The organism is Actinokineospora terrae, from assembly GCF_900111175.1.
In the GTDB taxonomy this organism is placed as follows: domain Bacteria; phylum Actinomycetota; class Actinomycetes; order Mycobacteriales; family Pseudonocardiaceae; genus Actinokineospora; species Actinokineospora terrae.
The window spans coordinates 427,478-483,965 of sequence record NZ_FOGI01000006.1 but is presented as its reverse complement, the minus strand read 5'-3'; the positions used below and the strand labels follow the sequence as shown (position 1 = coordinate 483,965).

At 71.8% G+C, this 56,488-nt stretch carries 55 protein-coding genes (2 of these 55 cut by a window edge); 16 read left to right on the top strand and 39 right to left on the bottom strand.

What is annotated here, in order from left to right:
- The 3 genes in view from BMY07_RS16275 to BMY07_RS16265 are tightly spaced (at most 50 nt apart) and all read right to left on the bottom strand, a layout consistent with a single transcriptional unit that may run on beyond the window.
- Positions 1-263, bottom strand: partial view of a pentapeptide repeat-containing protein gene (locus tag BMY07_RS16275; protein WP_143073513.1) — the 5' end (the start) only. It extends 775 nt beyond the left edge of the window; 263 of the gene's 1,038 nt are visible here — the first part of the coding sequence; it begins with the start codon at positions 261-263; its stop codon lies beyond the left edge, outside the window.
- A 33-nt stretch (positions 264-296) separates the two neighbouring features.
- Positions 297-1,376, bottom strand: coding sequence for an alcohol dehydrogenase catalytic domain-containing protein (locus BMY07_RS16270; protein ID WP_092778998.1), 1,080 nt, complete (start codon positions 1,374-1,376; stop codon positions 297-299).
- A gap of 50 nt (positions 1,377-1,426) precedes the next feature.
- Positions 1,427-2,578, bottom strand: coding sequence for an acyl-CoA dehydrogenase family protein (locus BMY07_RS16265; RefSeq protein WP_092778996.1), 1,152 nt, complete (start codon positions 2,576-2,578; stop codon positions 1,427-1,429).
- Positions 2,579-2,673: 95 nt separating this feature from the next.
- Between BMY07_RS16265 and BMY07_RS16260 the strand changes: the two genes are divergently transcribed.
- The gene (locus tag BMY07_RS16260; RefSeq protein ID WP_092778994.1) at positions 2,674-3,309 is read left to right on the top strand and encodes a TetR/AcrR family transcriptional regulator; all 636 of its coding nucleotides are present in this window, start codon (positions 2,674-2,676) and stop codon (positions 3,307-3,309) included.
- Here BMY07_RS16260 and BMY07_RS16255 read toward each other — a convergent pair.
- The gene (locus tag BMY07_RS16255; protein WP_092778992.1) at positions 3,257-4,159 is read right to left on the bottom strand and encodes a LysR family transcriptional regulator ArgP; all 903 of its coding nucleotides are present in this window, start codon (positions 4,157-4,159) and stop codon (positions 3,257-3,259) included. The two genes, BMY07_RS16260 and BMY07_RS16255, sit on opposite strands and share 53 nt — an antisense overlap.
- A 69-nt stretch (positions 4,160-4,228) precedes the next feature.
- Here BMY07_RS16255 and BMY07_RS16250 point away from each other — a divergent pair, with 69 nt between their 5' ends.
- Entirely contained in the window at positions 4,229-4,831 is a 603-nt protein-coding gene (locus BMY07_RS16250) for a LysE/ArgO family amino acid transporter (protein WP_092778990.1), read from the top strand.
- 18 nt (positions 4,832-4,849) lie between these two features.
- On the opposite strand, the gene BMY07_RS16245 is transcribed toward BMY07_RS16250, so the two are convergent.
- The 4 genes from BMY07_RS16245 to BMY07_RS16230 form a co-directional block, all read right to left on the bottom strand.
- On the bottom strand, positions 4,850-5,455 hold the full coding sequence (locus tag BMY07_RS16245) for a GTP-binding protein (protein WP_170224292.1): 606 nt from the start codon (positions 5,453-5,455) through the stop codon (positions 4,850-4,852).
- Positions 5,436-6,029: a DUF742 domain-containing protein gene (locus BMY07_RS16240; RefSeq protein ID WP_092778988.1), complete on the bottom strand. Its 594-nt coding sequence runs from the start codon at positions 6,027-6,029 to the stop codon at positions 5,436-5,438. Before BMY07_RS16240 ends, BMY07_RS16245 begins: the two co-directional genes overlap by 20 nt.
- 7 nt (positions 6,030-6,036) lie before the next feature.
- On the bottom strand, positions 6,037-6,477 hold the full coding sequence (locus tag BMY07_RS16235; protein WP_092778986.1) for a roadblock/LC7 domain-containing protein: 441 nt from the start codon (positions 6,475-6,477) through the stop codon (positions 6,037-6,039).
- A 63-nt stretch (positions 6,478-6,540) separates the two neighbouring features.
- Positions 6,541-9,978 carry a sensor histidine kinase gene (locus BMY07_RS16230; protein WP_092778984.1) on the bottom strand — a complete coding sequence of 1,146 codons (3,438 nt, stop codon included), beginning with the start codon at positions 9,976-9,978 and terminating at the stop codon, positions 6,541-6,543.
- Between the two features lie 773 nt (positions 9,979-10,751).
- Here BMY07_RS16230 and BMY07_RS16225 point away from each other — a divergent pair.
- Positions 10,752-11,162 carry a DUF485 domain-containing protein gene (locus tag BMY07_RS16225; protein ID WP_092778982.1) on the top strand — a complete coding sequence of 137 codons (411 nt, stop codon included), beginning with the start codon at positions 10,752-10,754 and terminating at the stop codon, positions 11,160-11,162.
- A complete protein-coding gene (locus tag BMY07_RS16220; protein WP_092778980.1) occupies positions 11,159-12,745 on the top strand; it encodes a solute symporter family protein in 1,587 nt (528 codons plus the stop codon). The genes BMY07_RS16225 and BMY07_RS16220 overlap by 4 nt, the downstream gene beginning before the upstream one ends.
- A 342-nt stretch (positions 12,746-13,087) precedes the next feature.
- On the opposite strand, the gene BMY07_RS16215 is transcribed toward BMY07_RS16220, so the two are convergent.
- The gene (locus BMY07_RS16215) at positions 13,088-14,362 is read right to left on the bottom strand and encodes an MFS transporter (protein ID WP_092778978.1); all 1,275 of its coding nucleotides are present in this window, start codon (positions 14,360-14,362) and stop codon (positions 13,088-13,090) included.
- A 103-nt stretch (positions 14,363-14,465) separates the two neighbouring features.
- Here BMY07_RS16215 and BMY07_RS16210 point away from each other — a divergent pair, with 103 nt between their 5' ends.
- Genes BMY07_RS16210 through BMY07_RS16200 form a run of 3 tightly spaced genes read left to right on the top strand, consistent with a single transcriptional unit; the run spans position 14,466 to position 16,893 of the window.
- The gene (locus tag BMY07_RS16210) at positions 14,466-15,632 is read left to right on the top strand and encodes a type III PLP-dependent enzyme (RefSeq protein WP_245782417.1); all 1,167 of its coding nucleotides are present in this window, start codon (positions 14,466-14,468) and stop codon (positions 15,630-15,632) included.
- A gap of 23 nt (positions 15,633-15,655) precedes the next feature.
- Positions 15,656-16,057 carry an adenosylmethionine decarboxylase gene (gene speD, locus BMY07_RS16205; protein WP_092778974.1) on the top strand — a complete coding sequence of 134 codons (402 nt, stop codon included), beginning with the start codon at positions 15,656-15,658 and terminating at the stop codon, positions 16,055-16,057.
- Complete coding sequence (locus BMY07_RS16200) at positions 16,054-16,893, top strand: spermidine synthase (protein WP_092778972.1); 840 nt, start codon at positions 16,054-16,056, stop codon at positions 16,891-16,893. Before speD ends, BMY07_RS16200 begins: the two co-directional genes overlap by 4 nt.
- Positions 16,894-16,926: 33 nt before the next feature.
- On the opposite strand, the gene BMY07_RS16195 is transcribed toward BMY07_RS16200, so the two are convergent.
- The 7 genes from BMY07_RS16195 to BMY07_RS16170 form a co-directional block, all read right to left on the bottom strand.
- On the bottom strand, positions 16,927-17,280 hold the full coding sequence (locus BMY07_RS16195; protein ID WP_092778970.1) for a DUF3817 domain-containing protein: 354 nt from the start codon (positions 17,278-17,280) through the stop codon (positions 16,927-16,929).
- Entirely contained in the window at positions 17,277-17,642 is a 366-nt protein-coding gene (locus tag BMY07_RS16190; protein ID WP_245782416.1) for a hypothetical protein, read from the bottom strand. The genes BMY07_RS16195 and BMY07_RS16190 overlap by 4 nt, the downstream gene beginning before the upstream one ends.
- A gap of 47 nt (positions 17,643-17,689) precedes the next feature.
- Entirely contained in the window at positions 17,690-18,445 is a 756-nt protein-coding gene (locus tag BMY07_RS16185; RefSeq protein WP_092779168.1) for a lytic transglycosylase domain-containing protein, read from the bottom strand.
- A gap of 304 nt (positions 18,446-18,749) precedes the next feature.
- Positions 18,750-19,241 (bottom strand): transcriptional regulator, encoded by a 492-nt coding sequence (locus BMY07_RS16180; protein ID WP_092778966.1) that lies wholly within the window; start codon positions 19,239-19,241, stop codon positions 18,750-18,752.
- A gap of 231 nt (positions 19,242-19,472) precedes the next feature.
- A complete protein-coding gene (locus BMY07_RS34380) occupies positions 19,473-19,634 on the bottom strand; it encodes a hypothetical protein (protein WP_170224290.1) in 162 nt (53 codons plus the stop codon).
- Positions 19,635-20,196: 562 nt separating this feature from the next.
- Positions 20,197-21,327 carry a CaiB/BaiF CoA transferase family protein gene (locus tag BMY07_RS16175; protein WP_092778964.1) on the bottom strand — a complete coding sequence of 377 codons (1,131 nt, stop codon included), beginning with the start codon at positions 21,325-21,327 and terminating at the stop codon, positions 20,197-20,199.
- 42 nt (positions 21,328-21,369) lie between these two features.
- Entirely contained in the window at positions 21,370-22,491 is a 1,122-nt protein-coding gene (locus BMY07_RS16170; protein ID WP_092778962.1) for an acyl-CoA dehydrogenase family protein, read from the bottom strand.
- Between the two features lie 139 nt (positions 22,492-22,630).
- Between BMY07_RS16170 and BMY07_RS16165 the strand changes: the two genes are divergently transcribed.
- The 4 genes from BMY07_RS16165 (at position 22,631) to BMY07_RS16145 (ending at position 27,135) form a co-directional block, all read left to right on the top strand.
- Positions 22,631-23,242, top strand: coding sequence for a TetR/AcrR family transcriptional regulator (locus BMY07_RS16165; RefSeq protein ID WP_092778960.1), 612 nt, complete (start codon positions 22,631-22,633; stop codon positions 23,240-23,242).
- A 254-nt stretch (positions 23,243-23,496) separates the two neighbouring features.
- Entirely contained in the window at positions 23,497-24,426 is a 930-nt protein-coding gene (locus BMY07_RS34375) for a hypothetical protein (protein WP_177215602.1), read from the top strand.
- A 64-nt stretch (positions 24,427-24,490) separates the two neighbouring features.
- Positions 24,491-25,543: a GNAT family N-acetyltransferase gene (locus BMY07_RS16150; protein ID WP_092778954.1), complete on the top strand. Its 1,053-nt coding sequence runs from the start codon at positions 24,491-24,493 to the stop codon at positions 25,541-25,543.
- Between the two features lie 26 nt (positions 25,544-25,569).
- Entirely contained in the window at positions 25,570-27,135 is a 1,566-nt protein-coding gene (locus BMY07_RS16145) for a succinic semialdehyde dehydrogenase (RefSeq protein ID WP_092778952.1), read from the top strand.
- Positions 27,136-27,723: 588 nt separating this feature from the next.
- Here the strand turns inward: BMY07_RS16145 and BMY07_RS16140 are convergent.
- From BMY07_RS16140 to BMY07_RS34365, 5 genes are all read right to left on the bottom strand, one after another.
- Positions 27,724-30,699 (bottom strand): helix-turn-helix transcriptional regulator, encoded by a 2,976-nt coding sequence (locus BMY07_RS16140; RefSeq protein ID WP_092778950.1) that lies wholly within the window; start codon positions 30,697-30,699, stop codon positions 27,724-27,726.
- A 33-nt stretch (positions 30,700-30,732) separates the two neighbouring features.
- Complete coding sequence (locus BMY07_RS34370) at positions 30,733-30,897, bottom strand: hypothetical protein (RefSeq protein WP_177215601.1); 165 nt, start codon at positions 30,895-30,897, stop codon at positions 30,733-30,735.
- Between the two features lie 285 nt (positions 30,898-31,182).
- Positions 31,183-31,386 carry a DUF397 domain-containing protein gene (locus BMY07_RS16135; protein WP_092778948.1) on the bottom strand — a complete coding sequence of 68 codons (204 nt, stop codon included), beginning with the start codon at positions 31,384-31,386 and terminating at the stop codon, positions 31,183-31,185.
- A 21-nt stretch (positions 31,387-31,407) separates the two neighbouring features.
- A complete protein-coding gene (locus BMY07_RS16130) occupies positions 31,408-32,265 on the bottom strand; it encodes a helix-turn-helix domain-containing protein (protein WP_092778946.1) in 858 nt (285 codons plus the stop codon).
- On the bottom strand, positions 32,262-32,420 hold the full coding sequence (locus BMY07_RS34365) for a hypothetical protein (protein ID WP_177215600.1): 159 nt from the start codon (positions 32,418-32,420) through the stop codon (positions 32,262-32,264). Before BMY07_RS34365 ends, BMY07_RS16130 begins: the two co-directional genes overlap by 4 nt.
- Positions 32,421-32,847: 427 nt before the next feature.
- On the opposite strand from BMY07_RS34365, the gene BMY07_RS16125 reads away from it, so the two are divergent.
- A complete protein-coding gene (locus BMY07_RS16125) occupies positions 32,848-33,222 on the top strand; it encodes a hypothetical protein (protein WP_092778944.1) in 375 nt (124 codons plus the stop codon).
- An 84-nt stretch (positions 33,223-33,306) separates the two neighbouring features.
- On the opposite strand, the gene tesB is transcribed toward BMY07_RS16125, so the two are convergent.
- From tesB to BMY07_RS16095, 6 genes are all read right to left on the bottom strand, one after another.
- Positions 33,307-34,197 carry an acyl-CoA thioesterase II gene (tesB, locus tag BMY07_RS16120; RefSeq protein ID WP_092778942.1) on the bottom strand — a complete coding sequence of 297 codons (891 nt, stop codon included), beginning with the start codon at positions 34,195-34,197 and terminating at the stop codon, positions 33,307-33,309.
- 260 nt (positions 34,198-34,457) lie between these two features.
- The gene (locus tag BMY07_RS16115) at positions 34,458-34,898 is read right to left on the bottom strand and encodes a GNAT family N-acetyltransferase (RefSeq protein WP_092778940.1); all 441 of its coding nucleotides are present in this window, start codon (positions 34,896-34,898) and stop codon (positions 34,458-34,460) included.
- A 48-nt stretch (positions 34,899-34,946) separates the two neighbouring features.
- Positions 34,947-36,371, bottom strand: coding sequence for a pyruvate kinase (pyk, locus tag BMY07_RS16110; RefSeq protein WP_092778938.1), 1,425 nt, complete (start codon positions 36,369-36,371; stop codon positions 34,947-34,949).
- Positions 36,372-36,467: 96 nt separating this feature from the next.
- Entirely contained in the window at positions 36,468-37,130 is a 663-nt protein-coding gene (locus BMY07_RS16105; RefSeq protein WP_092778936.1) for a DUF2461 domain-containing protein, read from the bottom strand.
- Positions 37,127-37,900 carry an aminotransferase class IV gene (locus BMY07_RS16100; RefSeq protein ID WP_092778934.1) on the bottom strand — a complete coding sequence of 258 codons (774 nt, stop codon included), beginning with the start codon at positions 37,898-37,900 and terminating at the stop codon, positions 37,127-37,129. Before BMY07_RS16100 ends, BMY07_RS16105 begins: the two co-directional genes overlap by 4 nt.
- 70 nt (positions 37,901-37,970) lie before the next feature.
- Complete coding sequence (locus BMY07_RS16095) at positions 37,971-38,555, bottom strand: dihydrofolate reductase family protein (protein ID WP_092778932.1); 585 nt, start codon at positions 38,553-38,555, stop codon at positions 37,971-37,973.
- Positions 38,556-38,635: 80 nt separating this feature from the next.
- Here BMY07_RS16095 and BMY07_RS16090 point away from each other — a divergent pair, with 80 nt between their 5' ends.
- Positions 38,636-39,265, top strand: a complete 630-nt coding sequence (locus BMY07_RS16090; protein ID WP_092778930.1) for a class I SAM-dependent DNA methyltransferase — start codon at positions 38,636-38,638, stop codon at positions 39,263-39,265.
- A gap of 83 nt (positions 39,266-39,348) precedes the next feature.
- On the opposite strand, the gene BMY07_RS16085 is transcribed toward BMY07_RS16090, so the two are convergent.
- From BMY07_RS16085 to BMY07_RS16050, 8 genes are all read right to left on the bottom strand, one after another.
- Positions 39,349-40,869 carry a glutamate synthase subunit beta gene (locus tag BMY07_RS16085; protein ID WP_092778928.1) on the bottom strand — a complete coding sequence of 507 codons (1,521 nt, stop codon included), beginning with the start codon at positions 40,867-40,869 and terminating at the stop codon, positions 39,349-39,351.
- Positions 40,862-45,427, bottom strand: coding sequence for a glutamate synthase large subunit (gene gltB, locus BMY07_RS16080; protein WP_092778926.1), 4,566 nt, complete (start codon positions 45,425-45,427; stop codon positions 40,862-40,864). Before gltB ends, BMY07_RS16085 begins: the two co-directional genes overlap by 8 nt.
- A 136-nt stretch (positions 45,428-45,563) precedes the next feature.
- Positions 45,564-46,688: a prolipoprotein diacylglyceryl transferase gene (lgt, locus tag BMY07_RS16075; RefSeq protein WP_092778924.1), complete on the bottom strand. Its 1,125-nt coding sequence runs from the start codon at positions 46,686-46,688 to the stop codon at positions 45,564-45,566.
- 83 nt (positions 46,689-46,771) lie between these two features.
- Positions 46,772-47,566 carry a tryptophan synthase subunit alpha gene (gene trpA / locus BMY07_RS16070; RefSeq protein WP_092778922.1) on the bottom strand — a complete coding sequence of 265 codons (795 nt, stop codon included), beginning with the start codon at positions 47,564-47,566 and terminating at the stop codon, positions 46,772-46,774.
- Positions 47,566-48,801, bottom strand: a complete 1,236-nt coding sequence (gene trpB, locus BMY07_RS16065) for a tryptophan synthase subunit beta (RefSeq protein WP_092778920.1) — start codon at positions 48,799-48,801, stop codon at positions 47,566-47,568. The genes trpA and trpB overlap by 1 nt, the downstream gene beginning before the upstream one ends.
- On the bottom strand, positions 48,798-49,607 hold the full coding sequence (gene trpC, locus BMY07_RS16060) for an indole-3-glycerol phosphate synthase TrpC (protein WP_092778918.1): 810 nt from the start codon (positions 49,605-49,607) through the stop codon (positions 48,798-48,800). The genes trpB and trpC overlap by 4 nt, the downstream gene beginning before the upstream one ends.
- A 112-nt stretch (positions 49,608-49,719) precedes the next feature.
- Positions 49,720-50,235 carry a Trp biosynthesis-associated membrane protein gene (locus BMY07_RS16055; RefSeq protein WP_092778916.1) on the bottom strand — a complete coding sequence of 172 codons (516 nt, stop codon included), beginning with the start codon at positions 50,233-50,235 and terminating at the stop codon, positions 49,720-49,722.
- Complete coding sequence (locus BMY07_RS16050) at positions 50,228-51,787, bottom strand: anthranilate synthase component I (protein ID WP_092778914.1); 1,560 nt, start codon at positions 51,785-51,787, stop codon at positions 50,228-50,230. Before BMY07_RS16050 ends, BMY07_RS16055 begins: the two co-directional genes overlap by 8 nt.
- A 93-nt stretch (positions 51,788-51,880) precedes the next feature.
- Here BMY07_RS16050 and BMY07_RS16045 point away from each other — a divergent pair, with 93 nt between their 5' ends.
- On the top strand, positions 51,881-52,486 hold the full coding sequence (locus BMY07_RS16045) for a TetR/AcrR family transcriptional regulator (RefSeq protein ID WP_245782415.1): 606 nt from the start codon (positions 51,881-51,883) through the stop codon (positions 52,484-52,486).
- Here BMY07_RS16045 and hisI read toward each other — a convergent pair.
- From hisI to BMY07_RS16025, 4 genes are all read right to left on the bottom strand, one after another.
- Positions 52,467-52,820 carry a phosphoribosyl-AMP cyclohydrolase gene (gene hisI / locus BMY07_RS16040; RefSeq protein ID WP_092778911.1) on the bottom strand — a complete coding sequence of 118 codons (354 nt, stop codon included), beginning with the start codon at positions 52,818-52,820 and terminating at the stop codon, positions 52,467-52,469. The two genes, BMY07_RS16045 and hisI, sit on opposite strands and share 20 nt — an antisense overlap.
- On the bottom strand, positions 52,817-53,161 hold the full coding sequence (locus BMY07_RS16035) for a hypothetical protein (protein WP_092778910.1): 345 nt from the start codon (positions 53,159-53,161) through the stop codon (positions 52,817-52,819). The genes hisI and BMY07_RS16035 overlap by 4 nt, the downstream gene beginning before the upstream one ends.
- Positions 53,158-53,931: an imidazole glycerol phosphate synthase subunit HisF gene (gene hisF, locus BMY07_RS16030; RefSeq protein ID WP_092778909.1), complete on the bottom strand. Its 774-nt coding sequence runs from the start codon at positions 53,929-53,931 to the stop codon at positions 53,158-53,160. The genes BMY07_RS16035 and hisF overlap by 4 nt, the downstream gene beginning before the upstream one ends.
- Positions 53,932-54,929: 998 nt before the next feature.
- Positions 54,930-55,442 (bottom strand): hypothetical protein, encoded by a 513-nt coding sequence (locus tag BMY07_RS16025; protein WP_092778908.1) that lies wholly within the window; start codon positions 55,440-55,442, stop codon positions 54,930-54,932.
- 98 nt (positions 55,443-55,540) lie between these two features.
- Between BMY07_RS16025 and BMY07_RS16020 the strand changes: the two genes are divergently transcribed.
- Positions 55,541-56,254 carry an ABC transporter ATP-binding protein gene (locus tag BMY07_RS16020; RefSeq protein WP_092778907.1) on the top strand — a complete coding sequence of 238 codons (714 nt, stop codon included), beginning with the start codon at positions 55,541-55,543 and terminating at the stop codon, positions 56,252-56,254.
- On the top strand, positions 56,251-56,488 hold the beginning of the coding sequence (locus BMY07_RS16015) for an ABC transporter permease (protein ID WP_092778906.1). Its footprint extends 497 nt past the window's final position; 238 of the gene's 735 nt are visible here — the first part of the coding sequence; the start codon lies at positions 56,251-56,253; its stop codon lies off the right edge, out of view. The genes BMY07_RS16020 and BMY07_RS16015 overlap by 4 nt, the downstream gene beginning before the upstream one ends.

Below are 56,488 nucleotides of genomic sequence, written 5' to 3'. Positions count from 1 at the left end.
CGGTTGTCGAGGTCCTGCTCGGTGGTCCGCTGCCTGCGCCACGACAGGTACAGCGCGAACACGCCGCCACCGCCGATGCCGATGCTCAGGCCGATCCGGACCGCCTCGAACCGGGCGGTGACCAGCTTCTCGTCGGTGAGACCGCTGGTCGCGGGCCACCACAGCAGCACGACGGTGGTCACGGTGAGCAGCAGGATGCCGACCGCGATCACCGCGATCGACCTGCCGGAGACCGGACGGGGGCGGGGTTCTGGCGCGCTCACGGCGGGGTGCTCGGTCGGGGGCACGGGATCGTGTCAGAACCGGACGAGGGTGCGGCCGCCGCGGCCCGCGCGCATGTCGGCGAACGCGGTCTCCACGTCGTCCAGGCCGACCTCGGCGGTGACCAGGCCCGCGAGGTCGAGCCTGCCCTCGGCGACCAGGTCCAGCAGGCGGGGGATGTCGATGTCGGGGTCGGTCGAGCCGAACAGGCAGCCGGTGAGGGTGCGGCCGAAGAAGTACAGCTCCAGCGCGCTGAACTCGACGATCGCCTTGGCCGACCCGACACCGACGACCACCACGTGCCCTCCGCGCCGCGACGAGGCCCAGGCGGTGCGGATCGACGCGGGGACACCGGCGCACTCGACCGCGACGTCAGCACCACGGCCTTCGGTGAGTCCCCGGATGGTCTTGGCGGTCGCGGAGTCCGAGACGAGAAAGTCGGTAGCACCATGTGCTCGCGCTAGCGCTTCCTTCTCCGGGTGTACGTCGACCGCGATGATCGGGGAGGCCCCAGCGATTCGCGCGGCCTGCAACACCGACAGCCCGACACCACCAACGCCGACTACCACCACTGACTGTCCCGGTTTGACCTGTGCGGTGTTGAACACGGCTCCCGCGCCCGTCAGCACCGCACACCCCAACACCGCCGCTTGCTCCAACGGCAGATCTTTGGGGATCTTCACCGCGGCCCGCTCGGACACGACTGTCTCCTCGGCGAAGGCTCCCGTACCGAGCCCCGGGTAGAGCGGGGTCCCATCGGGCAACGCCGCGTGCGGAACCTCGGCAGCGTCAGCGGCCCGCGCGCAGAGATACGGCTCCCCCTCAAGGCAGAACCAACACTCCCGACACGGCGGTGCCCAGTTGAAGATCACGTGATCCCCCACCGCGACCCGCGTGACGCCCTCCCCCACCGAGACGACGACGCCCGCCCCCTCGTGCCCCAGCACCGCGGGCACCGGCTGCCGCAACGTCCCATCGGCCAACGACAGGTCCGAGTGGCACACCCCCGCCGCCACCACCCGGACCCGGACCCGACCCGGACCCGGCTCCCCCACCACGATGTCCCCGACCACCAGCGGTTCGCCCTGCGCCCGCAACACCGCAGCCCTGACCATGTCTCTCCCTCAGCCACCGTCCATGCCCTTGAGAGCCTACGGACCGGGCCTCAGACGAAAGCGTTGATACCGGTGAGAGCGCGGCCGATGAGCAGCTTCTGGATCTGGGTGGTGCCCTCGTAGAGGGTCATGACACGGGAATCGCGGAGGATCTTGGCGACGGGGTACTCGTCCAGGTAGCCGTAACCGCCGAAGACCTGGATGGCCAGATTCGCGACGGTTACAGCGTTCTCGCTCGCGAAGAGCTTGGCCATAGAGGCGGCGGTACCGAAGGGCAGGCCGCGGTCCACTAGATCTGCCACTCGCCACACCAGCAACCGGGCGGCGTCAGTGTTGACCGCCATGTCCGACAGCATCTCCTGCACGAGTTGGTAACTGGCGATGGGCTTACCGAACTGCAAGCGCTCCTTCGCGTACTTCACGCTCGCCTGCAACGCCCCGTTGGCCAACCCCACGCACCCGGCCGCGACCGACATCCGCCCCTTGTCCAAAGCGGACATCGCCACCTTGAACCCGACGCCCTCGTCGCCGAGGCGCGCGTCGGCGGGGACCCGCACCCCGTCGAGCACGAGCTCGCCCGTCGACTGCCCGCGCAGCCCCAGCTTCCCCTTGATCTCCCGGTGCTGGAACCCGGGCGAGTCGGTGGGCACCAGGAACGCGCTGATCCCCTTGGGACCGGCCCCGCCGGTGCGCGCGAAGATCAGCGCCAGATCCGCCCAGGTGCCGTTCGTGATGAACATCTTCGTGCCGGTGAGCACGTAGTCGTCGCCGTCGCGGACCGCGCGCGTGGCCAGGTTCGCCGCGTCCGAGCCGGTGTCCGGCTCGGTCAGGCCGAAGCAGGCGAGGGACTCGCCGGAGGAGATCCTGGGCAGCCACCGGGACTTCTGCTCGTGGGAGCCGTACCCGGCGATCGACTTGCCGACCAGGCCGAGCGAGACCGACACGATGCCGCGGATGGCCGAGTCGCCGCGGCCGAGCTCCTCCATCATCAGGCAGTACGAGAGGTGGTCGCCGCCGGAGCCGCCGTACTCCTCGGGCAGCGTCATGCCGAGGAAGCCGACGTCGCCGAGCTTGCCGACGATGGCGCGGTCGACCTGCTCGCGGCGGTCCCACTCGGTGGCGTTGGGCACCACCTCGCGGTCGATGAACTCGCGCGCCAGGTCCCAGAGGGCCTGCTGCTCACCGCTGAGGGCCAGATCCACGCCGGTCTCCCGTCCATAAACCAAACGGTGTTAGGTTCGCCAAGGATAGGATCGGCAGCCGAGCCCGGCAACCACCGCCGGGGTGAGGTGAGGACATGCCCCGGCCCCGCGTACCGCTGCTGGACCGGCCGCGCATCCGGGCCGCCGCGCTGGCCGCGGTCGACCGCGACGGGCTGGCCGGGCTCTCGATGCGCAGGCTGGCCGCCGACCTCGGCGTGCAGGCGCCGTCGCTGTACTCGCACTACCGCACCAAGGACGACCTGCTGCAGGACATCGCCGAGGACGTCATGGCAGGCGTGGACACCACGGGCTTCGCCGAGGACTGGGTCACCGGCCTGCGCGGCTGGGCGATCTCCTACCGGGCCGCGCTGGCCGCCCACCCCAACCTCGTGCCGGTGATCGCCGCGGGCCCGGCGCGCAGGCCGACCGCGCTGCTGCACGCCGACGCGGTGCACGGTGGGCTGGTCGGCGCGGGCTGGCCGCCGCGGCACGCCACCATGATCGGCGCGTCCACCAAGTACCTCGTGCTCGGCGCCGCGATGAGCTCGTTCTCCCGCGGCTTCGAGGACGACGTGCAGGTCTACGTCGACCGCTACCCGCACCTCGACCAGGCGCACCGGCTGCGCGAGCACGCCGACGAGATCGACTCCGAGAGCTTCGCGCTGGCCCTGGACGCGTTCATCCTCGGCCTGACCGCGCTGCACGCCCGGGTGGCTCGAGCCGCGCCCTAGCCGCGGCGAACACCGCGTCCGAGGTGGCCGAGAGCGCGGGCGAGTCCAGCTTCCACTGCTGCCAGAACAGCGGCACGTCCAGCACCCGGTCGGTCAGCTCGACCAACTCCCCCGCCGCGAGCCGCGGCCGCGCCTGCATCGTCGGCACCAGCCCCCAGCCGAGCCCGGCGACGATCGCCGCGACGAACCCCTCCGACGAGGGCACGTGGTGGCGCCGGTCCGCGGCCGGGCGCTTGGTCAGCCCGCGCACGAACACGTCCTGCAGCACGTCGCGGCGGTCGAACACCACCACCGGGGCGTCGGCGACGCACTGCCGCAGCGGACCGGCCAGCCACCGCTCGGCGAACGCGGGGGCGGCCACCGGCAGGTACCGCATCAACCCGAGCGGGCGCACCGAACACCCGGCGACCGGCTCCGGCGACGACGTCACCGCCGCCATCACCAAGCCCTCCCGCAGCAGCGTCGCGGTGTGCGACTCGTCCTCCCGGTGCAGGTCGAAGTAGACGTCGGGCACCTGGGTGAGCGCGGGCAGGATCCAGGTCGCCAGCGAGTCCGCGTTGATCGCGATGGGCAGCCGGACCGACTCCCCCGGCGTGCCGAGCCCGACCCGCAGGTCCCGGTCCAACTGGGCGAGCTGCCGGGCGAACCGCACCACCTGGGTGCCGGACTCGGTGGGCCGCACCGGTTTCGTGCGCAGCAGCAGCACCCGCCCGGTGCGCTGCTCGAGCGCCTTGACCCGCTGGCTGATCGCGGACGGCGTCACGCCCAGCGCGGCCGCCGCGGCGTCGAAGGTGCCCTCGTCGACCACCGCGAGCAGCGTGCGGACCTGGTCGAGGGGCAGATCGCTCATCACGACCGCTAATGCTACGTAAGAATCATTAGCTGGTGTTACCCCCGATCGCGGCCATACGGTCGACGCATGGGGCTCGCGGTACTGGCCGGGTTCGGCACGGGACTATCACTGATCATCGCCATCGGTTCGCAGAACGCTTTCGTGCTGCGACAAGGCATCCAGCGCCAGTCAGTGCTACCGGTCGTCGCGATCTGCACGATCTCAGACGCCGTGCTGATCGCTCTAGGCGCAGGGGGCATGGGTGCGGTCGTCGCCGCGCAACCCGTCGCGCTCACCGTGGTCGCCGTCATCGGTGGCGTGTTCCTGATGGGCTACGGCCTCATGGCGGCCAGGCGCGCGATCCGGGCGTCCACGCTGTCCGCGGTGGGCGCGGGCGCCGGGTCGACCCGCGCGGCCGTGCTCACCTGCCTCGGCCTGACCTGGCTCAACCCGCACGTCTACCTGGACACCGTGCTGCTGCTGGGCACCATCGCCGCGGCGCACGGCGCGGACCGCTGGTCGTTCGCGGCCGGGGCGGCCCTGGCCAGCGTGTGCTGGTTCGCGGGCCTCGGCTTCGGCGCCCGCCTGCTGACCCCGGTGTTCGCCAGGGCGGCGTCCTGGCGGGTGCTGGACGCGGTGATCGCCGCGACGATGACCGCGCTGGGGGTGTCGTTGCTGGTGGGGGCGTGAGGACCACGCCCCCACCGGTCAACCGACGCCCGCGCCGTGCAGGGCGACCCACCGGCGCATCGAGTACTCGACCATGGTGATCAGCGCGCTCTTGACCGACTGCCGGTCCCGCGCGTCGCACGGGACGATCGGCACCTCCTGCCCGATCGCCAGCGCGTCCCTGACCTGCTCGATGCTGTGCCCGAGGACCCCGTCGAAGCAGTTCAGCCCGATCACGTAGGGCAGGTTGCGCTCCTCGAAGAAGTCGATCGGGGAGAACGAGTCGGCCAGGCGGCGGGTGTCGGCGAGCACCACCGCGCCGATCGCGCCGCGCACCAGGTCGTCCCACATGAACCAGAACCGCTGCTGGCCCGGGGTGCCGAACAGGTACAGCACCAGGTCCGAGTCCAGCGACACGCGGCCGAAGTCCATCGCGACGGTGGTGGTGGACTTGTTCGGCGTGGCCGCGGTGTCGTCGATGCCCGCGCTGGCGCTGGTCATCACCGCCTCGGTGGTCAGCGGCATGATCTCCGACACCGAGCCGACGAAGGTGGTCTTGCCCGCGCCGAACCCGCCTGCCACCACGATCTTGACCGAGGTCAGCCCACCACCGGGTGCCGGGTCGTCATAGCCTGCGGAGTCCACTCAGTACCCTTTCCATCAGCACCAGGTGAGCCTTGTTGGCGCCACCGGTCGCGGTCTTGTGCACGGCGACCAGGCCGAGCTGGGCCATGTCGCCCAGCAGCACCTTGGCCACCCCGAGTGGCACCCCGAGCAGGGTGGCCACCTCGGCGACCGACCTGGGTTCGTGGCAGAGCGCACCGATCGCGCGGTGCTCGGACTCGGCGAAGGCCGTGGCGTCCCCGGCCCGCTCGCTGGTGGACACCATGGTCTCCACGCGCAGTTCGAAGTTGGACTTGGTGCGGCCCCTGGTCCAGGCGTAGGGCCGCACGATGGCGGCGGCGTCCTCCGAGGGGTCCTCGGCGGCGGCCACCCGCACCGGTCCGGCCTCGGCGGCCGTTCCGGGCCCGGCCGGGTCGACCTGGTCGGCTGCCTCGCCGTCCGGCCAGTCCGGCTCGTCGTCGCGCGCTGGCACCGCCGGTTCGTCCACTTCGGACTTGCGGCGCCTGCGGGACCGGCCGCCGCCCAGCGTCAGGTTGGCCATGACGTCGGCGATGGTCCGCTCCGGCTCACCGGAGCGGCCCTGGTTGGCGCTCATGCAGTGCTCATGCGGGCTGCCCCACCATCCTCCCGGCGGTCCCCTGCAGGGCCGCGCGCAGTTCCGGGGTCAGGATCTGGCCCACCCGGTCCACCAGCAGCGTCATCTCGTACGCCACTTGTCCGATGTCACAGGTCGGGGCCGCGAGGATCGCTAAACACGACCCGTCGCTGATGGCCATCAGCAACATGATCCCGCGCTCCATCTCGACCACGGTCTCCTTGACCGCGCCAGCCTCGAAGCAGCGGGCCGCGCCCTGGGTGAGGCTGACCAGCCCGGAGGCGACCGCGGCCAACTGGTCGGCGCGGTCGGTCGGCAGCCGCGCGGACGAGGTGAGCAGCAGCCCGTCGGCGGACACCACCACCGCGTGCGCCACCCCGGACACCCGCTCGGCGAAGTCGTTGACCAACCACCCGAACTGGCCTGGTTTGGACTGCGTGGACGTCATCGTGCTCCATTTCCCGTCGGTGACGGCGGCTGCGTCGGTCGGTTTGACTGCGTGCGACGTGGCTCAGGCATCCCCGCCTTCTTCCTCGGTGTCCCCGTCCTGTCCCGGGTGCCGCTGCGCGATGCTGCTGCGGCCCCGGCCGATCCCGCGCTGCAGGCTGCCCAGCCGGGAGCGCAGCGCCTCGGCGTCGCGCTCGATCGGCACCGCGGGCCGCTGGGCCGCGGTGTCGGCGCCGAGGCTGCCGGGCAGCAGCCGCTCGCGCGGCGTCCGCCTCGGCAGTCCGCCGTCGGGCAGCGGATCGGCGTCGTCGTGGGTGGTGAGCGCCTCGGCGGCCTGCCAACCCGCGTCCCGTGCGAAGCGCCACCGCGCGCCGCGCAGGTCGAGGCCGGGCTGGGCGTCGGACTCCGGCTCGCCGTGCGCGGGGCCCGCGCGGTGCGCGCCCCTGGCCCGGTGGATGCCGCGCTGGTAGCTGGAGAGCCGCTCGCGCAGGTCTTGCGGGTCGCGGGCGTGCGCGGGCGGTGCCGCGGCCGCCGCGCGCCTGCCGGGTTGCTGCACCCCGCCGGGCACCAGGTTGCGCCGCGGGGTGCGCCGGGGCAGGCCGGAGGTGGTGAAGTCCTCCGGCTCGGCCGCCGACACCGCGCGGGCGGTGTGGAATCCCTGGTCGGCGGCGAAGTCCCAGTCCGGTCCCCTGGTGACGTCGGCCGCGGTGGAGTTCGGGTCGTCGGTGACCGCCCGGAACCACGCGGAGACCATCTCGTCGAAGATCGGCGTGGTCTCGTGCAGCGCGGCGGCGGGTGGGGTGACCGCGGCCTGGTGCACCAGCGTGGTGTCCCACCAGCCGCTGTCGTCGTCCACGTCGCCGAAGTCACCGAAGTCGCCGTCGACCCCGTGCCGCGCACCGCCGTCGAAGGCGGACTGGGCGGGCACGGACGGCGCGGGCTGCTCGACCGGGTCGTCGTCGGGGACGAACAGCGCCTGGGTCTGCTCCACCGGCGGCACGTCCGGCTGCGCCGGTGCCCTCGGTGAGCGGCGCGGCAACGGGACGCCGTCGCCGCTGGGGGTCGGCGACGGGATGGGCGGCGAGCCGGGCAGTTCCGCGCCGTCGCCACCGGGCGCGCCGGTCGGCTCCCACCTGGGCTTGCCGTTGGCGAGCCTGCGGGCGAGCCCGGCGGTGAACCCGCTGGGACCGGTGCCGTTGCTCTCGCCGTGGTCGGTCCCGTTGTGACCGTTGCTGCCGTGACCGTTGCTGCCGTGCCCGTTGGACCCGTTGCGGCTACCCGCACCGCGCCCGTTGGTCGAGCCGTTCCCGTTGGCACTGCCGTTCCCGTTAGCGCTGCCGTTGCCGTTGCCGTTGACGGAACCGCGCCCGTTGGACGCGGTGTGGCCGTTGGACCCGGTAGAGCTCTGGGAACCGTTGGCGCCAAGGGACTCGCGGGCGGCGGCGACCCTCGGTAGGTCAAGACCGACGTCACCGGCGACGAGGTCCGCGGGTACGGCGATGACCGCGCGCACCCCGGTCTGCGCGCCGGGGTGCAGCCGCACCTCGACGTTGAGCCGGGCGGCGAGCCTGCCGACCACGAACAGCCCCATCCGGCGCGAGGTCGAGGCGTCGACGGTGCGGCTGTCGGCGAGCCGGGTGTTGGCGTCGGCCAGTTCCTGCTCGCTCAGGCCGATGCCGCGGTCGACGACCTCGACCCGGATCGCGCCGGTGTCGGTGACCTGGCTGGTGATCAGGACCTGGGTGGCAGGCGCGGAGAACGCGGTCGCGTTGTCGAGCAGTTCCGCGGTGAGCCGGACCAGGTCGCCGACCGCGTAGCCCACGACGAGCACCGCGGGCGGCGGGGCGATCACCACCCGCTCGTAGTGCTCGACCTCGGACACCGCCGCGCGCAGCAGGTCGCCGAGCTGGGTCGGCGCCTGCGCCCGGCGGGCCAGGTCGCTGCCGGAGAGCACCATCAGGTTCTCGTTGTTGCGGCGCATCCGGGTGGCCAGGTGGTCGAGCTGGAACAGCGTGGCCAGCTGGTCGGCGTCCTCCTCGTCGCGCTCCAGCCGTTCGAGCAGGTGCAGCTGGCGCTGCACCAGGCCCTGGCTGCGGCGGGAGAGGTTGACGAAGACGTTGCTGTAATTGGCGCGCAGCACGGCCTGCTCGGTGGCCAGCCGCAGCGCCTGCTCGTGCACCGCGTCGAACGCGCGCGCCACCTGGCCGACCTCGTCGTCGGGCAGCACGGCCACCGGTTCGACCACCGGCGCCACCACGTCGTCGCCGTCGCGGATCCGGGCGACCGCGGCGGGCAGCCTGCGGGTGGCGACGTCGAGCGCGCCCCGGCGCAGCAGCGCGAGCGAGCCGAGCAGCTGCCTGCCGATCACGATCATCACCGCGGCGGCGGCGACCAGGGCCAGGATGAGCACCACCGAGGCCAGGCCCGCCGCGTCGCTCGCCTCGTCCTGCATGGCCGAGGAGCGGTCCTTGATCTCGGCGCCGAGCAGCGCGCTGACCGCGGTGATCCGCTCGGAGACCTGCTCGGAGGAGGAGTTCCAGTCCACCGAGGTGATCGGCAGCGGCACGTTGACGCTGGCGCTGCCGTCGGTGCCGTCGCCGACGGCCAGGCGCAGCAGCTCCGTCCTGGTCCGCACCTCGGGCGCGTCGTGCAGCGCGTCGTAGCCCGACTGCTGGCGCAGGGTGGCGATGGAGCGGAAGTCGGCGGTGCGCTCGGCCAGCCGGGACTGCGACGCGCGCAGGCTGTCCAGGTCGGCGGCGTTGAGCCCGCCCCTGGCGATGCCGATGGCGACCAGGCCCTGCTGGTAGTACACCTCTTCCTTGGCCGCCTCCAGGTCGTGCAGCGCGGCGGCGGTGTTGGCGAGACCGGGGTCGGCGACCTCGCCGGTGGTGGCGCGGTCGAAGTCCAGCAGCGTGTGGATCACGTCGGTGTAGCCCGCGAGCGCGGTGCCGCTGTCCACCGCCCCGGCGCCGACCGGGCGGCGCAGCGCGGTGAGGGTGTCGAACGCCGAGGTGACGTCGACCAGCCGCGCCTTGGTCACCTCGGTGTCGAAGGTGGCCTTGCCGATGGCGCGGAACATCTCCTCCCGCGCGTAGTCGGCGCTCTGCCGCTCCCCGGCCAGTTCCGCGGCGATGTCGCGGGACCCGGCGGTGAGCAGCACGGCGGCCTTGGTGCGCTCGCGCTGCAGCCAGGTGAGGGCCTTGCGCAGGCTGTCGTTGACCGCGACGAGCTTGTCCACCCGCTGGTAGGACTCGGCGCGCTCGACCTGGCCGCTGATCCGCAGCACGCCGAGCACGATCGCGAAGGCGACCGGGACCATGATCACCGCGGCCAGCTTGACCGGGATGTTCCAGTCCCGCCACCGGGTCAGCGTGGCCACCGGGGACCGGCCGGCTTCCCCACCGGCCGTCCGCGGCGCGCCGCGCCGCGCGGGCGTCGCGCCCGGGATCCTCCCGGCGGCGACCGACGCGGCCCGACCGCTGCCGGACGACGCGCGGCTCACCCGCGGACCCCCGAGTCGGCCCGCGGTCGTCGTAGGAATAACACCCTCACCGCGTCGATCTCCCTCCGAGACGAATCCGCGTGGCACAGCGCGACCCGCGGCGTCCTATCAGGACTGTGAAACCAGCGGTGCGCCGATTCCCCGTACCGCGTCGATGACCCTTCCGACATCGGCGCGGCTTCGGCGAGAACTTGAGTGTCGATGCTACCCCGATCCGGCGATCTTCCTCTCCATTCCCGTTGACCTGCGAGAATGGCCGGGGCGGTGGGTGATCTCGCCACCCGGGCGGGCAACTGGAAGATCAATTGCGGGAATCGGTCACGCTTTGCATTGAATTTCCGCCTTGATCGCTCGATCGGGTATTCCCCCGGGTGGTGTGCCGGGATCACGCCGCGCGATCGGCCGTGACCAGGGCAGACGCCGGTCGGACCACAGTGGATCTCCCCCGGTGCGGGGACGGCAACCGGTTTCCACCCTCCTGAAGGGACACCGAGTGACCCGGCAATTCACCACTAAGTGTGAACCGATTGACCCGGCCGACTCGCGGCCGAACCGGTACCGTTCGGTGACCCGCGGCGCCGACGCGACAACCGGCCCCGCCTCTGTGGACAACCATTGGCACGGCCGCCGCATTCGTGGCTACCATGGCGCCCGCCCCCTGGAGCGCGACCACCGCGCATTCGGGGAAATCACCCCGGCGCCGCCCGAGGAACGCCACCGCGCGCGTTTCCACCCCTAGGTCGACGCCGCCCCCACCATTGCGGAGGAAAAGCATGACCCAGGTCGTCGGACGCCGGGCGGCGTCCAGCACCGCGCCACCGACACCCTCGGCCACCTTCGGCGGCATCGACGGCCGGGCGGGCACCGGCGGCGCGAGCGGGCCGGACTTCGACGCGATCCACCGCAGCCCGGAGTTCACCGTGCTGCGGGCGCGGTTCCGCCGGTTCGTCTTCACCCTCACCGCGCTGTTCCTGCTCTGGTACCTGTCCTACGTGCTGCTGGCCGCCTACGCGCACGAGTTCATGGCGACCAGGCTGACCGGGTCGATCAGCGTGGGCCTGGTGCTCGGCTTCGCCCAGTTCGCCTCGACCATCGCCATCACCACCGTGTACGCGCGGTGGGCGCGGCGCCGCATCGACCCCGCGGTGGCCCGGCTGCACGAGCGCGCGGAGGCGGGCCGATGAGCGTCCTCGCCCAAGGCCAGGTCGGCGACCCGGTCCTCAACTCGGTGGTGTTCGGCGCTTTCGTGGTGATCACGCTGTTCGTGGTCTACCGGGTCGGCTCCCGCGGCAGCTCCACGACCGACTACTACGCGGCGGGCGGCGGGCTCACCGGCGTGCAGAACGGTGTCGCCCTCTCCGGCGACTTCCTCTCCGCGGCGTCGTTCCTCGGGGTCGCGGGCGCGATCGCGATCCACGGCTACGACGGGTTCATGTACTCGATCGGCTACCTGGTGGCCTGGTTGGTGAACCTGCTGCTGATCGCGGAGCTCGTGCGCAACACCGGCCGGTTCACCATGGGCGACGTGCTGGCGTTCCGGATGCGCCAGCGCCCGGTCCGCGCCGCGGCGGCGACCTCGACCCTGGTGATCTCGCTGTTCTACATGCTGGCCCAGATGGCGGGCGCGGGCGCGGTGGTGGCGCTGCTGCTCGACGTGCACACCAAGGGCGGGCAGGCGCTGGTGATCAGCGTAGTCGGCCTGATCATGGTGTTCTACGTGCTGGTCGGCGGGATGAAGGGCACCACGTGGGTGCAGATCATCAAGGCCGTGGTGCTGCTGCTGTGCGTGGTGCTGATGACGGTGTTCCTGCTCGGCAAGTTCGGCTTCAGCCTGACCGCGCTGATGGAGCAGGCCGCGGCGAACAACACCAAGGGCGAGAAGATCCTCGACCCCGGCGTGCAGTACGGCGCCACCCCGATCAGCACCCTGGACTTCATCTCGCTCTCGGTCGCGCTGATCCTGGGCGCCGCCGGTCTGCCGCACGTGCTGATGCGGTTCTACACGGTGCCCGACGCCCGCCAGGCCCGGATCTCGGTGGTGTGGACGGTCGGCATGATGACGGTGTTCTACGGCGCCACCCTGATCATCGGCTACGGCGCCTCGGCCCTGGTCGGCTCGGAGCGCATCCTGGCCGCCACCGGCCGGGAGAACGCCGCGGCCCCGCTGCTGGCCTTCGAGATCGGCGGCACCGTCCTGATGGGAATCGTCGCCGCCGTCGCCTTCGCCACCATCCTGGCCGTCGTCGCGGGCCTCACCATCACCGCCTCCGCCTCCTTCGCCCACGACGTCTACGCCAACATCCTGCGCCGCGGCAAGGCCGACCCCATCTCCGAGGTCCGCGTCGCCCGCATCACCGCCCTGGTCATCGGCATCCTCGCCATCCTCGGCGGCATCCTGGCCAACGGCCAGAACGTCGCCTTCCTGGTGGCCCTGGCCTTCGCCTTCGCCGCATCGGCCAACCTGTCGACGCTGCTGTACTCGCTGTTCTGGAAGCGCTTCAACACCACCGGCACCCTCTGGGCCATGTACGGCGGCCTGGGTTCCTGCCTAGTCCTGGTCTTCTTCTCCCCTGTGCTATCCGGCGCCCCCACCTCCATCCTGTCCGGTGTGGACTTCCACCTCTTCCCCCTCTCCAACCCCGGCATCATCTCCATCCCCATCTCCTTCATCGCCGGCTACCTCGGCACCATCCTCAGCCGCGACAAAGCCGACCCCGCCAAAGCCCGAGAAATGGAAGTCCGAGCCCTCACCGGCATCGGCCGCTAATCCACCCCCCGGTTGTCCGGCCCGGCGCACACACCCCCGGGCCGGACAACCACCCTCTCTCCCCGGCCCCCACAGACGTCGGCCAACCACGCGCTCCTCGGAGTCGCTGGTGCCAACCCTGCTCGATGGGGCGGACTTGTTTTGTGCGGGGGGACGGCACACGTAGCGTCGTTCGCGGCAGGGCCTGCTTTTCGGCCCCTGCTTTGCGGTTCTGCCCGAGTGTCGTAGGGGCCCCGCACAAAACAAGTTCGCCCCATCGAGCTTGTCACTTGAATCGCGCTCCAGCGCAATGCCGAAGGCGAGCCGTTGATCGTCGACGCCGCAGGCGAGAACGAGAGCCGCCTACCCCCGCCCACCCTCCACAAAGGACAACAACACCACCGTACCCCCCACCAACACCGCAGGCACCACACTGAACCCCACCACCACAGCCACCCCCACCCCCTCCCCCTGCACCACTCCCCCCGACACATACCCACCCAACCCCAACAACCCCCCAAACACCCCAGGCCCCAACGCCAACCCCACCGTCTCCCCCGCCGTCCACACCCCCGAGAACACCCCAGCCCGCACCACCCCCGCCCGCCGCTCCTCAGCCGAGATCACATCCGGCAACATCGCCATCGGAAACACCTGCAACCCCGCGTAAGCCACCCCGGCAACCCCCACCAACCCCACCAGCACAGGCATCGCGGGCACGAACGCAACCAACCCGACCGACACGGCGAACAACACCGTCGCCACCTGATACCCCACCCGCTTCCCCCACCGACGCCCAACCACCTGCCACAAAGGCATCACCAAAAGCGCAGGCGCAACGAACGCGGCGAACAACGGGGTCTGGGCACCGGGATCCCGGAGTACAACCCGAGCCAGGTAGTCCACTCCAGCCAAGAGCGTGCCGATGCCGACAGCCTGGATGACGAAGGTCAGCAGCAACAGCCGGAAGGGCCGCGACGACCGGACCGCCGCGAGGAGCTCCGGAAAGCGGGCGCCCGTAGGTGTGACGCGCGCAACAGGGGCGGTCGCGGTACCGATGTAGACGCCCAGGGTGCCGAGCACTATCAGGAGGGCCACGGCGACGGCCATGACGCGGTAGCCGCCCGGGGAGTCGCGCAGGAGAGGGGCGCCCGCTCCGCAGAGGAGGATGGCGACGGCGAGAGCCGCGACGCGCCAGGCGATCAGGCGGGTGCGGTCGTGGTAGTCGTCGGTGAGCTCGGCGGCCATGGCGACGTAGGGGACCTGGAAGAAGGCGAACGCGGTCGCGCAGGCCAGGAAGGACACCGCGACCCAGGCGCCGTCGCCGAGCGGGGTGCCGAACAGCGGGGGCAGGAACATGGCGGTGAACAGGGCGGCCAGGGCGAGGCCGCCGCGCAGCAGGAACGGGCGGCGCGGACCGAGCCGATGCGTTGCCCGGTCACTGATTCGACCGGCGATCGGGTTGAACGCCACATCCCACGCCTTGGGCACCAACACCAGCACACCGGCGACGGCGGCCGGGACGGCGAGCCGGTCGGTCAGGAACGGCAGGAGCAGCAGACCGGGTACGGTCGCGAACGCCCCCGTGGCAAGCGATCCGAGCGCGTAGCCGACCCGGATCCGTGGTGTCACCGCCATGTCGACTCCCATCGGATCGGGGTCCCTCGGGCGCGATGGTACGGCTAGTGTGATCGAGTCGGTGGCAGGCTGCCCCTCCGGTTGCGGCCAGGTCGGTATTACAGTGCACGCCGTGCTCGACTCTGTGGGGTCACCGGGGCTGTCCACCCGGCTGCGCGCGTTCCTCGACGATCGCGCGCCCGAGACGCCATGCCTGGTGCTGGACCTCGAAGTGGTGCGGACCAACTACCGCGCGATGCGCGCGGCGCTGCCCGAGGCCACCATCTTCTACGCCGTGAAGGCGAACCCGGCGCCCGAACTGGTCCGGACCCTCGTCCACGAGGGGTCCTCCTTCGACGTGGCGAGCACCGGCGAGATCGATCTGTGCCTGGCGCAGGGCGCCGACCCGTCCGCGATCTCTTACGGCAACCCCATCAAGAAGGCCCGCGACATCGCTTACGCCTACGGGCGTGGAGTGCGGCGGTTCACCTTCGACTCCGAGGGCGACCTGGCGAACCTGGCCGAGCACGCCCCGGGCTCGCGGGTGTGGTGCCGGTTCCTGGTGGACGCCCCCGCGTCGGGCACGCCGTTCGGCGCGAAGTTCGGCTGCTCGCCGGAGATGGCGCTGCGGTTGCTGACCAAGGCCGCTGACCTGGGGCTCGCGGTGGACGGGGCCTGCTTCCACGTGGGCTCGCAGCACACCGACCCGGCGGCCTGGACGGCCGGGATCGCCCAGGCGGGCCGCATCGCCGCGGGGCTGGCCGAGGCCGGGGTGCCGACCCGCTCGCTCAACCTCGGCGGCGGCTTCCCGGCCTCCTACCGGGAGCAGGCGCCGCCGCTGACCGCGCACGCCACCGCCATCCGGGCCGCGGTGGCCGCGCACTTCGACTCCCCGGTGGAACTGGTGGTCGAGCCGGGTCGGGCGATCGTCGCGACCGCCGGGGTGATCAGGACCGAGGTGGTGCTGGTGTCGCGCAAGTCCGACGCCGACGAGCACCGCTGGGTCTACCTCGACATCGGTCGCTACTCGGGGCTGGCCGAGACCGAGAACGAGTACATCGCCTACCGGCTGCGCACCGCCCACCCGGCGGAACCGAGCGGGCCGGTCATCATCGCCGGACCCACGTGCGACGGCGATGATGTGATCTACCAGAACACCCCGTATCGTCTTCCGACGGCGCTGCGGGCGGGCGACCACGTCGACATCCTCGACGCGGGCGCGTACACCGCGAGCTACTCCTCGGTGTCGTTCAACGGTTTTCCGCCCCTTCCGACGTTGTTCGTCGGCTGATTTCCTCGCAGGAGGTAAGACAGATGTCGTATGACCGTGCGCCTGAACCAGGCGTGGGTTTGTTCGCGGGCCGGCACGTGCTGGCCGAGTTCGATGGGGTCGATCCGTTGCTGCTCAATGATCTGGGCTTCCTGCGGGAGACCCTGGAGTCCTCCCTGCGCGACGCCGGGGCCACCATCTGCGACGTGGTGGCCAAGCAGTTCGAACCCCAGGGGGTGACGGTGCTGGCGCTGCTGTCGGAATCGCACGCCTCCATCCACACCTACCCGGAGATCGGGTCGCTGTTCGTCGACATCTTCACCTGCGGCGAGACCGCCGACCCGGAACTGGCCGCGGCGCTGCTGCGCGACCGGCTCGGGGCGCTCGACGCCAGGATCACCACAGTCCACAGGGGACACCCCGTACCTTCGGAGACCGCTCGATGATCGTCGAACCGCTGGGCACCGGCCTCACCCGGACGTGGGACATGCCCGAGGTGCTGGTGGACACCAACACCGACTTCCAGCACCTGGTCATCGGCACGACCGCGCAGGGCGTGAGCCTGTTCTGCGACGACGACCGGCAGAGCACCGAGTTCAGCCAGCTGACCTACCACGAGGCGCTGCTGGTGCCCGCGCTGCTGCTGGCCAGGACCCTGGACCGGGTGCTGGTCGTCGGCTCCAGCGAGGGCGTCGTGTCGCAGATCTCGGTGGCCGCCGGGGCGAGCGTCGTCGACCACGTCGACATCGACCAGCGGGCCGTCGAGCTGTGCGCCGAGCACCTGCCCTACGGCTACACCAGCGAGGAGCTGGCCAGGGCCGTCGCGCACGACGGGCCGGTGCGGGTGCACTACGCGGACGGGTGGAAGTTCCTGGCGGAGACCCAGGACCGCTACGACGTCGTGCTGGTCGACCTGCCCGACGAGCGGCCCGAGTTCGCCCAGCACAATCGCCTCTACGAGGAGGAGTTCCTCACCCGGTGCCGCTCGGTGCTGACCGAGGGCGGCGTGGTGGTGTGCCAGGCGGGCTGCCAGACGATGTGGCGCAACGAGACGCTCATCCGGTCGTGGCGCCGGTTCAACGAGGTGTTCGGCTCGACGGTGTACTACGGCTCCGACGAGCACGAGTGGGCGTTCCTGTTCGGACTCGCCGAGTCCACCCCGGACACCACCGCGCGGATGCTCGAGCGGCTGGAGACGCTGCCGTACCGGCCGGAGACGATCGATGCGGACGCCCTGCGCGGCAACACCATCCCGCCATACAGCGTACGCAAGTCGCTCTGACCCAGGACGACCCACGGGCGGGCCGGGAGCCGGCTACAGCTTCTGGCCCGCCTGCGTCTTGCGGGTGACCCGGCGTTCGACCACGAAGGACACGAACGGGATCATCCCGGCGACCAGCACCAGCAGGGTGCCCTTGACCGACCAGCGGGCCTTGAGCGCCAGGTCGAACGCGGTCAGCAGGTACACCGCGTAGAGGAACCCGTGCGCGGGGCCGACGACGGCCACCGGGGTGGCGTTGTCGAAGGCGTACTTGGCGACCATGGCCGCCACTAGCGCGAGCAGGCCGACGCCGACGACGTAGGCCAGCACCCGGTAGCGGGCCAGCGCCCCCCGCACGCCCTTGGCGGCGACCGCCTGGGCCGGGTTCTCCTCGTCGGTCATGCTCATCGGGACTCCTGGTTCAGCCGGGCGAGGTAGCGGTTGTAGGCCGCGAGCTCGTCGTCTTCCTCGTCACTGCCGTGCGTGCCCGCGACCTCGGCGCTGGGCTGGGCGGGCGGCGCCTCTTGCGCGGATTCGTCGGCCGCCCGGTCCTGCTCCCGCTGCCTGAGCTTGCCCAGCCGCCAGAACATGTAGGCGGGGGCCAGCCCGAACAGCGGCCACTGCAGCACGTAGCCCAGGTTCTGGAACGTGCCGTTGGCCGAGGAGAACCGCTCCCACTGCCACCAGGCCAGGCCGCAGCACAGCACGAGCGCGAGCAGGGACACCCCGACCACGAGGAGTTTGCGCCTGATGCCCGGTCCTTCCCGCACCCGCCGATGCTAGCCCGCGGCCACCGGCGGCTTGCTGAGAGCCGTTCTCAGCTTGCCGCGGCGCGGGCGTAGCGGTCGGCGAGGCCGAAGACCTGCCGGCCGTAGCTCACGGAGTTGTTGTAGGCGAACACGCCCTGCCACCAGCCCTTGGCGCTGGTCATGTCCCGGCCGTCCGCGCACAGGTAGCGGGCGGCGGCCAGGGCGGCGTCGTCGATCTGCTGCGGGTCGCCGACACCGTCGCCGTTGCCGTCCGAGGTCCACTTCCGCCAGGTGGAGGGGATGAACTGCATGGGTCCGACGGCGCGGTCCACGGTGGCGTCACCGTCGTAGGTACCGCCGTCGGTGTCGGTGATAGCGCGCACGCCGGGGGTGCCGTCCAGCGGCACCCCGATGATGGGCGTCGACGGGCGGCCGTCATCGCCGAGCACGGCGCCCCCGTAGCGGCCGTGGTCGGACTCGACGCGCCCGATGGCGGCCAGGGTGGCCCAGGACAGCCCGCAGCGCGGCGTGGCGGCGCGGACGGCCAGCTCGGCGTTGCCGTAGGCCATCAGCGCCCTAGGGGGGATCTCGGTGCCCCTGGCGAGGCGCTCGGCCCACGCGCGCAACGGATCGGCGCCGGACTGGCCACCCTGCGGGACGGCACCGACAGCCTCGACGGGCGCCGCGGAGTCGGGGTCGACCGCGACCGGCTCGACCTCGCTGGAGGTGTCCGCGCCCGCGGAGACGTCCGCGATCCGCACGACCCAGACGACAGCGGCCGCGACCAGGACGACCAGCAGCACGAGGGTGAGGCGCAGCAGCAGCTCACCGCGCCCGCGACCGACCGACCCCGGGTGGTGTGTCCCCACCTGGGCGGCCTGCTCGTCCAGCCCCTCGATATCCGCCACCGTGCTCCAGACTCGCCACGACCCTGTGCGTGACCGGTGCGCTGGGCGCGCCGGTCATCACCACCAGCATCGACGAAGGAGCTCCGCGGCGTTACGCGGGGGAGGTCACACGACCCCGTCACGGCTGTGCACGCGGCACCGGCACGGCCGTTGTTCGGTGGACATCGCGACCACTGGCGCGATGGCGTCCGCGACTGTCTACGCGGCGCCGTCGCGACTGCTACGCGGCGCCGTCGCGGCGCTGACGCTGCAGCCTGGCCACGCACCACGCGGGAGCGCTGCCCCGGCGCAGGTGCTCGAGGACGGTGAGGGGACCGAGCCGCCTGGCCAGGTCGGAGGGCGCCAGGCCCGCCGCCCGGTAGTCGAGGGCGCGCTGGTCGAGCGGGCTCATCCCCGCGTCCCACCACTCCTCGGCCTCGGCGACGCCGCCGACCATCTGCCACCAGCCCGCGGCGGCGGCGAGCAGGTCGTGCGGCACGTCGGGCAGCCGCTTGCGCATGGCCGAGAGGTAGCGCGGGTCGGCCGCCTCGACCGCCGCCCAGCGCGAGGCCCCGGCACGGGCTCGCTGACCGGGAATACCGGGCGCGGCGATGACGGGCGCGTCGGCCAGCCACTCGGACGCGATGCGGTTGGCCTCGTCGGCGTCCGCGTCCTGCGCGCGCTCGGCGGTCCACTGGCGGACCAGGGCATCGACCCCGGGATCGTCGAGCATTCTGCCTCCTGGAGGTCTCATGATCACTCGATGGCTGAAACCGTAGGGGCAGGGACCGACAGATCGCCAGAGGCAAAACGGACCAGTTCGCCCAATGGACCCCCGGGGCGGGCAGATCCACCCGGACGGTCCAATATGGATCTTCGGTCCGGCAAGATCATCACCGATCGTGACCACACCCGCGGGCACGGCTGCGCCCGCCGGGCCTCGATTGCCCCAGCGGGTCCGCCCTCAGGCGAACAGGTTCTTCAGGAACGTGATGATGGCCTCGGCGCCGTCGCGCAGCCAGGAGAACAGGCTCTGGACCGCCTGCGCGGCCTGGGTGGGCTGGCTGATCACGTAGAACAGCACCAGCGCCACCGCGACCAGCATGACGGCTTTCTTGGCGTTCATCGGTCCACTCCGTCCTCACCACCGGCGGCCCGGGCCACTCGCGCGTCCCGGACCACCCCCGACCCGCGCCGCCCGGCAGCCGGGTGCGCGTCCCGCACCATGATCCCCCATCCCGGCGACCGGCGGAGCGGATTTCGGCACCGACATCGACCGAGCGTGAGATCCGAGCGCTCGCGGACCCCCGGTCCGCCACCGCTCGCGTCGAGGGCGTCACTCTACGGGCGCAGTGGCCCGTCACCGCCCGGACACACCGGGGGCGACCGGTGATCTCCGCCGGATCCCACGAACGGTGTCATCTTTGAGCCGACGGCCGGGATGGGACAGATCGGGCGCGATCAAGCCGGTAGAACTTGCGGTGTGCCGCCGGGGTCATCACCCGGCGGGCAGGCCAGGAAGGCCCTCGGTCCCCGCCCAGCAGGCGGGCGCCAAGGCAGGCCGCCACAGCGCGTGCCGCGCCCGCGGCTGTGAGGACGCCACAAGCACCCTCACAGCCCACTCCAGCCCTCCGGGCCCAGGGGCCCCGCGCAAAGGAAGTTCGCCCCATCGAGCTTCCCGCCCGACCTCAGGCGATGACGGCCGACTGCCGCAGCCTCGCGATCTCCGATTCCGGCACACCCAACTCCGCCAGCACCGCCGCGGTGTCCGCCCGCGGTGCGCTAGGCGGGGCAGGTGTCGCCGACGCCGTGCGGCTGAACCTCGGCGCGGGTGCGGGTTGGGTCTTGCCGCCGACCTCCACGAACGTGCCGCGGGCGACGTTGTGCGGGTGGTCCGGCGCCTCCCCCGGGGTGAGCACCGGCGTCAGGCAGGCATCGGTGCCCTCGGCCAGCGCGGCCCACTCGTCGCGGGTGCGGGTCTTCACCGCGGCGGCGATCTGCGCGCGCAGGGCGGGCCAGGTGCTCGGGTCGAGGTGGTTGGGCGGGTCGCGCAGGTCGAGCAGTGTGCCGAGCGCGGCGAAGAACCGGGCCTCGATCGCGCCGATCGCCACGTACTTGCCGTCGGCCGCCTCGTAGGTGTCGTAGAAGGGCGCGCCGCCGTCGAGCAGGTTCTCGCCGCGGCCGCCGGGCCACAGCCCCAGGTCGCGCAGGCCGTGCAGGCTGGTGGTCAGCAGCGCCGCCCCCTCGACCATCGAGGCGTCGACGACCTGCCCCTGGCCGGAGGCCTGCCGCTCGACCAGCGCCGCGAGCACGCCCATGGCCAGCAGCAGTCCCCCGCCGCCGAAGTCGCCGAGCAGGTTGAGCGGCACGGTGGGCTTGTGGCCCGCCTGCCCGATCGGGTCGAGCGCGCCCGCCACCGCGATGTAGTTGATGTCGTGCCCGGCGGCGGTGGCCAGCGGCCCGTCCTGGCCCCAGCCGGTGATCCGGCCGTAGACCAGGCGCGGGTTGCGGGCCAGCAGCGCGTCGGGGCCCAGCCCCATCCGCTCGGCCACCCCGGGGCGGAAGCCCTCGACGAGCACGTCGGCCCGGTCGACCAGGCGCAGCACCAGGTCCAGGCCCTCCGGTGCCTTGACGTCGACGCCGATCCAGCGGCGGCCCCTGGTCAGCGGGTCGTCGGGGAAGCCGAGCACGTCGGCGCCGGGCGCGGCGCGGTCGACCCGGACGACCTCGGCGCCCAGGTCGGCCAGCACGGTGCAGGCGAACGGGGCGGGGGCGAGCCCGGCGAGCTCGACCACCCGCAGGCCGGTGAGAGGTCCCATGTGTGTCCTCGGTCTGCGGTGTGCGGTGTTCAGGCGTGCTGGTCAGAGCGTGCGGGAGATGATCTCCTTCATGATCTCGTTGGTCCCGCCGTAGATCCGCTGCACGCGCTGGTCGAGGTAGATGCGGGCGATCGGGTACTCGGTCATGTAGCCGTAGCCGCCGTGCAGCTGCAGGCACTCGTCGATGGCCTTCATCGCGCGGTCGCTCGTCCACCACTTGAGCATCGCCACGGTCGGGATGTCGAGCTCGCCGCGCAGGTGCTTGGCGATGCAGTCGTCGAGGAACACCCGGGCGATGCGGGCCTCGGTGGCGATCTCGGCGAGGGTGAACTTGGTGTTCTGGAAGTGGTAGACCGGGCGGCCGAACGCCTGCCGGTCCTTGGTGTAGCGCAGGGTCAGCTCCAGCGCGATCTCCATGGCCACCACCGAGGAGATGCCGATGATCAGCCGTTCCTGCGGCAGCTGCTGCATGAGCTGGACGAAGCCCTGGCCCTCGACGCCGCCGAGCAGGTTGCCGACCGGGACGCGCACCTCGTCGAAGAACAGCTCGGCGGTGTCCTGCGCCTTGAGGCCGAGCTTGTCGAGCACCCGGCCGCGGCGGAAGCCCGCCCGCTCGGTCTCGACGATGACCAGCGAGGTGCCCTCGGCGCCCTTGGTCGGGTCGGTCTTGACCACGACGATGACGAAGTCGCACTGGCCGCCGTTGGTGATGAAGGTCTTGGCGCCGGAGACGACGTACTCGTCGCCGTCGCGCACCGCCTTGGCCTTGATGCCCTGCAGGTCGGACCCGGCGCCCGGCTCGGTCATCGCGATCGCGCCGACCCACTCGCCGGTGGCCAGCTTCGGCAGCCAGGCGTGCTTCTGCTCCTCCGTGCCGTAGGCGAGCAGGTAGTGGGCGACGATGCCGTTGTGCAGCGAGACGCCCCAACCGCTGTCGCCCGCGCGCGCCTGTTCCTCTAAGAGGATCGTCTCGTGCGCGAAGTTGCCGCCACCGCCGCCGTACTCCTCGGGGATGGACAGGCACAGCAGCCCGACCTCACCGGCCTTGGTCCACAGCTCGCGGTCGACCTGCTTGTTCTCGACCCACCGCTCGGTGTTGGGGGTCAGCTCCTTCTCGCAGAACGTGCGGGCCAGGTCGCGGAAGGCGTCCAGGTCGTCGTCCATCCACGGGGAACGCTGGGTCACCGGGGCCTCCTCGCGGCGAAAACATTCCGGACTGCATGTAAGTTCTGCTCTGAAGGTACCTGCTCGCGGAACTGGCCGTAAAGTGCCGCACACCCGTGGCGTGAGGAAGGGCGGAGCCGTGGCCGTGCGCACCCACCGCACCCAGCAGGAGCGCAGTGAGCAGACTCGCGAGGCACTGCTGGAGGCGACCATCGGTTGCCTGGTGGAACTGGGGTACGCGCGCACGACCGTGCAGGAGGTGTGCGCGCGGGCAGGGGTGTCCAGGGGTGCCCAGCAGCACCACTTCACCACCAAGGCCGAGCTGATGACCGCCGCGCTGGAGCACCTGTTCGCGCGGCTGACCCGGCAGGTCAGCGAGGCCGCCGCGGGGTTGCCGCCCGGCCGCGAGCGGGTCACCCAGGGCATCGACCTGCTGTGGGAGGCGTACTCGGGCACCCTCTCGACCGCGGCGGTGGAGCTGTGGGTCGCCGCCCGCACCGATCCCGAGCTGCGCGAGCGCCTGCGACCGGTCGACCGCGCGCTCGGCCACGCCACCCTCCAGCTCTACCGGGACGCCGCGGGCGACGACCTGCCGGAGGCGGAGCTGGAGACGCTGCTGCTGCTGAGCGTCAACCTGGTCCGCGGTCTGGCCCTGGACGCGATGATCGGCGGCGGCGCCCAGCGCAGGGCCCGGCTGCTCGAGGAGTGGAAGTCCACGGTCCTGGACCGCTACACCGCGTTCGCCGACTGAGCGTTCCCGGCGGCGGACCGGCAGCTTTCGGCGAGCCGGGTACCAGCACGACGGCCGCGCGCCTCCGGTGCAGGCGGAGGGGCGCGGCCGCGGTGTGTGCCTGCCTTGCTGGTCTGCAGCGGCCGACCCGGCCCTCGCTCGGGTCGGCCGCTGCTCACCCATAGATGAGGGGGGCGGGACGCGAACGGGACGCTTGCTTTCGCAAACAATGTGGCGGCCGCCATCCAGCGGCACCGCCCTGCCAAGATCACCGCGTGACCACGTCACCCCCCGGCGCCGAGCCGCCGAGACCCGAGCCCTCCCCTGAACCCCCGTCACCGACACCGCCCGTGCTGGCCGAACCGGTCGCGGTGCTCCCGGGAGGTGCGCCACCACCCCAGGGCTTACCCGGCCCATTCCCCCAGGTCGGCCCACCGCCGATGAGCCAGGTCGGCTGGCACCCGCCCGCGCCCGAGGCGCCGCTGTGGTGGCCGGGACTGGTCGCGGCGCTGCTCATGCTGACGGCGGCGGCGCTGGCCGTGGTCGGGTCGCTGCTGCGGCTGCTGGGCGGGTCGTTCTGGGAGGACGAGTTCGCGGGCCCGGACGAGCCGCCCTTCAACCCGGTGGAGGTGACCCTGTGGTCGAGCATCGACGACCGGGTCGACCGGTCGATGGGGCTGTTCACCGTCACCCCGCCCGGTTCGTGGCTGCCGGTGCTCGTCGCCGTGGTGCTCGCGGTCGTGGTCGCCGGGTACGGGGTGGCGGCGGCGGTGCGGCCGAGCGGGTTCACCGCGACGATGACCAGGGTCACCGCGGCCCTGACCGCGGGGATCCTGCTCAGCGCGGCCTTCCTGGTGTTGCAGTCGATTCTGCGGATCAAGGCCGAGGTCGACTACATGAACCGCATGGTCGACGAGGCGCAGCCGGACCTCCCGGTCCCGGCCGGGGGCGTACCGATGCCGGAGCTGCTGGTGGGTCCCGGCCCGGTGGTGCTCGGGATCGGCGCCCTGGTCGCCGTGGTGGGCATGGGCTTCACCTGGCTACCGCGGCGAACGCCGTGGGAGCCGCCGGTGTTCGCGCCCCCGGTTCCCGGACCGCCGCACTGGGCGCCCGCGGGCGCCGCGCCACAGGCTCCGGCTCCGGCTCCGGCTCCGGCTCCGGCTCCGGGTGAGCAGACCACCGAGGAGCCCAGGCCGGGGGCCTGATCTGCTCACATGACCGAAACACGGGGGCACCCCGCAGGCAACAGTCGGTCCGCACGCTCTACCCATGGACAGACCCACGACCTGGCGCCTGCGGGTACGCCTCGATGACCGCCCCGGCGCACTCGCGCGAGTGACCGCGAGACTGGCCGCGCGTGACTGCAACGTCCTTGGCCTGTCGGTGCTACCGGTGCCCGGTGGGGTAGTCGACGAGATCGTGGTCAACACCCCGGACACGTGTTCACCCGCGGATCTGGTCACCGACTTGCGCGCCGAGGGCGGTCGTTCCGTCGCGATCACCCGCGCGGACGTCCGTCATCTCGTCGATCGCACCACCGCGGCCCTCCGCGCGACAGGTGCCGCGCTGCGCGATCCGTCCGCCACCGCTGAGGCTGTGCGGGTGATCCTCGGCGCCGACTCGGTAGCGCCAGCCGACGCAGGTTCTGATCCGGCGGACGAAGGCGGACACCGCGTGGTGTTGGCGCTGACCGAGGACACGCGGCTGGTGGCGCGACGTGGGTGGGCACCGTTCACCGAGGTCGAGCTCGCACGGGTTACCGCGTTGAGCGAGGTACTTGGGGCGACCCACAGCACTGCGACGGCGGTAGTCACCAGCACTGGCGCCGGAATCGTGCTGCGGCCCGGTACCCCTGCCGACGCCGAGGCCGTCGCGGATCTGCATGCCCGCTGCTCCGCCAAGACGCTGTTCACCCGCTACCACGCGGGTATGCGCGCACTACCCCGCCGCTGGCTGCACCGGTTGCTCCAACCGCCGCGTGGGACGACGTTGCTGGCGATGTGCGGCACGCGGGTCGTCGGGATCGGGCAGGTGATCCGGACCGCGGACCCGGCGGAGGCGGAGATCTCCGTACTGGTGGAGGACGGTTGGCAGCGGCAGGGCCTGGGCGCCGCGATGATCGGCAGGCTCGGCTCGCTCGCGCGGGCGACCGGGCACGACCGGCTGGTCGCGTGGTGCCTGCCCGCCGAGGCCGGGTTCGTGCGGGCGGCGACCGCGTCGGGGCTGCCGGTGGTGGTGCGCCGGGAGGACGACCTGCTGCGCGTCACGCTCACGGCGGGGGTCGACCGGGAGCGGGTGACGACGGTCGCTACTGAGAAGTAACATGGGCTCTTGAGCTAAGGAGCCCCATGACCACCATCGGTTCAGTTCCCGGCGCCCCGACCGCGGCCAGGGCGGCCCAACTGGTCGCGCGGGCCGTTCACGGGCAGGACCCGTCGACGGTGACGATGACGGCGCCGTTCACCGGCGACCCGATCGTCACCCTGCCGCAGATCGATGACGCCGACGTGCGGCGAGCGTTCACCACCGCCCGCGAGGCGCAGCGGTCCTGGGCGGCGACGCCGGTGGCCGAGCGGGCCGAGGTGCTGCTGCGGCTGCACGACCTGATCCTGGACCGGCAGACCGAGGCGCTCGACCTCATGCAGGTCGAGACCGGTAAGACTCGGTTGGACGCGTACGACGAGGTAGCGGTAACCGCGATGACCGCCGCCTACTACGGACGTAAGGCTCCACGGTTGCTCTCGCCCAAACGCAAGGCGGGCGCGCTACCGGTGTTCACGAAGACCATCGAGGTGCGTCACCCCAAGGGCGTGGTGGCGATGATCTCCCCGTGGAACTACCCGTTGGCGTTGACGGGATTGGACGCGATCCCGGCTCTGGTGGCAGGCAACGCTCTCGTGCAGAAGCCGGACAACCAGACCGCGTTGAGTGCACTGTGGTTGCACGAGTTGGCGAGTGAGGCAGGGCTACCTGACGGCGTGTGGCAGATCGTGCTTGGTCGCGGTTCGCACGTCGGCAACGCTCTGATCGAGGAAGGTGACTACCTCGGCTTCACCGGGTCCACCGAGACCGGAAAGGGTTTGGCCGCCAAGGCCGCCGCGTTGCTGACCGGGTACTCAATGGAGCTCGGCGGCAAGAACCCGATGATCGTCCTGGCCGACGCCGACATCGACAAGACCGCCACCGGTGCCGTCACCGCGTGCTTCTCCTCGGCTGGGCAGCTGTGCGTGTCGGTGGAGCGGATCTACGTGCACGAGAGCATCCGCGAACCGTTCACCCGCGCCTTCGCCGCCAGGACTTCCGCGCTGCGCCTGGGTTCCACTTTGGACTACGGGGTCGACGTCGGCTCGCTCACCTCGACCGACCAGCTGGCGACGATCACCGAGCACGTGCGCGACGCGGTCACCAAGGGCGCCAGGGTGCACGCGGGCGGCAAGCCGCGCCCGGACCTGGGGCCGCTGTTCTACGAGCCGACGATCCTCGGCGACGTCCGCGAGGGCATGACCCTGTTCGCGGAGGAGACCTTCGGCCCGGTGGTCGCGATCTACGGCTACACCGACCTCGACGACGCGATCGCGGCCGCCAACAACACCCGCTACGGCCTCAACGCCAGCGTGTGGACGCGCAACACCCTCATCGGCGAGGAGGTGGCCACCCGGATCCACGCGGGCACCGTCAACATCAACGACGGCTACGGCGCCACCTTCGGCAGCCTCGACGCCCCCATGGGCGGCATGGGCGACTCCGGCACCGGCCGCCGCAACGGCACCGAGGGCCTGCTGAAGTACACCGAGGCCCAGACCATCGCCACCCAGCGCCTCCTGCCCCTGCGCCCCACCCGCCCCCTCCCACCCCGCACCTGGACCGCCGCCCTCACCCTCGGCCTCCGAGCCCTCAAACGCCTCCCCCGCTGACCACAGTGGACAACCACAATTGATCACCGCGCCACCCCCCCACCCCCACCGCACACCAAGAATCAGGCACGCCTGATTTCCACTGCCCTGATCGCACCGATCATCACTTCGAATGGGGTGAGATATCCGTCAACACCCGCTATTCCGCCGGTGTTGACAGCCCCGAACCGGCATTTCCGCGTTGCCGGTGTTCCCAGTCCCACCAGAAGTCGATCACCTCGACAGCAGCCCGCGGCCGTGGACCGCGGCACCCGCGAGTCACGGCTCGCGGCGCACCGCCGATCGGCCGGGCAGCACCGCCCGGCGGTGCAGTTTCCGCCCGCTCCCAACCGCAACGAGCGATCGGGAGAGCTCGTGGCCGCACCGAACGCGAAGACGAGCAGATCTGCGTCTCAGCGGCGTTCCAGGATCCGCACGTTGGCCCCAGACAGAAGCCTCGTGGCACCGATCGCCCAGGCAGCGCCCGGCCATCTCGCCGATGGCGGCAGCGCGTGTCCCACCGTCGCAGCGCCGATGGGCCCGCAGCACCACCGGCTCAGCGGTGACAGCAGGCATCTCCGCGTTGCCGGTGTTCCCACCGGCGGCCGGTCACGTCGACAGCAGGCCGCGGTCGTAGGCGACCGCGACGGCCTCGGCTCGGCGGCTGGCGCCGAGTTTGGCCATGATGCGGCTGAGGTGGACGCTGACGGTCTTCTCGCTGATGAACAGTTCCTCGCCGACCTGGCGGTTGGTGCGGCCCGCGGCGACCAGGGCGAGGACGGCTCGTTCGCGGGGGGTGAAGGGGTCGACCTCGTCGCGGACCTGGGTGGTGTCGTGCAGGGAGACGCGGCCGCGCTTGGCGATCTTGCGCAGGGCCTCGGCCAGGGGTTTCGCGCCGAGGCGGGTGGCGACCTCGTCGGCGAGGCGCAGGTGTTCGGCGGCGGCGTCGCGGTCGTCGGCGGCCAGCAGGGCCTCGGCGAGGCGGCGGCGGCACATGGCCTGCTCGTACACCGCGCCGTAGTCGAAGGCGGTCACGGCGGCCTGCCAGGCGGCCGGGTCGGCGGTCCCCAGCAGCCGGGTGTGCTCGGCTTCCGCGCGGGCCAGCCAGGCGAGCCCCTCTGGGCCGAGTGAGCCGGTGCGCGGGCTGCCGCACTCGGCGGTCTTGCGGACCATGGCGATCAGCGGCTCGCCCTCGGTGACGAACTCCTCGACCTCGTGCCCGCCGCGCCGGGCGGCCAGGGCCTGGTCGGCGAAGGCGGCGAGGCCGATGGCGCCGATCCGGATGCCGGCGAGGACCCACTGCTCGCCCGCGCGCGCCACCCAGTCCAGCGCCTCGCGGACGCTCTCGACGGCCTTGTCCGGCCTGCCGCGCCAGATCGCCAGTTCGGCGCCGACCGCGCCGGTGGCCAGCGGGATCTGCAGGTCGCGGTGCCAGTCGGCGCGCAGTTCGGCCAGCAGCCGCTCGGCCTCGGCGAAGCGCCCCCGCCCGACCGCGACGTACGCCCCGACCGCGGCCAGGCGCGCCGAGACCGTGCTGGACACCTTGTGCCCCGGTGGTTCCGCCGCCGCCTCGCTGCCGTCCCAGTCGCCGCGCGCGTAGCGGATCACGACCTGCACGACCCGCAGCTCCAGCCCGTACGTGCTCCAGGTGAGGCCGGTCTCCCCGGCCCGCTGGACGCCCCCGTCGACGACCTCGGCCGCCTCGTCGAGCCGCCCGGACTCGTAGAGGTTGACGCACAGCGAGTACCTGGCCCGCAGGTCGACGGTGATCGCGTCGACGTCGGCCGCCCTGGTCATCGCCGAGCGCAGCCGCTCGCGGGACTCCTCGGGGTGCCCGTCGGCCTCGGCCAGGATCGCCAGCGTGGTCAGCGCGTCCGCCTCCGGGCCGCCCGCGCCGACCTGCCTGGCGATCGCCACCGCGTTCTCCGCGCGCTCGCGCGAGTCGGCGTTGCGGCGCTGACCGCGCAGGATCGTCGCGTACGCCGCGAGCACCCAGGCCTTGTCCGGGCTGGGCGGCCGGTCGGCGACCAGCGCCCACCCCTGTTCGATGCTGGCCAGCGCCTCGTCCTCGCGGCCGTCGACGGCGTAGAGGGACTGCGCCAGGCGCCTGCGCAGTTTCGCGGCCCGCTCCGGGGCGACCCCGTGCTCGGCGATGCGCACGGCGGACTTGGCGAAGGCGATGGCCCGCTCCGGGTCGCCGGACATGCCCGCCACCCAGGACGCGTGCTGCAGCAGGGTCATCTCGTCGACGTCGCCCGGCCGCTGCTCGGCGGGCACCGCGTCCCAGAGCTTCAGCGCGCGCTCGACGTGCTCCAACGACTCCGCGGGCGCGCCGGACCGCTCCGCCTCCCAGCCTGCCGTGACCGACGCGGCGAGGGCGGCGGGCAGCGCGTGGCTTTCCATGCTGTGGTGCGCCAACGCGGCCGCGGCGCCGCGCACCCCCGTGTCGTCGGCGAGCTGCCTGGCGTAAGCGGCGTGCAACCGGACCCGTTCCCCCGGCAGCAGATCCCCGTAGACGGCCTCGCGCATCAACGCGTGCCGGAAGCTGTAGACGTCCTCGGCCGGGACGAGGACGTGGTGCGCGACCGCCTCGCGCAGAGCTGCGTCCAGGTCGTTCTCGTCGAGTTCGGCGACGGCGCGCAGCCGGGCGTCCGGCACCCGCCTGCCCGCGACGGAGGCGACCCGCACCACCGTCTGGGCGGTCGGGCTCAGCCGCTCGACCCTGGCCAGCAGCACGTCGACCAGCGTCGCCGGGATGCCGGCGTCGTCGGAGCTGGAGTAGGCGGCGAGCAGTTCCTCGGCGAAGAAGGCGTTGCCCTCGGAGCGGCCCGCGACCTCGCGCAGCACCCGCTCGGACAGCTTGTCCTCGGCCAGCGCGGCCACGAACGTGCGGGCGTCCGCGGTGCCGAACGGGGCCAGCTCGACCCGCTCGACCTGCGGCAGCCGCACCAGCTTGGCCAGCAGCGGGCGCAGCGGGTGGCGGCGGTGCAGGTCGTCGCCGCGGTAGGTGCCCAGCACCAGCAGCCGCTGCGAGCGCAGCCGCGACAACAGGAACGACAGCAGGCTGCGGGTCGAGGCGTCCGCCCAGTGCAGGTCCTCCAGCACCAGCACCACCGGCGTCTGCTCGGCGAGGTCGGTGAGCAGCCCGTGGACGGCGTCGAACAGCTGCAACTGCCCGATGTCCTGCTCGAAGCGCGGCCCGACGACCGGGATCGCCATCCCCGACGCGACCCGCCCCGGATCCGGCAGCGCCGGTAGGGCTACCTCGGGGAAGAGCCTGCCCAGCGCCGGACGGGCCGCGGCGCGATCACGCACCGCGGCCAACGCCTCGGCCACCGGCAGGTACGGGAGGCCGGTCTCGCCCGCGTCGAGACAGCGACCGGTCAGCACCAACGCCCCCAGGCCGCTGGCGATGACGCCGACCTCCTCGGTCATCCTGGTCTTGCCGACACCGGCGTCCCCGGCGAGCAGCACGGCCGCGGCCCTACCGGCCGCGGCGGCCTCCACCGCCGCACGCAGCCTGCGCAGTTCACGGCCGCGCGCGACCAGGGGTATTCCCGAACCAAGACGCGGCATGTCCAGCATGCTCGCACACCCCACCGACGGTTCCCGCGACCGTCAGGCCGCGCGGTCGCCCTGCCTCGGATCCGGGCGCTGCCCGGACAGCCGCCGCCACCAGGGCGCCCGGCGCACCTCGCGCAGGTGCAGCCGGCTGGTGCGGTCCAGCGTGCCGTTCCTGCGGTAGTTGACCTCGGCCTGGACCGCTTCGATCGTCCACTCCACGTGGATCACTCCCTCTGTCGTGTCCGCCGGTGTTCCCCGGCTGACGACAACGGTGCCGCTGAGGGAGGGGGTGGGAGATCGGGTGAACGCGCAGTCTCGGCCTTACCCACCCTTACCCGGGGCAGTCGGAGGGGGTCGCTGAGCGGGGTAAGGGGTGTGGCCGAGCCGGTGGGGTAAGGGGTGGGATGGGGAACGGGGCCACGGCGTGCCGTGGCCCCGCCACCGAGTGGGTCCGGGACCGGGATGCTGTCGATCATCCCGGGCTCGGGCGCCGCGCGGCCTGGATCACCCGGCCGCCAGAAGGTTTCCCTTCACGGCACCGACGAAGGCGGTCCACTCGATGTCCGCGAACGACAGGTGCCCGAACTCCGTGTTCTTGGAGTCGCGCACCGTCGCGCCGCTTCCGCCTATGACGAGCTCCACGCAGTCGTTGCCCGCACTGCGGCTACTCCTGCGCCATTCGGCGCTCGCGAGGTCAGAAACAGTCACGCCCCACTCCTCTCGTGTTATTCAGGAATCACGGATCAACTCCTCCGTGATCCGTTGGACCAGGTCGACTGTGTCGTCCGGTCGCAACGCCGCCGCACGCAAGTGGTCGAACAACAACGAGTACTTGTGGACATCCGCCGGGGACTCGAGGTAGACGCCGTTGGCGGTGCTCTCCACGTAGACGACGTCCGGGTCGATCCGGTCGGGGAAGCCGAGGATGAGGAAGGGCGCCTCCATGCCCGCGTGCGCGCCCACCGCGAACGGGACGACCTGGAGGGTCACGTTGGGCAGCTGGGCCACCTCGACCATCTTGCGCAGCTGCTCGACCATCACCTCGGGTCCGCCGGTGAGCCTGCGCAGCACCGCCTCGTCCATCACCGCCCAGTACTCCGGGGGGCTGGGGTCGGTGAGCAGCCGCTGCCTGGTCTGCCTGGCCTCGACCCGCATGTCGAGCTCGGCAGGCTGGGCGTCCGGGCGGATCGCGCGCAACATCGCCCTGGTGTAGGCGGGGGTCTGCAGCAGACCGGGCACGATCAACGCCTGGTAGGCGCGCAGCGAGGACGAATCGGCCTCCAGGCCGACGAACGCGCCGGTGAACACCTCGTTGTAGGCGTGCCACCAGCCCTTCTGCCTGGCCTCCCTGGCCAGCTGCACCAGGGCGTCGCGCTGCTCGTCGACGATGCCGTAGAGCTCGGCCATGTCGCGCACGTCGCGGGGGGTCACGCTGACGTGGCCGGTCTCGATGCGGCTGACCTTCGACGCGGAGCACTCGAGCTTCTCGGCGACCTCGTCGATGGTCAGCACGGCCGCTTCCCGGAACCGCCGCAGTTCGGCGGCGAGCCTGCGGCGGCGAACCGTCGGACTGGGTCCACGCGTCACTTCTGCACCTCGTTTCCGACCGCGGCCTGCGCGGTCATGGGCGGGTCTGTCGTCGGGGGGTGTCCGGCGTTCTCGGCGCGGATCCCTACCGCGCGCCGTGGGCAAGTGTCGATGCTGATCTTGTCGAACACAAGCAGCGGCGCGGTCGCGCTCACACCAGGTGGGAACGCGCGGCCGAATCGACGACGGTCACCCGATCGTGTGGTGCAACTTGCAGAATGTCGCTGCCACAATGCATTCTGGTTATGAAAGCGCGGACGCAGGCGAATCGGACGCGGCGGACAGGGAAGCCGAACCCGTCGGGGGGCGTGGGGCGCACCTGGGAGTCATCGGCCGATTCGGTCGTCCGCTTGAGAGCGTCCAGCGGGAACGGTTGGCCGGGCACGGATCCGAGGCGGGTCCGGTGGGCGCCGGTGCGGGGATTCCCGGCGTGGCGCGGTTTTCGCCGTCAGCGGGTGGTGTCGGGCGGGTGTTGACCACAGGGTGGTGTCGGGCGGGTGTTGACCACAGGGTGGTGTCGGGCGGGTGTTGACCACAGGGTGGTGTCGGGCGGGTGTTGATCACAGGGCGGGAGGCCACAGGGTGAGCGGGTCCATCTTCGGGCACATGGCGGCGTCGCTGCGGGACTACCTGGAGGAGTTGGGCGACCACGCGCGCACCGGGTCCGACCTCGACGCGGCCCGGCTGGCCCGCACGGAGCTGCCCCGGGTGGTGGCGGCGTTGCGCGCGGTGCTCGACGAACACCGCCCCGGCCGGGACGGTCGCTGCCCCACCTGCCGGACCCGGCTGTTCACCCGCGCGCCCTCGCCGTGCCGGGCGTACCTGACGGCGCACCTGAGCGTGCTGGTCACCGAGGACGGCGCGCAGGAGGACACCGCGGAGGGGCACCGGGTCGCCGACCGGCGCCGCGTCAGCGGCAGGCTCGTCGACCGCCACCGCGCCAGGCTGGCAGGCTGACCCGGGGCGCAGCGAACCCACCCCCCTCGCGCGCCCCGCCAGGTGGGGCCCGGGTCATCTCCCCCGACGACCCGGGTCCCACCCTCAGCCGACCAGCCGCAGCAGGCCCTCCTGCACCACGGTCGCCACGAGCCTGCCGTCGCGGGTGAAGAACCGGCCGGTCGCCAGGCCGCGGCCGCCGGAGGCGCTGGGCGAGGCGCAGTCGTAGAGGATCCACTCGTCGGCGCGGAACGGGCGGTGGAACCACATCGCGTGGTCGAGGCTGGCGCCGAGGACCTTGTCGGTTCCCCAGTAGACGCCGTGCCTGGCGAGCACCGCGTCGAGCAGCGTCATGTCGGAGGCGTAGGCGAGCACGCAGACGTGCAGCAGCGGGTCGTCGGCGAGCGCGCCGTCGGTGCGCATCCACACCTGGTTGCGGGCGTCCCTCGGCCCGGTCTCGCGCGAGAGCCACGGCGGCTCGCTGACGTAGCGCACGTCGATCGGCCGCGGCCGGTCCGCCCAGTCGCCGAACTTGGCCCGCAGGTCCGGCGTCATCCGCTCGGCGTGGGTGGGCAGCGACTCCGGGTCGGGCACCCGGGGCATCGGCTCCGCGTGCTCGATCCCGCGCTCGGCGACCTGGAACGACGCCGACAACGCGAAGATCGCCTTCCCGTGCTGCACCGCGACGACCCGCCGCGTGGTGAACGACCTGCCGTCCCGGATCCGGTCCACCTCGTAGACGATCGGCACACTCGGGTCGCCGCCGCGGATGAAGTAGGCGTGCAGCGAGTGCACCCCCCGCTCCACCGGCACGGTCCGCCCCGCCGCCACCAGCGCCTGCCCCGCGACCTGCCCGCCGAACACCCGCACCGACGAGTGCTCGGGGCTGACCCCGCGGTAGATGTCGTCCTCGATGCGCTCCAGGTCCAGCAGCTCGACCAACCGGTCGAGCACACCCTGTCCCCGGGCCACCCCGTCCTCCGCGAAGTCGGTCATGCACCCCAGGCTAGTGCCCGCACCACCCTGTCCGAAGTGGACACCCTGGTCCGTCCCCTACGGTCGACCCAAGAGCGCCCTGGACACGACGAGCCAGACCAGACCCAGAGGAAACTGCCACCACCAACCTCGACGCCATCACCGCGGGAACCCACCTACGGACCGCGTAACGGCCCATCGCCACGACAAGAGTCGCACGCAGCCATAGAGCGCTTCATAGGCAAGTGTCGGCTCAATGGAGATGGCTTAGCAGTGCGAAATCACGACTGCGCTGCGGATACGGTGAAAGACAGGCGCACGCGGCCACCGACTTCAACAGTCGAGGCCGGAGCGGGAATCACCGAGTGCCAGAAGGAAGCGGCGACGGCGTCGTCGGGGTTGAACTCGACGGTCCAGGGGCCGGGGTGGCGGGTGAACTGGGCGAGGGCGGCGGCGCGGGCGAGTCCTTGGCGGCGGAGGTGGGGGGCGATCGAGAACTCGGCGATGGTCCAAGCGCCGGAGTCGACGCGGGCCAGGACGAAGCCGGCCAGTTCGCCTGCTGCCACGATGAAGTGTGCTTCGCGGTCAGGGTCGGTGAAGTACTGGTCCAGGTAGGGGTAACCGCCGGCGTGGACCTCGCCGAATGTGTCGCGCAGGTAGGTCTGTATCCAGCGGGACAGCAGTGCTTTGTCCGTCAACGCCACCGGGGCCAGCTCGATCACAAGGCCCCATGGTGCCGGAGCATCCGCCCCGGCACCTATACCCCACGATCAGGCGTGGTCTTCCTCGCCGAGCCGGTGGACGCGGATGAGGTTGGTGGAGCCGACCGTCCCCGGCGGGGAGCCCGCGACGATGACCACGAGGTCGCCGGGCTGGTAGCGGCCGATGGAGAGCATGGACTGGTCGACCTGGCGGACCATGCGGTCGGTGGAGTCGACCTCCGGGACCAGGAACGTCTCCGTGCCCCAGGTCAGCGCCAGCTGGCTGCGGACACCGGCCTCCGGGGTGAACGCCAGCAGCGGCAGCCGGGTGTGCAGGCGGGCCAGCCGCTTGACCGTGTCACCGGACTGGGTGAAGGCGACCAGGGCCTTGGCGTTGAGGCGCTCGCCGATGTCGCGGGCGGCGTAGGAGATCACGCCGCGCTTGGTGCGGGGCACGTGAGTCAGCGGCGGCACGGTGGGGCGCTCGGCCTCCACGGCCTCGATGATGCGGCTCATCGTCTGCACCGACTCGATGGCGTAGCGGCCGACGCTGGTCTCGCCGGAGAGCATCAGCGCGTCGGCGCCGTCGAGCACCGCGTTGGCCACGTCGGAGGCCTCGGCGCGGGTCGGCCGGGAGTTGCTGATCATCGAGTCGAGCATCTGGGTGGCCACGATGACCGGCTTGGCGTTCTCCCGCGCGATCTGGATGGCGCGCTTCTGCACCAGCGGCACCTGCTCCAGCGGCAGCTCCACGCCCAGGTCGCCGCGGGCGACCATGACACCGTCGAAGGCCAGCACGATGGCCTCCAGGTTGTCCACCGCCTCCGGCTTCTCCAGCTTGGCGATCACCGGCAGCCTGCCCCGGCCCGCCCGGTCCATCACCTGGTGCACCAGGTCGATGTCGGCTGGCGAGCGCACGAAGCTCAGCGCGATGAAGTCGACGCCCAGGTGCAGGGCGAACTCGAGGTCCTCGATGTCCTTCTCGGACAGCGCGGGCACCGAGACGTCCATGCCGGGCAGCGACAGGCCCTTGTTGTTGCTGACCGGGCCGCCCTCGGTGACCTCGCAGACCACGTCCTGGCCCTCGACGGAGGTGACCACCAGGCCGACCTTGCCGTCGTCGACCAGCAGCCGGTCACCGGCCTTGGCGTCGTTGGCCAGGCCCTTGTAGGTGGTGGAGACCCGGTCGTGGGTGCCTGCCACGTCCTCGACGGTGATCCGCACGACGTCGCCGGTGCGCCACTCGACCGGGCCGTTGGCGAACGTGCCGAGGCGGATCTTCGGTCCCTGCAGGTCGGCCAGGATGCCCACCGCGCGGCCCGCCTGGTCCCCCGCGGCGCGGACCAGGTCGTAGACCTGCTTGTGGTCACCGTGGCTGCCGTGGCTGAAGTTCATCCTCGCCACGTCCATGCCCGCCGCCACCAGGTCACGCACCCGCTCGGGGGTCGCGGTGGCCGGGCCCATAGTGCACACGATCTTCGCTCGTCGGTTCACACCTGAACAGCTTAGCCGCGCCCGCTGTACCGATCAGGATGAACTCGCCGATTGGCCGACTCGATTCAGAGTGTTCCACCTCTGGTTACGTGTCAGCTACCGACCGCGATCGGACAACCCCACGTGGTCACTGGCCCACTCGTTGAACGCCCGAAGCTGCCGCCACGCGGTTCGCACCCGGGTGAGGCAGCCGCGCTCGTGCAGCGTGTCGTCGGGCTGCCACACCCGCACCGCGTAGACCGACCGGTACTGGAGCAGGTCCAGCCGCGGGTGGTCCTTGGCGTACCCGCGCGGGGTGGTCTTGAGCCGATCGCCCGCGATGGTCCAGCCCGCGCGCTCGAGCTTGGCCAGGATGTCGCGCAGGGGGTCGCCGTAAATCTCCTCGGCGACCGCTGCGCGGAACCGGGCGAGCTGGTCGGACTCCATGTGGAAGCACCCGCCGCCGACCCGCAGCCCGTCCGGCCCGACCTCGACGTAGTACGCGCCCGCGCCGCGGCCGGACTCGATGACGCCGCCGCAGTGGTCCTTGTAGGGCCGCTTGTCCTTGGCGAAGCGCACGTCGCGGTGCGGGCGGAACACCTTCGGGCTGCCGAACTCGCCGCCGAACTCCTTCTCCAGCTCGCCCAGCAGCGCGGTCATCGGGGCGCGCACGTCGGTGTCGTAGGTGGCCTTGTTCGCGTCCCAGTAGGTCTTGGAGTTGTCGACCACCAGGCCGTCGTAGAAGTCGACGGCGTACTCGCCGAACCCGTCGAAGCTCATACCCGCTCCCCCGCGGTCGACTCGTACGCCCGCGCCAACCGCGCCGTGGCGTCCTCGTCCACCTTGTACTCGACCTCGTCGACCCGGCTGATGGCCCGCACCGGCGCGAGCGCGTTGGTGGCGAACGCGGCCCGGAACCCCGGCAGCTCGCCGACCTGCACCGGACGGGCCACAACCTTGGCGCCGGTGCGCGCGACGCCGCTCTGGATGAGCCCGAGCGCGATCCCCGGCAACGCAGGGGCGGTCGGGACGACGAGGGTGCCGTCCTCGTCGAGGAAGCAGACGTTCCAGGTGGACCCCTCGCTCACCTGCCCGTCTCCCCCGATGAACAGCACGTCGTCGAACCCGGCGCGGCGCGCGAGCCTGCGCTGGTAGAACAACCCGAACGTGCCGACGTGCTTGACCTGCGGCAGATCCCGCTGGTACCCGGCGGTCCGCACCTTCAACGGCCCGGTCTCGGCAGGCGGTGCACTGGTGGTCACCACGACCTCCGGCTCGACGTCAGCCTCAGGCTTCCGAGGATCGAACCCCGGCGCGTGCACCGTCACCCGCACCGCGAGCGGCCCGGTAGCCCCCTCGACCGCGCTTCGGATCGCCTGCCGGACGTACCCCTCATCGACCCCTCTGCCGAACACGACCCAGGCATCACGATCCAGCCGCTCTAAGTGCCGTGCGAGGCCTCTTACTCTGCCTCCGGCTACCAGCATCGAGGTGAAGTGCCCGTAGTTGACCAGGGCCAGGGACGCGGGGATGTCAGGCTGCGCGCTCATCGCTCCGCAGTCTCGCACGCGCGCCTCGGGGCTCTTGGAAGGGACTTCGACCTAGCCGCCCGGCCCGTGCTCATCGCCTCGTCTCGTACCGGGTCAGCAGCACGCCGCCGGGGAACGTCCTGTTCTCCACCAGGGTCAGGTTCACCCAACTGTCCAGCGCCGTGAAGAACGGCGTGCCGCCGCCGACCAGGACCGGCACGGTGACCAGCACGTACTCGTCGATCAGCCCGGCGCGCATGGCCGCCGCGGCGAGCGTCGCACCGCCGATGTCCATCGGGCCCGCGTCCTCGGCCTTGAGCCGGGTGATCTCGGTGACGGCGTCGCCGGTGACCAGGCGGGTGTTCCAGTCGACCGCGCTGGTCGTCGAGGAGAACAGCACCTTCGGCATGTCCCGCCAGCGGCGGGCGTACTCGACCACCGCGGGCGTCGCGCCGGGCTGCTGGTCGGCGGTCGGCCAGTGGGAACTCATCGCCGCCCAGAGCTTGCGCCCGTACAGCGACAGGCCCGTCGCGGCCACCCGGTCGGACCACCACTGGAACAGCTCGTCACTCGGCGACGAGTCCGGTCCCTCACTCCCGCTCCAGCCGAGGTCGTCACCGGGCGCGGCGGTGTAACCGTCCAGGGTCACGTTCATGGCAAAGGTCAGTTTCCGCATGGCGTCAGCCTCCCGCGAGTCGATCCCAAACGTACAGCGGGCAGCGCGAGAACCTCTCCGGCGAGTTCTAGGGTTGGGGTGTGGTGGAGAACTCGGCTGGGGTTGGGGCCGCTTATGACGCCGTCGCTGGGTTGTACGCGGAGTTGTTCGGGGATGTGCTGGATCGGTTGCCGGTGGAGCGGGGGGTGTTGGCCGCGTTCGCCGAGCTCGTGCGGGTCCGGGGTGCGGGGCCGGTCGCGGACGTGGGGTGCGGGCCGGGGCACGTGACGGCGCACCTGGGCGGGTTGGGGGTGGACGCGTTCGGGGTGGATGTGTCCTCGGCGATGGTGGAGCTGGCGAGGCAGAAGCATCCGGGGACGCGGTTCGACGTGGGGTCGATGGCAGCGCTGGACCTCGGCGACGGGGTTCTGGGCGGGGTGCTCGCGTCGTACTCGATCATCCACATGCGACCGGAGCAGGTGCCCGGGGTGTTCGGGGAATTCCACAGGGTGCTGGCTTCCGGCGGTCACCTGTTGCTCGGGTTCTTCGCGAGCGACGATCCGGAGCCGCAGGAGTTCGACCACAAGGTCGCGCTCGCCTACCGGTGGTCGCCGAACAGCCTCATGGACCTGTTGCGGCAGGCCGGGTTTGTGGAGGTCGCCCGAGTACTGCGCTCCCCACACGACGGCGAGCGGTTCCAGCAAGGACACCTGCTGGTCCGCAAGCCCTGACCCAGGCGCGTCGTGTGCGAGCCGCAGGGTGGTCACATCCCGGAGCCGCGACCGCTGTCAAAGCGTAAGAGGCAACACTGAAATCAGACCACGGACAACGGCAAAGCGTTGGGCCTAACAGGAGCAGGCAGGTCAGAGGCGCCGGTCAGGTAGGCGTCGACGGCGTGGGCGGCTGAGCGGCCTTCGGCGATGGCCCAGACGACCAGGGAGGCGCCGCGGTGGGCGTCGCCGCAGACGAAGGTGCCGGGGGTTGTGGTTTGCCAGTCTTGGCCGCAGGAGATGGTGCTGCGGGGGCTAAGAGTCAGGCCGAGTCCCTCTAGGAGAGGCATGTGTTCGACGCCTTCGAAGCCGATTGCCAGGAGGACCAAGTCGGCGGGGAGTTCCTGCACGCGGTCGCCTACCGGGACGACTGAACGCACGCCGGTAGCGGGATCCTTGGCCACCTTGACCTCACGCAGCCGCAGAGACTTGACGGCGCCGCTCGCATCGCCCGAGAACTCTTCCACTGCCATCGCGAAGAGACGTTCCCCGCCCTCTTCGTGCGCGGGGTAGGTGCGCAGGATCCACGGCCACACAGGCCAAGGAGACCGGTCGGAGTCACGTTGGCGGGGCGGCATGGGGTACTGGTCCAGCTGTGTCACCGACAACGCGCCCTGACGGACCGCTGTGCCGTAACAGTCGGCGCCAGTGTCACCGCCGCCAATGATGACAACGTGCTTGCCGCGCGCGTCGATGGAGGTAGGGCCATCGCCCTCGCAGGCGCGGTTAGCGGGTACGAGGTGGTCCATCGCCAGATGCACACCGCGCAGGGCACGCCCGGGGACATCAGCGACATCCCTACCGCGCAAAGCTCCCACAGCGAGCACCACGGCGTCGTAGTCCGCCTGTAGCCGCTCTACTGGCAACGCACCGGGCCCGGTCCCGCCGACCTCGCAGCCGGTCACGAACCGGGTCCCCTCGGCCCGCAGTTGCGCGAGTCGCCGGTCCAGGACCTTCTTCTCCAGCTTGAACTCCGGGATGCCGTACCGCAGCAGGCCGCCGAGCCGGTCGTCGCGCTCGAACACGGTGACCTCGTGCCCGGCCCTGGTCAGCTGCTGCGCCGCCGCGAGCCCGGCCGGACCGGACCCCACGACCGCGACCCGACGCCCCGAGGAGACCGTGGAGCGCACCGCCTCGACGTAGCCGCGCTCCCACGACACGTCCGCGATCGTGCTCTCCACCCGCTTGATCGCCACGGCCCCACCCGCGTCCGGCGAGATGGCCAGCACACACGCCGCCTCGCACGGCGCCGGGCACAGCCGTCCGGTGAACTCGGGGAAGTTGTTGGTCGCGTGCAGCCGCTCCCCCGCCATCGCCCAGTCCCCGCGGCGGACCAGGTCGTTCCACTCGGGGATCAGGTTCCCCAGCGGACACCCCGCCGTCCCGGAGTGGCAGAACGGAATCCCGCAGTCCATGCACCGACTCGCCTGGGTGCCGACCTCCCGGTCCCGCTCGGCGGCGGGCAGCTCCCGGTAGACCTCCCGCCAGTCCCCCAACCGCTCGTCAACCGACCGCTTCACCGCGTCAGCGCGCGCATGCGCCAGGAACCCCTTCGGATCAGCCACGGGAGGCCTCCATGATGGCGGTGTCGACGTCGCGGCCTTCGGATTGGGCCAGCCGGATGGCGGCGAGGACGCGTTGGTAGTCGCGGGGCATGACCTTGGTGAAACCGGCGGCGCGGCGGGTCCAGTCGCCGAGGAGGGAGGCGGCCACGGCCGAGCCGGTGGACGTGTGGTGGCGGGCGATGGTCTCGCGGAGCCAGCGCAGGTCGTCGGCGGCGGGGCGCTGGAGTTCGACCATGTCCGGGTTGACCAGCGCGGGGTCCAGGTCCAGGACGTAGGCGACGCCGCCGGACATGCCCGCGGCCAGGTTGCGGCCGGTCGGGCCGAGGACGACCGCCCGCCCGCCGGTCATGTACTCGAAGGCGTGGTCGCCCACCCCCTCCGCGACGATCACCGCGCCCGAGTTGCGCACGCCGAACCGCTCTCCCACCCGGCCGCGCAGGAACACCTCGCCCGAGGTCGCGCCGTAGGCGATCACGTTGCCCGCGATGACCTGTTGCTCGGCCGCGAACACGGCGTCCTCATGCGGCCGCACCACGATCCGCCCGCCCGACAACCCCTTGCCCACGTAGTCGTTAGCGTCACCGAACAGCTCTAGCGTGATCCCGCGCGGGAGGAACGCACCGAGCGACTGCCCCGCCGACCCGGTCAGCCGTACGTGGATGGTCCCGTCCGGCAACCCATCGCCCCCGAAGCGTCGAGTCACCTCCGAGCCGAGCAGGGTGCCTACGGTCCGGTTGACGTTGCGCACCGGTAGCTCCAACCGCACCGGGTGGGCGTCCTCAAGCGCGGCTTCCGCCAACTGCACCAGGGTTCGATCCAGGGCGTGTGCGAGCCCGTGGTCTTGCACGCGAACACGGCGACGCGCGGTGCCATAGGGCGTTTCAGGCACCGCGAACACCGGCGTCAGATCAAGCCCTTGCGCCTTCCAGTGCTCGACAGTGTCATCGACCGCCAACAGCTCCGCGTGCCCGATAGCGTCATCGAGCGTGCGGAACCCCAGCGCCGCCAGGTGTTCCCGCACCTCCTGGGCGACGAACCGGAAGTAGTTGACGATGTGCTCGGCCTGCCCCGTGTACCGCTCGCGCAGCACCGGGTTCTGCGTCGCCACACCCACCGGGCACGTGTCCAGGTGGCACACCCGCATCATCACGCACCCCGCCACCACCAGCGGCGCGGTCGCGAACCCGTACTCCTCGGCGCCGAGCAGCGCGGCGACGACCACGTCCCTGCCGTTCTTCAGCGCCCCGTCGACCTGCACGGTGATCCGGTCGCGCAGCCCGTTGAGCACCAGCGTCTGCTGGGTCTCGGCGAGCCCGATCTCCCACGGCGTCCCGGCGTGCTTGAGCGAGTTCAGCGGGGACGCGCCCGTGCCGCCGTCGTGCCCGGAGATCAGCACCACGTCCGCGTGCGCCTTCGACACCCCCGCCGCCACGGTGCCGACGCCCACCTCGGACACCAGCTTCACGTGCACGCGCGCGTTCTCGTTGGCGTTCTTCAGGTCGTGGATCAGCTGCGCCAGGTCCTCGATGGAGTAGATGTCGTGGTGCGGCGGCGGCGAGATCAGCCCCACCCCGGCGGTGGAGTGCCGGGTGCGCGCGATCCACGGGTACACCTTGTTCGGTGGCAGCTGCCCACCCTCGCCCGGCTTCGCGCCCTGCGCCATCTTGATCTGGATGTCGTCGGCGTTCACCAGGTACTCGCTGGTCACCCCGAACCGGCCGGAGGCCACCTGCTTGATCGCCGAGCGCCGGGCCGGGTCGTGCAACCGGTCGGAGTCCTCGCCACCTTCGCCGGTGTTGGACCGGCCGCCGATCATGTTCATCGCGATCGCGAGCGTCTCGTGCGCCTCGGCGGAGATAGAGCCATAGGACATCGCGCCCGTGTTGAACCGCGACAAGATGGCCTCAACCGGCTCGACCTCGTCTAGAGGAATCGGCGAAGCCGCTTGCTGCAACAGGAACATGCCGCGCAGAGCCCCACCAGCCCGGTTAAGTCGGTCGATCTCGGCACTGTATTGCCGGTAGACCTCTTCGCGACCGGTGCGGGTCGCGTGCTGGAGCAAGAACACCGTCTCCGGCGTGAACAGGTGCAGCTCACCCTCGCGCCGGTACGCGTACTCGCCACCGACGTCCAGACGCCGGTGCACGCGATCAGCCGGGTTGTCCGGATAGGCCCGACGGTGCCGGGCGCGCGCCTCGGCGGCGATGACGGCAAGACCGACCCCGCCGAGCTTCGACGTCGTCCCGGTGAAGTACTCGTCGAGCACCTCGGTCGCGAGCCCGAACGACTCGAAGACCTGCGCCGCCGTGTACGCGCCGACGGTCGAGATGCCCATCTTGGACATGATCTTCAAGACACCCTTGACCAGCGCCTTGACGTAGTTGCGGATCGCGGTGCGCGGTTCGACGCCGGTGATGGCGCCGTGCGAGATCAGGTCCTCGATCGTCTCGAACGCCAGGTACGGGTTCACCGCCGCCGCGCCGTAGCCCAGCAGCAGCGCGACGTGGTGGACCTCGCGGGCGTCGCCGCTCTCCACCACCAGCGCCACCCGGAGCCGCTCCTTGGTGCGCACCAGGTGGTGGTGCACCGACGAGACGAGCAGCAGCGACGGGATCGGCGCCAGCCGGTGGTCGGAGTCGCGGTCGGAGAGCACCAGCGTCCTGGCCCCCGCGGCGATCGCGGCCGACGCCTCCTGCCGCACCCGCTGCACCGCCGCCGTCAGCGCGGCACCCCCACCATCCACTTCGTACAGTCCAGACAGGACAGTGCAGGAGTGCCCGGGCAGGTCGCCGTCGTCGTTGACGTGGATCAGCTTCGCCAGCTCGTCGTTGTCGATCACCGGGTACGGCAGCTGGATGTGCCTGCAGGACGCGGGCCCCGGTTCGAGCAGGTTCTGCTCCGGCCCCATGATCCGCTGCACCGAGGTGACGATCTCCTCGCGGATCGCGTCCAGCGGCGGGTTGGTGACCTGGGCGAAGATCTGCTTGAAGTAGTCGTAGAGCAGCCGCGCCCGCTGCGACAGGGCCGCGGGCGGGGTGTCGGTGCCCATCGAGCCGATCGGCTCCGCCCCGGTGACCGCCATCGGGGTGAGCAGGACCTTCAGCTCCTCCTCCGTGTAACCGAAGGTCAGCTGCCTGCGCCGCACCGACTCGTGCGGCTGAACCACGTGCTCGCGATCCGGCAGGTCGGCGACCTTCAGCAGCCCGGCGTGCAGCCACTCCTCGTACGGGTGACGCGCCGCGAGGGCGTCCTTGACCTCCTGGTCGTCGACGACCCGGCCCGCGGCGGTGTCGACCAGGAACATCCGGCCCGGCTGCAACCGCCCCTTGGCCACCACCTGCTCCGGCGGCACGTCCAGCACCCCGGTCTCGCTGGCCAGCACCACCCGGTCGTCGGCCAGCCGCCACCACCGCGCCGGACGCAGCCCGTTGCGGTCGAGCACGGCCCCGACCAGGGACCCGTCGGTGAAGGTGACGCACGCAGGCCCGTCCCACGGCTCCATCAGGCTGGCGTGGAACTGGTAGAACGCCCGGCGCGCGGAGTCCATCCCGGTGTGGTTCTCCCACGCCTCCGGGATCATCATCAGCACCGCGTGCGGCAGGCTGCGGCCGCCCAGGTGCAGCAGCTCCAGCACCTCGTCGAAGGACGCCGAGTCCGAGCCGTCCGGGTCGACCACCGGGTAGAGCCTGCTCAGGTCGCCCGGCAGCAGGCTGGAGGACAGCAGCGCCTCCCTGGCGCGCATCCGGTTCCGGTTGCCGCGGACGGTGTTGATCTCCCCGTTGTGCGCGACGAACCGGAACGGGTGCGCCAGCGGCCACGACGGGAAGGTGTTGGTGGAGAACCGGGAGTGCACCAGCGCGATGGCGCTGCGCAGCCGGGGGTCGCGCAGGTCGGGGAAGAAGGCGGGCAACTGCGCGGTGGTCAGCATTCCCTTGTAGACCAGCGTCCGCGCCGACAGCGACGGGAAGTACACCCCGCACCCGGCGGCGGCGCTGTCGTGCTCGACCCGCTTGCGCAGGCAGTACACCAGCCGGTCCAGCTCGATCCCGGTCGGAGCGCGCCCCTCGCCGTCGGGGTACCCGGCCAGCAGCGGCATCGCGAAGTGCGGCATGACCGACCGCGCGGTCGGCCCGATCCCGGCGGCGTCCGGGTTGACCGGGACGTGCCGCCAGCCCAGCAGTCGCAGCCCTTCCTGCGCGGCGGTGCGCTCGATGAGCGCGACGGCCTCGGCGCGGCGGTCGGTGTCCACGGGCAGGAACGCCAGGCCGGTCGCGTAGCCGTGGGCGCCGCTCTCGTCCGGTTCGGGCAGGGTGAAGCCGACCTCGGCGCGCAGCAGGTCGTCGGGCAGTTGCACGAGGATGCCCGCGCCGTCGCCGCTGGTCGGCTCGGCCCCGGCGGCGCCGCGGTGCTCCAGGTTGGCCAGCGCGGTCAGCGCGTCGGCGACGATGCCGTGCGAGCGGCGGCCCCGGATGTCGGCGACCATCGCCACGCCGCAGGAGTCGCGCTCGGCGGTGGGGTCGTAGAGGCCGTCAGGGCGCGGAAAGGCCGAGAACAGCATGGAGGCCTCCTGTCTGCGGATCACGCGCTCGGCCGGTGCGCACAGTGGCGAACCGGTCCTGGGCGCGGGACGGCAGCGGCCCGCGAGTGTGTGGTTCGAGCTTAACAGCCCGGAAACAGGGTCGGCATGTTCCGACCTACGCCTTGGCGGGGGTGTCCCCACCGTCGGCGGTGGGGGTGCCGCCGTCCTCGGTCGACTCCGCCGGGCCCCGCGCGGGGGTCTTCTCCTTGGCGGGCTTGTCGTCCTCGTCATCCGCGTCCGCGCTGTCCTCGTCCGCGCCGTCCTCGTCGTCCGAGGTGGACTCGTCGGTGTCGGACTCGTCGGTGTCGGATTCATCGGACTCGTCCGACCCGGTGGGCGGATCGGTGGCGGGGGTCAGCGCGGCCAGGTCCTCGCGCGGTCCGCGCTTGGCGGCCAGCACGAAGTAGACGAGCGCGCCGAGCAGCAGCAGGATCGAGGTCCACACGTTGATCCGCAGGCCCAGCACCATGGTGGCCGGGTCGGTGCGCATCATCTCGATAAGACCGCGGCCCACGGTGTACCCGGCGACGTAGATGGCGAACGCGCGGCCGTGCCCGAGGCGCAGCTTGCGGTCGAGCAGCACCACGACCACGGCGATCAGCAGGTTCCACACCAGTTCGTAGAGGAACGTGGGGTGCACCGGGCTGCCGTCGATGAGCGTGTGATCGATGGCGACGCCGTTGAGCGGGTCCTCCTGGCCGAACTCGTTGACCCGCCGGTAGATCTCCAGGCCCCAGGGCAGGTCGGTCGGCCCGCCGTAGAGCTCCTGGTTGAAGTAGTTGCCGATCCGGCCGATCGCCTGCGCGGTGATGATCCCGGGCGCGATGGCGTCGGCGAACACCGGCAGCGGCACGCCCTTGCGGCGGCACCCGATCCACGCGCCGACCGCCCCGAGCGCGATGGCGCCCCAGATGCCCAGCCCGCCGTCCCAGATGCGCAGCGCGTTGAGCGGGTTCTTGCCCTCGCCGAAGTACCGGTAGTAGTCGGTGGCCACGTGGTAGAGCCGCCCACCCACCAACCCGAACGGCACGGCGTACACCGCGACGTCGAGCACCGTGCCCGGCTGGCCGCCGCGCGCGACGAACCGCTTCTCACCCCAGTAGATCGCCACGATGATGCCCGCGATGATGCACAACGCGTAGGCCCGCAGCGGGAGGGTGAAGACCCCCAGGTCCAGCTCCCAGACGCCGCGGTCCGGACTGGGGATGCTCGCCAGGAAGACAGTGGAGGCGCTCGTCACGGGGGCTACGGTAACGGGACCGGGTGGCCTGGCCGTGAAGTGGTGCCCCTACCGGCACCATCGGGAAGACCCGGGCGCTGTGTTCACCCGATCGGCGTCGGGGCGGTGCGGACGCCGTCGGCCAGTTCGGTGACCAGCGCGCGGACCCCGGAGACGCCCTCCTGGGCGCGGCTGACGAAGGCGGAGCCCACGATGACCGCGTCGGCGAACGACGCCACCTCGGCCGCCTGGGCACCCGAGCGCACGCCGAGGCCGACGCCGATCGGCAGGGACGTGTGAGCCCTGGTGCGCTCCACCAGCCCGGACGCCGACACGCCGACCTGGTCGCGGGCGCCGGTGACGCCCATGACCGCGGTGGCGTACACGAAGCCCGAGGACGCCGCCACGGTGCTGGCGATGCGCTCCTCCGACGAGGACGGGGCGACCAGGAAGATCCGGTCCAGGCCGTGCGCGGCGGAGGCGGCGAGCCAGTCGTCGGCCTCGTCCGGGATGAGGTCCGGGGTGATGATGCCCAGGCCACCGGCGGCGGCGAGGTCGCGGGAGAACGCGTCGACGCCGTAGCGGAACACCGGGTTCCAGTACGTCATCACCACGGCCCTGCCCCCGGCCGCCGACACCGCCTCGACGACGGTGAACAGGTCCCGCAGCCGGAACCCGGCCTTGAGCGCGGTCTCGGCGGCGGCCTGGATGACCGGGCCGTCCATCACCGGGTCGGAGTACGGGACGCCGACCTCGACCAGGTCGCAGCCCGCGTCGACCATGCCCTTGAGCAGGTCGACGGACCCGTCCACGGTGGGGAACCCGGCGGGCAGGTAGCCGATGAGCGCGCCCCGGCCCTCGCCGCGGGTCCGCTCGAACACCGGGTCCAACGCGCCCATCAGGACTCCTCGTAGAAGCCGAAGTACTTCGCGGCCGTGTCCATGTCCTTGTCGCCGCGACCGGACAGGTTGACCAGGATGTGCCCCTCGGGACCCAGTTCCTGGCCGAGCTTGAGGGCCCCCGCCAGCGCGTGCGACGACTCGATCGCCGGGATGATGCCCTCGGTGCGCGAGAGCAGCTGGAAGGCGTGCATGGCCTCGTCGTCGGTCGCGGACCGGTACTCGGCGCGCGCGGTGTCCTTGAGCCAGGCGTGCTCCGGGCCGACGCCCGGGTAGTCCAGGCCCGCGGAGATCGAGTAGGCCTCGGTGGTCTGGCCGTCCTCGTCCTGCAGCAGGTAGGACATGGCGCCGTGCAGCATGCCGGGGCTGCCGTGGCCCAGCGTCGCGCCGTGCTCGCCGGTCTCGATGCCCTTGCCGCCCGGCTCGATGCCGACCAGCCGGACCGCCGGGTCGTCGATGAAGCCGTGGAAGATGCCGATGGCGTTGGACCCGCCGCCGACGCACGCGGTGACCGCGTCGGGCAGCCTGCCGGTCAGCTCCAGGTACTGCGCCCGCGCCTCGATGCCGATGACCTTGTGGAAGTTGCGCACCATCACCGGGAACGGGTGCCCACCGGCCGCCGTGCCCAGCAGGTAGTGCGTGGTGTCCACATTGGTCACCCAGTCGCGCAGCGCCTCGTTGATGGCGTCCTTGAGGGTGCGCGAGCCGGACTTGACCGGGATGACCTCGGCGCCGAGCAGCTTCATCCTGGCGACGTTGAGCGCTTGCCGCTCGGTGTCGACCTCGCCCATGTAGACCACGCAGTCCAGGCCCATGAGCGCGCACGCGGTGGCGGTGGCCACGCCGTGCTGGCCGGCGCCGGTCTCGGCGATGACCCGCTTCTTGCCCATCCGCTTGGTGAGCAGCGCCTGGCCCAGCACGTTGTTGATTTTGTGCGAGCCGGTGTGGTTGAGGTCCTCGCGCTTGAGGAACACCCGCGCGCCGCCCGCGTGCTCGGCGAAGCGCGGCGCCTCGGTGAGCAGCGAGGGCCGTCCGGCGTAGTCGCGCAGCAGCCGGGTGAACTCGGCGGTGAACTCCGGGTCCAGCCTGGCCTTGTCGTACTCGGCGGAGAGCTCGTCGAGGGCGCCGATCAGCGCCTCCGGCATGTAGCGGCCGCCGTACGGGCCGAAGTGGCCCTTCGTGTCGGGGTCGTGCTCGCCCTGCACGTGCGGATCGATCTTGGGGGCGTCGGTCATCGGCCGGGCCTCGGGCAGGCCGGGTGCGAGCCTGCGGTGACCAGTTGGACCAGGGCCGCCTTGGGGTCGTCGGTGGCGACCAGGCCCTCGCCGACCAGCACCGCGTCGGCACCGGCGCCCGCGTAGGTCATCAGGTCGCTCGGGCCGCGCACCCCGGACTCGGCGATCTTGATCGTCTCCATCGGCAGCCCGGGGGCCAGCCTGCCGAAGACGTCCCGGTCGACCTCCAGGGTGTGCAGGTTGCGCGCGTTGATGCCGATGACCCGCGCGCCCGCCTCCAGGGCGCGGTCGGCCTCCTCCGCGGTGTGCACCTCGACCAGCGCGGTCATGCCCAGCGACTCGACCCGGTCGAGCAGCGAGGCCAGCGCGTTCTGCTCCAGCGCGGCCACGATCAGCAGCACCAGGTCGGCGCCGTGCGCGCGGGCCTCGTGCACCTGGTAGGGGCTGACGATGAAGTCCTTGCGCAACAACGGGATGTCGACCTTGGCGCGGACCGCGTCGAAGTCGGCCAGCGACCCGCCGAAGCGCCGCCCCTCGGTGAGCACGCTGATGACCCGCGCCCCGGCCGCCGCGTAGTCCACGGCCAGCGCGGCCGGGTCGGCGATGGTGGCCAGGTCGCCCTTGGACGGGCTGCGCCGCTTGACCTCGGCGATGACGCCCACGTCGTTGCCGCGCAGCGCGGTCAGCGCGTCGCGCGGTGCCGCGGCGCGTGCCGCCAGTTCCTTGATGGTGTCGAAGGGAACGGCCCCCTCGCGCTCGGCGAGGTCTTCCCGGACACCGTCGATGATCGAGTCCAGAATGCTCACTTCGCACCCCGGACCGATGTCTGACTGGTGTAGTCCCTCACAACCACTGCCCCTTCCCGCCGAATTGATGCTAACTCCGGCCCGTCCCCCTCCTCGGAACCGGGTCCTCGCTTCAACGCGTGGGGTCCTCCCCCTCGGACAACGCCCGCCACAGGTCTTCTTCATCCCGCGCGGCCTCTTTCACCGCTCCTGGGCTGCGGTACCTGCCGCCCAGCCGGGGTGCGCGGTGGCCCCTGAGCACCAGGACGACGCCCGCGGCGAGCATCAGCGCGCCGCCAGCGACCGCGAGCGCCCGGCCTGCGAACTCGGTGCCGTCGACCACACCCTCGAACACCGGCACCAGGCCGAGCAGGGCCACGACCACGCCCAGTAGCCGCCGCCAGACCCCGCCGAGGGCGAGGGTGCCCGCCACCGCCGCGACCGCCAGTACCGCCAACGGGACCAACGCGGGCGCGACCTCGCCGCCGGTGATGTCGACGGTGACCGTGAGGTCGGTGCCCGGTCTGCCGCGCGCCGAGTGCTCCCAGGTCAGCGCGGCGGCACCCCACAGCGCGGCCGCGGCGAGCGGCAGCAGGCCCGCCACGATCCACAGTGGACGTCGGGCCGGGGTCGGCGCGGGCTCAGCCACGGGCCTCGGTCGCCGGGCGCATGGTCTCGGCGGTGGCGATCGCGGCGAGCACGGCGCCCGCCTTGTTGACGCACTCGGTGTCCTCGGCCGCCGGGTTCGAGTCGGCGACCACACCGGCCCCCGCCTGCACGTACGCCACCCCGTCGCGGACCAGGGCGGTGCGGATGGCGATCGCGGTGTCGGCGTCGCCCGCGAAGTCCAGGTAGCCGACGACACCGCCGTAGAGGCCGCGGCGGGTGGGTTCGAGCTCCTCGATCAGCTCCATCGCCCTGGGCTTGGGCGCGCCGGAGAGGGTGCCCGCGGGGAAGCAGGCGGCGACGGCGTCGAACGCGGTCTTGCCCTCGGCCAGTTCCCCGGTGACGGTCGAGACGATGTGCATGACGTGGCTGTAGCGCTCCACCCGGAAGAAGTCGACGACCTGCACGCTGCCCGGCTTGCAGACCCGCCCCAGGTCGTTGCGGCCCAGGTCGACCAGCATGACGTGCTCGGCGCGTTCCTTCTCGTCGGCCAGCAGGTCCTTCTCCAGGATCTTGTCCTCCTCGGCGTCCACCCCGCGCCACCGGGTGCCCGCGATGGGGTGCGTGGTCGCCCGGCCGTCGCGCACGGTGACCAGCGCCTCGGGGCTGGAGCCGACGATGCTGAAGCCGTCGAGCCGCAGCAGGTACATGTACGGGCTGGGGTTGGTGGTCCGCAGCACCCGGTAGATGTCGAGCGGGTCGGCCTCGGTGCGCACCTCGAACCGCTGCGAGAGCACCACCTGGAACGCCTCGCCCGCGCGGATGGCCTCCTTGGCGGCGAGCACGGCGGCCTGGAACTCCTCGGGCTCGCGCCTGCGGGTGTAGCTGGGGGCGGGCTGGTCGAAGGTCGCCACGGTGGGCGGCGCGGTGGTCTGCAGGCCGAGCACCATCGCGTCGAGCCTGGCGACGGCGTCGTCGTAGGCCGCGTCGACCCGCTCCGGGGAGTCGTCCCAGTTCACGGCGTTGGCGATGAGGGTGATGGTGCCCTCGTGGTGGTCGAGCGCGGCGAGGTCGGTGGACAGGAGCATCACCAGCTCCGGCAGCTCCAGGTCGTCCTCGGCGAGCTCGGGCAGCCGCTCCAGCCTGCGCACGGCGTCGTAGCCGATGAAGCCGACCATGCCGCCGGTCAGCGGGGGCAGGCCGGGCAGCGGGTCCGAGTGCAGCAACCGGACGGTCTCGCGCAGCGCGTCGAGCGGGTCACCCCCCTGCGGCAACCCGATCGGCGGCGTCCCGGTCCAGTGCGCCTCGCCACCGGTCGCGGTCAGCGCCGCCGGACTGCTCACCCCGATGAACGACCACCGCGACCACGACCGCCCGTTCTCCGCGGACTCCAGCAGGAACGTCCCCGGCCGGTCCCCAGCCAACTTCCGGTACACCCCCACCGGCGTCTCCGCGTCGGCCAACACCCGCCGCACCACCGGCACGACCCGCCGATCAGCCGCCAGCGCGTGGAACTCCTCCCGACTGGGACTCACCCCACCCATCCCACCCACACCAACAGCGGTCCGGGCGGCCACACCGATCGCACTCACCATGGCGTCATTCTGCCGTGCACGCGCCACGGGTTTCCGACGGCCTATATTTCAACACGTGTTGAGCCATTCCGGGGGATGGTCCATGATGGTCGGGTGACGAGCTCCAACGGCGAGCGCAGGCGCGGCAGGCGGCCTGGTGGGACCGATACCAGGGCTGCCCTGCTGACGGCGGCGAGGGAGGTGTTCACCGAGCAGGGGTACGACGGGGCGACTGTGCGGGCTATCGCGCGCAAGGCGGGGGTGGACGCCGCCATGGTGAACCACTGGTTCGGGGGGAAGGAGGCGCTGTTCGCCGAGGCGGTGCTGCAGTTGCCGTTCAACCCGCGCGAGCAGCTCACCCAGGTCCTGGGCGGCGGCGATCCGGCGACCCTCGGTGAGCGGATCGTGCGGACGTTCCTCACCATCTGGGACGCGCACGACGGCGGGATCTTCGCGGCCATGATCCGCAGTGTCGCCTCGCACGAGAAGGTCGCGAAGGCGTTGCGGGAGTTCTTCCACAACAACGTGTTCGGCCAGCTGGCGGGCGTCGCGGCCGACCACGGCGAGATCCGGTCGAACCTGGTCGCGTCGCAGATGATCGGGCTCGGGGTGGTGCGGTACGTGGCGAGGTTCGACCCGATCGCGGCCAGCGATGTGGAGACCGTGGTCAAGGCGGTCGGGCCGACCCTGCAGCGCTACCTCACGGGGCCGCTGGACTGAGCAGCGGTCCGGCGTCGAAGCAGGTGCGGTCCCCCGTGTGGCAGGCGCCGCCGGTCTGGTCGACGGTGAGCAGGATGGTGTCGCCGTCGCAGTCGATGCGGACGTCGTGGACGGTCTGGGTGTGGCCGGAGGTGGCGCCCTTGACCCAGAGTTCGCCGCGGCTGCGGGAGAAGTAGGTGGCCCGGCGGGTGGTGAGGGTCAGGTGCAGCGCCTCGTCGTCCATCCAGGCCACCATCAGCACCTCGCCGGTGCCGCGCTGTTGCGCCACCGCGCACACCAGGCCGTCGGCGTTGCGCTTGAGCCGCGCCGCGATCGCCGGGTCGAGACCGGTCACCGAGTCACCTTCCCCATGAACTCCCGCGCCGGGCGGGTCAGCACCAAAACCCCGGCGTACACGTGCGCCGCGGCAAACAACCCCGAGCCGACGCGCAGCCACACCTGCGCCGGGTCCAGCGCGATCAAGGCGTGCGCCACCGCGGCCAGGACGGCGAAGGCGAGCACCGCGCCCGCGAACTTGCCCAGGAACACGCTCACCCCGGCCAGCACGCCGAGCGCGCCGACGATCACCGGGAACCGCAGCGCGGCCGAGTCGCCGCGCACCAGGCCGAGCACGACGAACGCGACCGCCGACCCGACCAGCAGCAGGCAGGCGACCCTGATCTCCAGCGGCCTCACCTGACCTCGACCCCGGCGCCGCGCAGCGCGTCCTTCACCTCGCCGATCCGCAACTGTCCGAAGTGGAACACGCTGGCGGCGAGCACCGCGTCGGCGCCCTCGGCGACCGCGGGCGGGAAGTGCGCCAGGTCGCCCGCTCCCCCGCTGGCGATCAGCGGCACGTCGACCCGCGCGCGCACCAGCCGGATCAGCTCCAGGTCGAACCCGGCCTTGGTGCCGTCGGCGTCCATGGAGTTGAGCAGGATCTCGCCGACGCCCAGTTCCTGGCCCCGCGCGGCCCACTCCACGGCGTCGATGCCGGTGCCGCGCCTGCCGCCGTGCGTGGTGACCTCGAACCCGGACGGGGTCGGCGCCGACCCCTCGGGCACCCGGCGGGCGTCGACCGACAGCACGACGCACTGGGCGCCGTAGCGGTGGGAGGCCTCGCGGAGAAACTCGGGGCGGGCGATGGCGGCGGTGTTGATGCCGACCTTGTCCGCGCCCGCGCGCAGCAGCCGGTCGATGTCGTCGACCGTGCGCACGCCGCCGCCGACGGTCAGCGGGATGAACACCTGCTCGGCGGTGCGGCGCACCACGTCCAGCGTCGTCTCCCGGTCCGAAGAGGACGCGGTGACGTCGAGGAAGGTCAGCTCGTCGGCCCCCTCGGCGTCGTAGGCCGCCGCGAGCTCGACCGGGTCACCGGCGTCGACGAGGTCGGTGAAGTTGACCCCCTTCACCACCCGCCCGGCATCGACGTCGAGGCAGGGGATCACACGGACCGCTACTGGCATGCCCCGAGCCTACTTCGCACCCCCACCGCCGCGACGACCACCGACGACCGGACCCCCCGAGACCCGCGCGCACATCCCGGCCACCGCCCACGCGGCTACCGCAGCGCGATCACCCCCAAGGTCGACCCGCCATCCACCCCAGACGCCGCCGCGGCACCCATCCTGGATGCCCCGCACGCAGATCCCGGAACACCCCTCTATCCACAACCCCCCGAACCATCCACACCCCACCGGCACCCCCTATTGACAACCCGCCGACCTCGATAGGTTCAGAGATGGGCCCCCGGGCCCCGGGAGGGAGGGCCCCGGCCCGCGGAGTTGATCATGGTCGACGGCAGCGAGGCGGGCGGGCAGCTGCGGGCGGCCGCCGCAGGCGGCGGCGGGCGGCCGCCGCAGGCGGCGGCGGGCGGCCGCCGCAGGCGGCGGCGGCAGAGTCGGGATGGGAAGCAGCAGGGGCGACAGAGTCGAGGCGGGCAGCCGCACGGGGCGGCAGGGTCGGGGCGGCAGGCGGTGCGGGCGACAATCGCAGGCGGCGACAGAGTCAAGGCGGGCGACCGCAGGCGGCGGCAGGTTGGGGGCAGGCGAGCGCAGGCGGCGACAGGGTCGGGGCAGGCGGGCAGTGCGGGCGGCAGCCACAGGCGGCGGCAAACTCAAGGCGGGCGACCGCAGGCGGCGGCAGAGTGGGGGGCGAGCACGCGGCGGCAGAGTCGGGGCGCGCGGGACCAGGCGGCGGCAGAGTGGGGGCGACAAGCATCCGGTGACGACGCTGTCCACCACGTCGGGCGAGCCGCGCCTGCGCCGAACTGCCGCGCTCAAGGTCAGCCCAAGTAAACCAGTACGGACCGCGTACCAGGAAGCAGCCTCAGGGGCATCACCGCGGCGAGCCGGTTGTCACTGCACAGGTCCTGCCTGCCCAGGCGAACCGACTCCCAGCAGGCTCGGCGAACCGTCGCCGACCGGTCAGTAGCACCGATCCGACCGCGCCTGGCCGAACCCGGCTACGAGCCCATGCGCCAGCGGGTGAAGTGGTCGGCGGTGGTGGCGGCTTCCTCGAGCATGGCCTTGGCGCTGACGCGGACTTCCTCGAGTTCCAGGTCGCGGTCGACCATGGCGGCGGCTCGGCCGTCGGGGCCGCGCCAGCGGCTTTGGGTGCGGCGTTCCAGGGACACGGCCTTGCGGAGTCGGGTGACGGGGCGGTGGTTGGCGCGGATGAGGTCTCGGCGGACGGGGACGAGCAGGACGAGGAAGCGGTGGGCGGCGGTGCCGACGTCGAGGCGGGCCATCTCGACGGCGTCGCGGGTCTGGTCGGCGAAGTCGGCTTCCATGTCGAACGCGCCGGTCACCTCGTCGAGCGCGGCCGCGGCGGCGCCGCCCGCGTCGAGGTCGGCGATGGCCGCTTCCCAGGTGGCGATGCCCGCGCGCAGCCGGGTGAGGAACAGCTCCGGCGCGGGGTGGCCGCGCAGGGAGGTCCAGTCCAGCTCCTGGGTCAGGGCGGCTAAGTCGGCGGGCATCGGACCTCCGGGTCGGGTGAGGGTGATCACGCTAGGCCGGAGCGGGCGCCGGGTGAAGGCCTTGACGGGCGAAACTCATCAGGCGCAGAATTAAACGCATGACGAATTCGGCTGTCACCGGGACCGGGCTGCGGGTGGTCCGCGGTGGTCGTGACGTGCTGCGAGGGGTCGGGTTCGCGATCCCGCGCGGCTCGGTCACCGGCCTGCTCGGGCCGAGCGGCTGCGGGAAGACCACCCTGATGCGCGCGGTCGTGGGCGTGCAGAACGTCGCCGAGGGCACCGTCGAGGTGTTGGGCAGGCCCGCGGGTCACCCGGACCTGCGCGCCCGCGTCGGCTACGCCACCCAGAACCCGGCCGTCTACGCGGACCTGACCGTCGCCGAGTGCCTCCGCTACTTCGCCGCCGTGCTCGGCGCCCCCGCGCACGACGTCGACCGGGTCCTGGCCGAGGTCGACCTGGCCGACCGCGCGGCGCAGCTCGTCGGCAGTCTCTCCGGTGGCCAGCGCGGCCGCGCGAGCCTGGCCGTCGCGCTGCTGGGCGAACCCGAACTGCTGGTGCTCGACGAGCCGACCGTCGGCCTCGACCCGGTGCTGCGCGAGGACCTGTGGGCCCTGTTCCACCGCCTCGCCGCCGCCGGGACCGCGCTCGTGGTGTCCAGCCACGTCATGGACGAGGCGGCCCGCTGCGATCGGTTGCTGTTCATGCGCGAGGGCCACGTGCTCGCCGACGACACCCCGGACGGGCTGCGCGCCAAGACCGGCGAGCAGGACCTGGAGCAGGCGTTCCTGCGGTTGGCGAGGGCGGCGGCGTGAACGCGACGATCACCGCGGCCACCACCCGCCGCGTCCTGACCCAGCTCCGCCACGACCCGCGCACGGTGGTGATGCTGCTGCTGGTGCCCACCCTGCTGATGACGCTGCTGCGCTTCGTGTTCAACGACGAGCACGCGTTCAGCCGCACCGCGCCCGCCCTGCTCGGCGTGTTCCCGTTCGTCATCATGTTCCTGGTCGCCTCGGTGACCACGTTGCGCGAACGCACGACCGCGA

Coding starts and splice junctions, on each gene's coding strand:
- BMY07_RS16235 (WP_092778986.1), bottom strand. CDS start 6,477: ATGACGTCCACGCAGTCCAAACCAGGCCAGTTCGGGTGGTTGGTCAAC.
- tesB (WP_092778942.1), bottom strand. CDS start 34,197: ATGACCGACTTCGCGGAGGACGGGGTGGCCCGGGGACAGGGTGTGCTC.
- BMY07_RS16095 (WP_092778932.1), bottom strand. CDS start 38,555: ATGCGGAAACTGACCTTTGCCATGAACGTGACCCTGGACGGTTACACC.
- BMY07_RS16260 (WP_092778994.1), top strand. CDS start 2,674: ATGCCCCGGCCCCGCGTACCGCTGCTGGACCGGCCGCGCATCCGGGCC.
- BMY07_RS16025 (WP_092778908.1), bottom strand. CDS start 55,442: ATGCCCGCCGACTTAGCCGCCCTGACCCAGGAGCTGGACTGGACCTCC.
- BMY07_RS16200 (WP_092778972.1), top strand. CDS start 16,054: ATGATCGTCGAACCGCTGGGCACCGGCCTCACCCGGACGTGGGACATG.
- BMY07_RS34380 (WP_170224290.1), bottom strand. CDS start 19,634: ATGAACGCCAAGAAAGCCGTCATGCTGGTCGCGGTGGCGCTGGTGCTG.
- BMY07_RS16170 (WP_092778962.1), bottom strand. CDS start 22,491: ATGGACGACGACCTGGACGCCTTCCGCGACCTGGCCCGCACGTTCTGC.
- BMY07_RS16020 (WP_092778907.1), top strand. CDS start 55,541: ATGACGAATTCGGCTGTCACCGGGACCGGGCTGCGGGTGGTCCGCGGT.
- trpA (WP_092778922.1), bottom strand. CDS start 47,566: ATGGGCGCGTTGGACCCGGTGTTCGAGCGGACCCGCGGCGAGGGCCGG.
- BMY07_RS16215 (WP_092778978.1), bottom strand. CDS start 14,362: ATGGCGGTGACACCACGGATCCGGGTCGGCTACGCGCTCGGATCGCTT.
- BMY07_RS16180 (WP_092778966.1), bottom strand. CDS start 19,241: ATGCTCGACGATCCCGGGGTCGATGCCCTGGTCCGCCAGTGGACCGCC.
- BMY07_RS16220 (WP_092778980.1), top strand. CDS start 11,159: ATGAGCGTCCTCGCCCAAGGCCAGGTCGGCGACCCGGTCCTCAACTCG.
- BMY07_RS16270 (WP_092778998.1), bottom strand. CDS start 1,376: ATGGTCAGGGCTGCGGTGTTGCGGGCGCAGGGCGAACCGCTGGTGGTC.
- BMY07_RS16100 (WP_092778934.1), bottom strand. CDS start 37,900: ATGAGCGCGCAGCCTGACATCCCCGCGTCCCTGGCCCTGGTCAACTAC.
- BMY07_RS16250 (WP_092778990.1), top strand. CDS start 4,229: ATGGGGCTCGCGGTACTGGCCGGGTTCGGCACGGGACTATCACTGATC.
- BMY07_RS16255 (WP_092778992.1), bottom strand. CDS start 4,159: ATGAGCGATCTGCCCCTCGACCAGGTCCGCACGCTGCTCGCGGTGGTC.
- BMY07_RS16240 (WP_092778988.1), bottom strand. CDS start 6,029: ATGAGCGCCAACCAGGGCCGCTCCGGTGAGCCGGAGCGGACCATCGCC.
- BMY07_RS16150 (WP_092778954.1), top strand. CDS start 24,491: ATGGACAGACCCACGACCTGGCGCCTGCGGGTACGCCTCGATGACCGC.
- BMY07_RS16195 (WP_092778970.1), bottom strand. CDS start 17,280: ATGAGCATGACCGACGAGGAGAACCCGGCCCAGGCGGTCGCCGCCAAG.
- BMY07_RS16175 (WP_092778964.1), bottom strand. CDS start 21,327: ATGGGACCTCTCACCGGCCTGCGGGTGGTCGAGCTCGCCGGGCTCGCC.
- trpB (WP_092778920.1), bottom strand. CDS start 48,801: ATGACCGACGCCCCCAAGATCGATCCGCACGTGCAGGGCGAGCACGAC.
- gltB (WP_092778926.1), bottom strand. CDS start 45,427: ATGCTGTTCTCGGCCTTTCCGCGCCCTGACGGCCTCTACGACCCCACC.
- BMY07_RS16145 (WP_092778952.1), top strand. CDS start 25,570: ATGACCACCATCGGTTCAGTTCCCGGCGCCCCGACCGCGGCCAGGGCG.
- BMY07_RS16050 (WP_092778914.1), bottom strand. CDS start 51,787: ATGGTGAGTGCGATCGGTGTGGCCGCCCGGACCGCTGTTGGTGTGGGT.
- speD (WP_092778974.1), top strand. CDS start 15,656: ATGTCGTATGACCGTGCGCCTGAACCAGGCGTGGGTTTGTTCGCGGGC.
- hisF (WP_092778909.1), bottom strand. CDS start 53,931: ATGCCAGTAGCGGTCCGTGTGATCCCCTGCCTCGACGTCGATGCCGGG.
- BMY07_RS16140 (WP_092778950.1), bottom strand. CDS start 30,699: ATGCTGGACATGCCGCGTCTTGGTTCGGGAATACCCCTGGTCGCGCGC.
- BMY07_RS16105 (WP_092778936.1), bottom strand. CDS start 37,130: ATGAGCTTCGACGGGTTCGGCGAGTACGCCGTCGACTTCTACGACGGC.
- BMY07_RS16225 (WP_092778982.1), top strand. CDS start 10,752: ATGACCCAGGTCGTCGGACGCCGGGCGGCGTCCAGCACCGCGCCACCG.